38 protein-coding genes (2 of these 38 only partly in view) are annotated in these 57,671 nt (G+C 47.0%); 9 read left to right on the top strand and 29 right to left on the bottom strand.

All coding sequences use genetic code 11. The features are described from left to right. The 16 genes from EL268_RS13335 to EL268_RS13260 all read right to left on the bottom strand — a co-directional run. Positions 1 to 955: the 5' end (the start) of a S8 family serine peptidase gene (locus EL268_RS13335; protein ID WP_106656477.1), read on the bottom strand. The gene continues 1,325 nt to the left of window position 1, outside the view; the window shows 955 of its 2,280 coding nt (coding positions 1–955); the start codon lies at positions 953 to 955; its stop codon lies beyond the left edge, outside the window. A gap of 94 nt (positions 956 to 1,049) precedes the next feature. Then, positions 1,050 to 3,452: an AAA family ATPase gene (locus EL268_RS13330; protein ID WP_106656478.1), complete on the bottom strand. Its 2,403-nt coding sequence runs from the start codon at positions 3,450 to 3,452 to the stop codon at positions 1,050 to 1,052. A gap of 78 nt (positions 3,453 to 3,530) precedes the next feature. Continuing rightward, the gene (locus EL268_RS13325) at positions 3,531 to 4,715 is read right to left on the bottom strand and encodes an MFS transporter (RefSeq protein ID WP_106656479.1); all 1,185 of its coding nucleotides are present in this window, start codon (positions 4,713 to 4,715) and stop codon (positions 3,531 to 3,533) included. Positions 4,716 to 4,801: 86 nt separating this feature from the next. Further along, on the bottom strand, positions 4,802 to 5,269 hold the full coding sequence (locus tag EL268_RS13320) for a MarR family transcriptional regulator (RefSeq protein ID WP_106656480.1): 468 nt from the start codon (positions 5,267 to 5,269) through the stop codon (positions 4,802 to 4,804). A 130-nt stretch (positions 5,270 to 5,399) separates the two neighbouring features. After that, a complete protein-coding gene (locus EL268_RS13315; protein WP_164724473.1) occupies positions 5,400 to 5,603 on the bottom strand; it encodes a hypothetical protein in 204 nt (67 codons plus the stop codon). A gap of 41 nt (positions 5,604 to 5,644) precedes the next feature. Continuing rightward, positions 5,645 to 6,694 (bottom strand): Gfo/Idh/MocA family protein, encoded by a 1,050-nt coding sequence (locus EL268_RS13310; RefSeq protein WP_106656482.1) that lies wholly within the window; start codon positions 6,692 to 6,694, stop codon positions 5,645 to 5,647. Positions 6,695 to 6,811: 117 nt separating this feature from the next. Beyond that, the gene (locus EL268_RS13305) at positions 6,812 to 9,856 is read right to left on the bottom strand and encodes an efflux RND transporter permease subunit (RefSeq protein WP_106656483.1); all 3,045 of its coding nucleotides are present in this window, start codon (positions 9,854 to 9,856) and stop codon (positions 6,812 to 6,814) included. A 3-nt stretch (positions 9,857 to 9,859) separates the two neighbouring features. After that, positions 9,860 to 11,065: an efflux RND transporter periplasmic adaptor subunit gene (locus tag EL268_RS13300; RefSeq protein WP_232030548.1), complete on the bottom strand. Its 1,206-nt coding sequence runs from the start codon at positions 11,063 to 11,065 to the stop codon at positions 9,860 to 9,862. 90 nt (positions 11,066 to 11,155) lie between these two features. Beyond that, entirely contained in the window at positions 11,156 to 12,430 is a 1,275-nt protein-coding gene (locus tag EL268_RS13295) for an MFS transporter (protein WP_106656485.1), read from the bottom strand. 136 nt (positions 12,431 to 12,566) lie between these two features. Beyond that, on the bottom strand, positions 12,567 to 17,291 hold the full coding sequence (locus EL268_RS13290; RefSeq protein ID WP_106656486.1) for a non-ribosomal peptide synthetase: 4,725 nt from the start codon (positions 17,289 to 17,291) through the stop codon (positions 12,567 to 12,569). Positions 17,292 to 17,307: 16 nt separating this feature from the next. Further along, positions 17,308 to 32,868: a hybrid non-ribosomal peptide synthetase/type I polyketide synthase gene (locus EL268_RS13285; RefSeq protein WP_106656487.1), complete on the bottom strand. Its 15,561-nt coding sequence runs from the start codon at positions 32,866 to 32,868 to the stop codon at positions 17,308 to 17,310. Between the two features lie 778 nt (positions 32,869 to 33,646). Then, the gene (locus EL268_RS13280) at positions 33,647 to 34,327 is read right to left on the bottom strand and encodes a metallophosphoesterase family protein (RefSeq protein WP_106656488.1); all 681 of its coding nucleotides are present in this window, start codon (positions 34,325 to 34,327) and stop codon (positions 33,647 to 33,649) included. Positions 34,328 to 34,498: 171 nt separating this feature from the next. Next, the gene (locus EL268_RS13275) at positions 34,499 to 35,146 is read right to left on the bottom strand and encodes a nitroreductase family protein (RefSeq protein ID WP_106656489.1); all 648 of its coding nucleotides are present in this window, start codon (positions 35,144 to 35,146) and stop codon (positions 34,499 to 34,501) included. A 185-nt stretch (positions 35,147 to 35,331) separates the two neighbouring features. Continuing rightward, on the bottom strand, positions 35,332 to 35,652 hold the full coding sequence (locus tag EL268_RS13270) for a hypothetical protein (protein WP_106656490.1): 321 nt from the start codon (positions 35,650 to 35,652) through the stop codon (positions 35,332 to 35,334). A gap of 16 nt (positions 35,653 to 35,668) precedes the next feature. Beyond that, positions 35,669 to 38,212 carry a DNA topoisomerase IV subunit A gene (gene parC, locus EL268_RS13265; RefSeq protein ID WP_106656491.1) on the bottom strand — a complete coding sequence of 848 codons (2,544 nt, stop codon included), beginning with the start codon at positions 38,210 to 38,212 and terminating at the stop codon, positions 35,669 to 35,671. A 2-nt stretch (positions 38,213 to 38,214) separates the two neighbouring features. Continuing rightward, on the bottom strand, positions 38,215 to 40,185 hold the full coding sequence (locus EL268_RS13260) for a DNA gyrase/topoisomerase IV subunit B (RefSeq protein WP_106656492.1): 1,971 nt from the start codon (positions 40,183 to 40,185) through the stop codon (positions 38,215 to 38,217). A gap of 527 nt (positions 40,186 to 40,712) precedes the next feature. Here EL268_RS13260 and EL268_RS13255 point away from each other — a divergent pair. After that, positions 40,713 to 41,090 (top strand): YflT domain-containing protein, encoded by a 378-nt coding sequence (locus EL268_RS13255; RefSeq protein WP_106656493.1) that lies wholly within the window; start codon positions 40,713 to 40,715, stop codon positions 41,088 to 41,090. Between the two features lie 67 nt (positions 41,091 to 41,157). On the opposite strand, the gene EL268_RS13250 is transcribed toward EL268_RS13255, so the two are convergent. The 8 genes from EL268_RS13250 to EL268_RS13215 form a co-directional block, all read right to left on the bottom strand. After that, complete coding sequence (locus EL268_RS13250) at positions 41,158 to 41,457, bottom strand: DUF1292 domain-containing protein (RefSeq protein ID WP_007718819.1); 300 nt, start codon at positions 41,455 to 41,457, stop codon at positions 41,158 to 41,160. Between the two features lie 138 nt (positions 41,458 to 41,595). Then, positions 41,596 to 41,808 (bottom strand): hypothetical protein, encoded by a 213-nt coding sequence (locus EL268_RS13245; protein WP_017249136.1) that lies wholly within the window; start codon positions 41,806 to 41,808, stop codon positions 41,596 to 41,598. After that, positions 41,798 to 42,664 carry an ABC transporter permease gene (locus EL268_RS13240; protein WP_106656494.1) on the bottom strand — a complete coding sequence of 289 codons (867 nt, stop codon included), beginning with the start codon at positions 42,662 to 42,664 and terminating at the stop codon, positions 41,798 to 41,800. Before EL268_RS13240 ends, EL268_RS13245 begins: the two co-directional genes overlap by 11 nt. Then, complete coding sequence (locus EL268_RS13235) at positions 42,661 to 43,593, bottom strand: ABC transporter ATP-binding protein (RefSeq protein WP_106656495.1); 933 nt, start codon at positions 43,591 to 43,593, stop codon at positions 42,661 to 42,663. The genes EL268_RS13240 and EL268_RS13235 overlap by 4 nt, the downstream gene beginning before the upstream one ends. Beyond that, positions 43,587 to 45,815 (bottom strand): hypothetical protein, encoded by a 2,229-nt coding sequence (locus EL268_RS13230; RefSeq protein ID WP_106656496.1) that lies wholly within the window; start codon positions 45,813 to 45,815, stop codon positions 43,587 to 43,589. Before EL268_RS13230 ends, EL268_RS13235 begins: the two co-directional genes overlap by 7 nt. Before the next feature lie 14 nt (positions 45,816 to 45,829). After that, a complete protein-coding gene (locus tag EL268_RS13225; RefSeq protein WP_106656497.1) occupies positions 45,830 to 46,906 on the bottom strand; it encodes a TolB family protein in 1,077 nt (358 codons plus the stop codon). Continuing rightward, positions 46,903 to 47,457 carry an RNA polymerase sigma factor gene (locus tag EL268_RS13220; RefSeq protein WP_047067599.1) on the bottom strand — a complete coding sequence of 185 codons (555 nt, stop codon included), beginning with the start codon at positions 47,455 to 47,457 and terminating at the stop codon, positions 46,903 to 46,905. Before EL268_RS13220 ends, EL268_RS13225 begins: the two co-directional genes overlap by 4 nt. A 137-nt stretch (positions 47,458 to 47,594) precedes the next feature. After that, entirely contained in the window at positions 47,595 to 48,752 is a 1,158-nt protein-coding gene (locus EL268_RS13215; RefSeq protein ID WP_106656498.1) for a trans-sulfuration enzyme family protein, read from the bottom strand. Between the two features lie 126 nt (positions 48,753 to 48,878). Between EL268_RS13215 and EL268_RS13210 the strand changes: the two genes are divergently transcribed. Then, positions 48,879 to 49,574 carry a peptidylprolyl isomerase gene (locus tag EL268_RS13210; RefSeq protein WP_106656499.1) on the top strand — a complete coding sequence of 232 codons (696 nt, stop codon included), beginning with the start codon at positions 48,879 to 48,881 and terminating at the stop codon, positions 49,572 to 49,574. A 225-nt stretch (positions 49,575 to 49,799) separates the two neighbouring features. After that, on the top strand, positions 49,800 to 50,423 hold the full coding sequence (locus EL268_RS13205; RefSeq protein ID WP_106656500.1) for a cell wall hydrolase: 624 nt from the start codon (positions 49,800 to 49,802) through the stop codon (positions 50,421 to 50,423). A gap of 312 nt (positions 50,424 to 50,735) precedes the next feature. Here the strand turns inward: EL268_RS13205 and EL268_RS13200 are convergent, their stop codons facing one another. Continuing rightward, positions 50,736 to 51,500, bottom strand: coding sequence for an SDR family NAD(P)-dependent oxidoreductase (locus EL268_RS13200; protein ID WP_106656501.1), 765 nt, complete (start codon positions 51,498 to 51,500; stop codon positions 50,736 to 50,738). A 102-nt stretch (positions 51,501 to 51,602) separates the two neighbouring features. Here EL268_RS13200 and EL268_RS13195 point away from each other — a divergent pair, with 102 nt between their 5' ends. Together EL268_RS13195 and EL268_RS13190 are read left to right on the top strand one after the other, a co-directional pair. Beyond that, positions 51,603 to 51,914, top strand: a complete 312-nt coding sequence (locus EL268_RS13195; protein WP_048033314.1) for a YfhH family protein — start codon at positions 51,603 to 51,605, stop codon at positions 51,912 to 51,914. Positions 51,915 to 52,028: 114 nt separating this feature from the next. Beyond that, complete coding sequence (locus EL268_RS13190) at positions 52,029 to 52,478, top strand: DUF441 domain-containing protein (RefSeq protein WP_007718844.1); 450 nt, start codon at positions 52,029 to 52,031, stop codon at positions 52,476 to 52,478. On the opposite strand, the gene EL268_RS13185 is transcribed toward EL268_RS13190, so the two are convergent. After that, positions 52,479 to 52,787, bottom strand: coding sequence for an iron-sulfur cluster biosynthesis family protein (locus EL268_RS13185; protein ID WP_106656502.1), 309 nt, complete (start codon positions 52,785 to 52,787; stop codon positions 52,479 to 52,481). 101 nt (positions 52,788 to 52,888) lie between these two features. Here EL268_RS13185 and EL268_RS32800 point away from each other — a divergent pair, with 101 nt between their 5' ends. The 3 genes from EL268_RS32800 (at position 52,889) to EL268_RS13175 (ending at position 55,118) form a co-directional block, all read left to right on the top strand. Continuing rightward, positions 52,889 to 53,029: a hypothetical protein gene (locus tag EL268_RS32800; RefSeq protein ID WP_007718846.1), complete on the top strand. Its 141-nt coding sequence runs from the start codon at positions 52,889 to 52,891 to the stop codon at positions 53,027 to 53,029. A 67-nt stretch (positions 53,030 to 53,096) separates the two neighbouring features. After that, positions 53,097 to 54,152 (top strand): DUF2515 family protein, encoded by a 1,056-nt coding sequence (locus EL268_RS13180; RefSeq protein WP_106656503.1) that lies wholly within the window; start codon positions 53,097 to 53,099, stop codon positions 54,150 to 54,152. Between the two features lie 21 nt (positions 54,153 to 54,173). Next, positions 54,174 to 55,118, top strand: a complete 945-nt coding sequence (locus EL268_RS13175; protein WP_106656504.1) for a prenyltransferase/squalene oxidase repeat-containing protein — start codon at positions 54,174 to 54,176, stop codon at positions 55,116 to 55,118. Here EL268_RS13175 and EL268_RS13170 read toward each other — a convergent pair. The 3 genes from EL268_RS13170 to EL268_RS13160 form a co-directional block, all read right to left on the bottom strand. Further along, positions 55,085 to 55,684: a hypothetical protein gene (locus EL268_RS13170; RefSeq protein ID WP_232030408.1), complete on the bottom strand. Its 600-nt coding sequence runs from the start codon at positions 55,682 to 55,684 to the stop codon at positions 55,085 to 55,087. The genes EL268_RS13175 and EL268_RS13170 overlap by 34 nt on opposite strands. A gap of 114 nt (positions 55,685 to 55,798) precedes the next feature. Next, a complete protein-coding gene (locus EL268_RS13165; protein ID WP_106656553.1) occupies positions 55,799 to 56,392 on the bottom strand; it encodes a DUF1444 family protein in 594 nt (197 codons plus the stop codon). Positions 56,393 to 56,412: 20 nt separating this feature from the next. Further along, a complete protein-coding gene (locus EL268_RS13160; RefSeq protein WP_106656505.1) occupies positions 56,413 to 57,528 on the bottom strand; it encodes a DUF3900 domain-containing protein in 1,116 nt (371 codons plus the stop codon). 122 nt (positions 57,529 to 57,650) lie between these two features. Between EL268_RS13160 and EL268_RS13155 the strand changes: the two genes are divergently transcribed. Beyond that, on the top strand, positions 57,651 to 57,671 hold the 5' end (the start) of the coding sequence (locus EL268_RS13155) for a serine/threonine protein kinase (RefSeq protein ID WP_232030406.1). Its footprint extends 810 nt past the window's final position; only the first 21 of its 831 coding nucleotides appear in the window; it begins with the start codon at positions 57,651 to 57,653; the stop codon falls past the right edge of the window.

The raw sequence follows: 57,671 nt of genomic DNA, 5'->3' as shown, positions 1-57,671 counted from the left end.
CGACATCCGTATTGAGCTTCCCTTTCGCGTTCTCTATGGAATGAAAAACGAGCTTCGCACCCGGTGCTGTTCCTTTATATTGTCCATCTGATGCTTCTCCTGTGCCCACAATGGAACCGGCTACATGTGTACCATGACCGTGGACATCACTGGCATCATTCGGTCGGCCAAGAGAAATGAGCTTCTCAATTTGGCCCTTAAAATCTGGATGCATCGTTTGAAGCTTCCCAGTATCAATTCCGGTATCGGCAACTCCGACAATTTGTCCCTTGCCTGTGTACCCTGTCGAGGCCAGCTTGTCCGAATGAATGATGGTAGCTGCCACATCATTGTGCAGCTTGTTTTCCGGCACAGGGACGACAGCAATGACATCATCTGATTCGATCACTTGTTCAATCGTTTCCTGATCCATCTTGGCGATTGATATATGGGGAGCATCTTCTGGCGTTTGAATGTCTCGTATCTCTTGATCCTCGTTCATTTCCGTCATCGCTCGATACATGTCCACCCGTTGATTGAAACCGATGACAGCAACCTCGACCCGTTCTCTGTTGCCTCCTGAAAAGCGAAGCTCGGACGATACCTTTGACTTCGGTGTAAAGGCCATAACATCTTCGACAAAAGACAGGTCCTCGACTTCCCTTCTGACCTGTTCATCCTCCATTTTCGCGATGAATGCAAAATCCGGTATGTAATCACCAAGCGTGACGCCGATATCTTCCAGTTCTTCTTTCCACCCCTCACGAACAGGACCAGATAACTGAATAACGACGAGCTCAGACTCTCTCTTTTTTGACGAAAGCTTGTCCAGTGCAAGACCCTTATCCGCTTCGATCTGGATATTGCCCCGACGCTCTCCCTCTTGCTTGGCATCCGCCGGAATGCCCTCCAACGAAAGTGTCAGAACAAGTGTCGTGCATAAAGCTGCCTGCCATTTTTTTCGCAAACCAAACACCCTTCCCCCATGGCATAATGGAACCATTTCTATCCATTATAAGAGAAAGGGTGAATTGTCAAAAGAGTAAGAAGGCATAGACATGGGACAAAAACTAATTTTTTGCCCCATCTTCCTCTTCCGTCCACTGTAATAGCGGTTGAAAATCGGTCCATGCCAACTTCATCAGTATTTCCTGATTCCATTCCTGCTTCGGAATATCCATCAGTCGCACTGCCTGGTTTTGGATCGCCTCTTGCAACAGGTTATGGCTAAAGCGACCGTTGCCATTCAATCGATGATCACTGACTGCTTTATCCAAAGACTGCGTGATCATTTCCAGCACGTTCTTCTCAATCGCATACCCAACCTCGCATGCAGCCTGTTCAAGAATGTGCACGAGTTCCTTCACGGTGTAGTCGGGGAATGCAATATATTTTTTAAACCGTGACAAGAGTCCGGGGTTGCTCATCAATAATGAATTCATTTCGAGTGGGTAGCCTGCGAGGACCACGACCAGATTCTCTTCGTGTTTGGTCATCTCCTCTACGAGCGTATCAACCGCTTCCTGACCAAAATCCCGCTCTCCCCCGCCGAGCAGCGAATACGCTTCATCGATAAACAAGACGCCGCCCAAAGCTTCTCGAACTTTTCTGCGAGTAAGCGCTGCGGTCTGACCGACATACCCCGCTACCAAGTCGGCTCTACTCGCCGTAACAAGATGACCGCGTTTCAAATAGCCGATTTCTTGCAAAATCTGCGCATACAGCTGGGCAACCGTCGTCTTCCCTGTGCCTGGATTTCCAGTAAAGACGGCATGCAGCTCAATCGGACTTTTCGGCAGGCCTCTTGCTGCGCGTTCTTGCTGGACGGCTACATACGCGGCAATTTTTTTCAACTCCGTCTTCACTTGAGCAAGACCAATCAACGCTTGCAGTCGAGCATCCGCATTCCTTTCTTTTTGCGGCGGATCGAAGCCACGGACATCCTCTGGTTTTAGAATCGTAAAGTCATCCCATTTCAGTTCCTTACCGTCTGTCTCTCGTCCTTTGGCAAAGATCGCATCGAGCACGATATTTGTGACAACCCGTGCATTGCCAAACGTCTCGTCTACTTGTGCTTTTTCAATACGCTGGCGCAGCGTAATTTTTGCCGCCTCTGTCAGAGTAAAATCGTTCCGTGCGGCTACTTCTTCTGCGATTTGCACCAGTTCGTCCGCCTGATAGTCCGGCAGTAAAAAGTGTCCCGTCTCGGGAAAACGGCTATTCAGTCCAGGATTGGCATACAAAAAATGACGCATTTCTTCCGGATAGCCCGCCAGCATCACGACGAAGCGGCCTGCATACTCGCCGCTCGTCATAGCGGATACGAGCGTGTCAATCGCCACTTGTCCGTAATCACTGCCGGAGCTATCTGGGCGCTTCAAGCTGTATGCCTCATCGATAAACAGGACGCCGCCGTCTGCCTGCTTGATTGCTTCCATGACGCGTTGCTCAGTTTGTCCCACGTAAGCGCCAACCAACTGAGAGCGATCCACCTCGATGAGCTGTCCTTTTGCCAACAACCCGAGCTCCTGATACAGCTTGGCGATCAAGCGAGCCAATGTCGTCTTCCCCGTGCCTGGGTTACCCATCAGTACGAGATGAAGGGGGAGCTGGTCTTTCATATGCCAGCCTTTTTCTTCGCGCAGCTGGCGATACTGCAGAAACTGCGCCAACTGCCGAACCCGATGTTTGATCTCGTCCAAGCCGATCAACTGCTCCAATTGCTCTAAGGCACTCAAATCTTGCTGAGGCGCTTTCTCGTGATCTTCTACCCTTTCGTTTCTTTGCGGCAGGAGCTTTTCTTTCTGTTCTTGCTGGTTGGTTAAAGCGCGAATCGTCTCTTGCAATTGGACAAGCATTTCACTGGAGTAAAAGACCCCGGATAAAGACGCTCCATACGCTTGAACACGTTCTTGCAATTGTACTAATAAATTTTGTCGTTCCGTGTATAACAGCACGAGGCCAGCAGCCGTAGCCTCCGCCTCCGAATCGTTCCACTTTTGCGCTGCCAGTAGCGTCTCCTCCGCAAGAGAGCGCCACTTCGTGATTTCAGCCAGTTCATTGGTTGCCTGCTCTTCTAGCACCTCAACGGTTCGCCTGCGCATGACGACATTATCCGTTTCACGTACGGACTTGAATTCAGTGAGAAAGACATGGGATCGCAACTTTGAAAAGTACAGCTCGAGCTTAACCTCTCCAGCGTAGCAATAATCAGGGGCTAGTTGAATCGCTCGATCTAACCATTCAGCTGCAAGCGTATGGCCTCCTGTTTTGTGCATCCGCAAAGCAGACATCCGCGCCAACACCATCGCTTCCGTCAAATCCAGCTCTTCGCCTGGATGTTCTTGGCGGTGCTGTTCGAGCATTTGCAGAAATGTCAGGCATTCACCTTCGGATAGTGATTGGATGCTGGACGGATTTTCGCTTAAACCTGCAATCAGTACCCTCGGGTCCCGTTCTTCTTGATGTTGCATATTAGATTGCTCCTCCCGCTCCATTGTTTCATCCCTGTTGTAGCATATTTAGCCGAACATGAAAAGTCTGTCCGAACATCAGAACTCCCCTTGAATGCTCGCAGCAGTTCTTTTCACCTTTTGACGTGCGAATAAAGTCGCCAAAGCAATGAGGATACCGGCCATGCCAAATTCAAGCCAGACCCCTCCCCATTCTAACAGCATCGCACCAACCACCGGACCTGCAGCCATTCCTGTATAGCGGATGAAATTGTACACACCAATGGCCGTTGCACGCTCTGCTTCAAATACTTCGGATAGCAAGATCGTGTGTGCAGATATACCTACACCCAAGGTTAAGGCAAACAACGTACTTGTTATCACAAGCAAAAGAAAAGAAACATCAGCCGCAGTCATAAAAAGAAACATCGCCAAAGCATTTGAACCAGTCGTCACCAGCAATGTTGTACGTGCTCCCCATCGATTTTGCAACAAAGCAGACAGCTTGCTACTGATAATAAAGACTGCTGACACGAGCAGGAAAACCAATCCGATTTGTTCAACGGAAATTGCGTAATGGTTCGTCAATTGGACAGGGAGAAACAGCAGAAAGCAATAATAGGCGTACATTTGACTAAAACCGATCAAAATGACGGATGCACCAACCGGGTGGAGCAAAATATTACGGAAAGACCCTAACGTAAAACCGCCTGATGATGTTGCTTGATGTCTTTTCGTTTCTGGTAACAGTGTTGCATTTATGCCGACGAGAAAGACCGCGCTGATTGCTAAAAATAAAAAGACCGAAGAATGACCTCCGATGCCGCCAATCCAGCCACCCAAGAGCGGACCAAATGCCGGACTAAGCGCTAGCAGCATCTGATAAGTGCCCATCGCAGATGCACGATTGTTTCCTGTAAATAGGTCGCCAATAATCGTTGCTGCTACAATCGGAATGGCAGCAAACCCCGCCCCTTGCAAAGCCCGGAAAAATAATAGCCCATAAATAGAATCAACCAGATAGCATCCGATGGACGCGATCATATACAGGATCAGGGCAGGTATCATGACACGTTTTCGGCCGAACCGATCGATAAATGGTCCGTAGATGATTTGCATAATCGCGAGCATGAGCGTAAAGATTGAAACGGTCCAGTTAATCATGGTCGCACTCGTCTGAAACTCATGTTGCATGGCTGGTAAAATAGGCATGAACAAATTTTGCGCGAACATACCTAGCATTAGCGTTATCCCAAGTAGATACAGTACTTTTTTTGGACTCATGTTAGCTCTCCTCTTATCCAGTTATTATTGTGTCCTTGGAAACAATTTTCGTAAAAAAAATAATGAACACCAGTTGTATGTTTCCCCTATTCATCTGTTGCTTCTCTTATGACCTTTTCCAAAAATGCCAATTCGGCGGGAGTATACCTATCTAAAAATCGGTACATGTCAATCTCCAGTCGTTGGTGGTAGCTTTCGTGAATCTCGTTTACCATTTCTCCTACAGCTGTCAGCCGAAAAAAAACTTCCTTCTGATTGTCTTCGAGTTGGTAGCGCTCGAGTAATCCTTTTTTCAAAAGCTTGACTGTGATTTTGGATATCGCACTCTTTGTTACCCCAATATGCTGTGCAATTGTCGTAACATTGACTCGATCCCTCCCCCCTACCTCTTGAAGGACGTGGAGCTCTGTTACGGATAACCTTCCAACTTTATCATAATCAGGTACGCTGATTCTAATTTGGCGCAATAGCATTTCTTCACGTAGCTTGCTGCGCTCCTCCTGTTTATGTAAAAAGGTGATCCATCGATTCCAAATCTTCTTTTTCGGGTCCAATGCAGCATCAGCTCCTCATCTATTTCAACTTTTGTTTCCACGGAAACAAAATCACTTTATCATGAGATTTCCTTTTGCGCAAGAAAAAACCGCAGCCCTGCATTCGCAAGCTGCGTTCCGAGACCATTCTTTATCCATTTAGATTGCCCAGTTCCTTGTCCGCACTAAAATGAGCACGAGCAGCCTCAAATACTTCATTTTCCGATCCGGCCGAGATTTTGAAACTCGATACCACTTTCTTGCCGCATCGCACTTGTACATTATACTGTGAATCCCCATCATACGTAGACTCGAAATGATAATCCTCACCATTGACCTGAATGGTTCGTTCCATGGTTACACCTCCAACCTTAGTGTGACCAAGCGACATGGCAATCATCCAATATTTTGTTGCAAAGAAATCGTTTTTCCCGTTGCAGCTGACTCTATGGCCGCTTCGATAATCAAAAGAGCGATAAGCCCATCTTTCCCCGTGACGATTGGCGCTGTTTGCTTTTGGATCGCGTCTACAAAGGCATCGATTACCCCACTGTTCGTCTGATGATCGTTGGTCTGTATCGCTCCTGTTCGCTCTACTCTTCTCTCACCCGTAGCTGTTATGACTTCGATATCCTTTTCTGGATCAGCAAAAATCTTCATGATCCCACGCTCACCGTAGAGAATCGTACTATTGTCCTCCTCACCGTAGTAGCTCCAGCTAAAGGAAGCAGTACCTAACGTACCCGACTGTGTTCGTAAAAGACATACCATATGATCGCATACCTCGATTGGTAAGCCTTCCTCGTCTTTTTTGTCCAAAACAGCTGTTAAGGCACTGACCTGCACGATTTCATCCTGAAGCAAATATCGCAGCAGATCTACTTTATGGATGCCTAAGTCTCCGGCAACACCGAGTGCAGAACGATTCTTTTTAAAAAACCACGTCGCGTTTGTTTTGTTGATACTCCAATGCTCAGGCCCTTTATGTCCGAAGCTTGTTTTAAAGGATAAGATGCGCCCTAGCTCACCTGAATCAATGATCTGACGCGCTTTTTGATGGGCGATAACCAGCCGCTGATTGTGGTCGATCATGAGAATGGCACCTGTAGCCTTGGCAGCTGCAAGCATGGCCTGTGCACCTTCACTCGTCGTCGCGATCGGCTTTTCACACAAGACATGTTTTCCAGCCAATAGTGCCTCAGTCGTGATGATATGGTGCATTTCGTTCGTCGAGCAGTCACTGATCGCTTGAATCTCAGGATGATGAACGACCTCTTGCCAGCTAGCTGCTACCGTGCCCCCATACTTTGCAACCATCTTCTGAGCACGATCCGGATTCGGGTCATACACAAGGAAAAGCTCGACATTCGGATGATGGTGATATTCCGGCGCATGCCGCTCGTTTGCAATGGAACCGCAGCCAATAATGCCTACTTTTATGCTCATGATTGCTCCTCCTTTGTATTGAACCCTTGGCAGACTCATCTGTGGTAATCGTATTCGCACTATGAAGTTGTTAGAGGGCACAACGCTGGTTCGACAGCGCCGTGCCCCGTTTCCCTTTTACAAATCAGCTATGTGAGACGCTTTTTTTCGCGCTAACCTCTTTTCACGAATCCCCTCCAAGATCGAATAAAGAACGGGAACCAAAACAAGCGTTACGAGCGTGTGGAAAATCAAACCCGCAATTACCCCGGTAGCAAGCGGCGCTTCTAGTTCCGCTCCCTCCGCAACAGCAAGTCCCATCGGCAGCATACCGAGTATCGCTGTCAGCTTGGTCATGATTACCGGACGAACACGATCTCGTGTGCCCTGTACAATCGCTTCTTCCAACCCCATCCCCCGTGAACGCAGCAGATTGATTCTGTCAATTAACAGAATCGCATTGGAAACAACAATTCCTACCAGCATGATGAGCCCAATCATTGCCATCTCACCAAAGGTTCGCTGCGTGACCACGAATCCGAGAATGACTCCCACCAAGGCCATCGGCAACGACAGCATGATAATAAACGGCTGGGATAACCTCCCAAACTGTGCCACCATAATCACATAGATGAGGGAGACGACCGCTACCAGGACGATAATTCCTTGCGTAAAGGTGTTATTCTGTTCCTTCAAATCGCCAGCGATCTCGATCTTGTAACCAGCGGGTAATTCCACTGTACCCAGTTTCTCATTTATTTGCCTGCCTGCCGTTCCAATATCCGTGCCCAACAGTTCTGCTGATACCGTGATGATTTGTTCTCCTTTTTCATGTTTGATCGTAATCGGAGATTTGCTGAAATGGAAATCAACCAGCTCGTGTAACGGCACCTGTGAGCCTGTTTCGGTTCGAATCATAGTCTGTTGGAGTTGGTCAGGATGTGTCACCCATGTCTCTGGATATCTGGCAACAATCGAGGTTTCGATGCCATTTTGACTGATTGTGGATAGGGGCTGCTCCCCAAGCAGCATGCTGATTTGGCTGTCCAATGAATCCGAGTCAACCTGTAATTGAGACATTGCCTCCTGATTCGGTGTCAGCGTTACTTTTTCCTTCCCTCTTTCAAAGTCATTCCGAATATTGACGACACCGGGGATGCTCCCCAGCATGTCTTCTACTTTGGTGGAAATCGACCGGGAAACCTCCAAATCTTCGCCCGCGACCTGCAACTCAATAGGTGCCGATTCACCTGAGAAGCCAAATGTCAAACTCGTCCGTTCCACTCCGTCAACGGCATTCAATCGGCCGTTTACTTCTTGCATAAATTCTTCTTTCTCTTGCGTTCGTTGCGACTTGGTCACTAATGTAATATTTAATTCGACTGTCTCTTTCTTTGCCGTAAAAAAGACTTGATCCACGTCTGACAACTCTCTCAACGCTTTTTCCGCTTCAACTGCCGCTGTGTTCGCCTGTTCCAAGCTAGTGCCATCGGGCATCGTGAGCGTGGCAAAAATTTGATTCTCATTGGCATTCAAGCCATTTCCTATTTTAATCAATGGGAAGAGACTCAACGCTCCTACAAACACCGCAAGAGCCACCAGCAATGTGAGAATTCGATGACGAAGGGTTAGCAACAGTAATCGCTGAAAGAGAGAAACAATCCGATTCTTCCCTTCTTTTTCGCCATGGGACTGCAACTGTTTATCATGTTGAAGAAAACGCTCGGAAAAAATCGGAACAAACAGAAAAGCTGCAATCGTTGACGCAAGAATGGTAGAGGTAACGGTAAACGCAATGGTATGAAGAATAGGCTTCAGCCACTGTTCAAAATCCGCGACCACAAGTGGTAAAAACACAATAATCAAAGTTAATTGGGATGCAAAAACAGGTGCTAAGACTTCTTTTGAGCCCTGAACGATGGCCTGTTTCAGCTGCATCCCCTTTTCTCTCAAATGATAAATACTCTCCAGAACAACGATCGCGGCGTCAACAATCAATCCGATTGACAAACTCAGTGATATCAATACCACCATGTCAATGTTGTATCCGGCAGCTTTCAAAGCGATGAAAGTCATCAGGATGGAGAGAGGCAGCGTCGTTGCAATGACCATCGTCACACGCCAATTTCGCAGGAATACCCAGAGAACGAGGATTGCCAATATTCCCCCAATGACAACGTCTCGACTCAAATTGGTGATCGCTTTTTTAATAAAAGAGACGGATTCAAACATGACTCTCAGCTCGTAGTTACCGCCCGCCTCCTCATTGATTTGCCTCACAACTTCCTCTACTTTCTTCTGCGTGGTGATCAGGTCACTCCCCGCAGCCCGCTTTACACTGATTTGCACAAAGAGGTTTCCTTCTGTCATGGAAATAGCGTCCTTCACGCTTCCGCGCAAGTCACTCACCGTTGCCAATTGTTCAAGTGCAACCTTGCCCTTGGGTGTCTTGATCAAAATGGTTTTGAACGCTTCTACATTTTTTAAGCTGTTGTCAATCATCACAACGGTGTCGAACCCGGGATTCTCCAATATCCCCACCGCTTTTTTCCAATTGGCACCCTGAAGCTGACCAACAACATCCGCTGCTGTCGTTCGATAGGCAGTAAGCCGTTCAGGACGAAATGTGATCGCAACCTTATTTTCAAAACCGTCCTCGGATACGACCACTTCCTTCACACCCGGGACGGATTCTATTCGATCCTTAATGGTCGTCTTCAGCAAGGTGAGCATGGTCTGTGTATCGGCACCCACCATTGCGTAGTCGATCAAGTCCTCATCACCTAAATTCGTTTGAGTGACGGTTACGGTATCCACTACTTTGGGAAACTCGTTGCGCAGCCGATTCACAATATTTTGTGTCTCTTGCTTGACCTTTTCACCTTCCCCATCCTCTGCAAGGATCGAGATGCCAGAAAACCCCGTCCCTGTTTTCGATGAGAAATTTTTAATCCCAGCCACAGATTTCAATTCCTGCTCTATTTTTTTCGTGACCTTTTCTACCATCTCTTCAGGTGGCAGCGCTCCTCCTGAAATATTCACTTCAATCCAAGGCAAATTCGTTTTCGGTACGAGCTCCACGTGGAAGGAAAAGAGCGCACCGATTCCGGTAAGCACGATGAGGAATGTGCACAAATAGAGGATCACTTTTCGTTTCAGCAAAAAGAGAATGACCTTGTCCATCGGTTACTCCCCTTTCACCGTAACGACTTCTCCTTCGGCGTAGTACGTTATGCCGGAGATTAGGATTTGATTGCCTGATTGAAGGCCCGATAGAATCTCGACCTTATTTCCAAAAATTTGCCCCACTTCCACGTCACGTCTCTTGATGACACCATTCTCGACAACCATGACGAAGCGCTGTGTTTCCTTAATGCCAACACTTTGGACGGGAACGAGCACTCCGTTTACTTTGCGTGACATCTCTACAGTCGCAACCATTCCCTCTATCAACGCGTTGTCTTTATTGGGAACAGCTATCTCTACAAGATACTTTCCCGTTTCCTGGTTAAGAACGGGGGAAATAAATGTAATGGTCCCTGTACTTTTGGCCTTTCCTTCGACTGTCACAGGCACCGTGTCCCCTTGCTTGTAGTTTTCCATCACATCCAATGGGACATCGACCTGTAGCTTCACTTCCGAGCTGTCGACAAGGTGAATGATACTTTGGCCTGGCTGGGCAAGACTTCCTGCCTTTTGGGTCACATCGATGACCGTACCGCTAAACGGCGCGACGAGTTGCGTTTCTTGAAGGGTCTTCTTTGCGAGCTCTACTTCACTGGCCGCTTGTTTCAACTCGGCATCTGCACTGGCAATCTCGTTGACCTCCGCCCCCTTTAGCAACTTATCCAACGTAATTCGTGCCTCTTGTAGCGAAATCTCGATTTGCTCTTTTTCCGACTGCGCACTGTCCAGCTCACTCTGTGAAATAGCGCCGCCCTTAAACAGCTCCTGGGCTGTCTCCCATTTCCGTTGCGCATCTTTCAAGCGCTTTTCCTGGCTGTTCACTGCCAGGCGTTGTTTGCTGATGAGATCCGCGCTTGCTCCTTGCAACGTTTTTGAACGCAACGCCGATGCACTTTGAACCTGGCTTTGTGCCGCTTCCAGCCCTTTTTGATAATAGTTCGTATTTAATGAACTTAATACCTGGCCTTGAGTCACCTTTGCCCCTTTTGTTACGTTCATTCGTTCAATCGTACCAGAAGCCCCAAAGGCTAATTGGCTCTCCTGTTTGTATTCAACGAAAGCAGTAAGTGGGATCGGCAAGGAATCCGTCTGTTTTACGGTGTGCACCTGCACGATCTTTTGTTTTGTTTGCTCCGTTTCCTGTTTCGCTTCTTCTCCACATCCCGCGATGAACATCAGTACAACGGTCAAAACGACGTAGTGCATACTCTTCACGTAGAGTCCTCCAGTAGTTTTGTCATTGTCTTTTTGAATGAAGCTGACATCATATTTTCTCTCTAGTAATAGTGACCTTGCTCAAGCAGACTTGTCTGCAACCATGGGTTCTTCTTTTTTCTTAAAGTATTGACTCACTTGCTTGTTCAGATGAGCGATCAAGGCGATCACGAAAATGATGGCACCCGATGCCAACACGAGATACGTCCAGTGAACGGCCTCCAGTAAAATACCGTACAACCAGATCCCAAAAGGTACGGCCACCCCAGTAAAAGTGCCGACCACACCAAACATGCTGGCACGTAAATGCTCAGGCGTGTTCAATTGAACAAAGGTAAAGATCGGGATGTTCCCCATGGAGTTGAAGATCGCGGAGACCAATAAAATCGAGACAAATACGCCTGTAATGATCCAAGAGGCGTTACTCGTTTCCGGAACAAAAATCGGAAATACCCATGTCAGCAAGAGAAGCCCTTGCAATTGAATCAAAAGAAAGATTTTATTCTCAACGTATTTGCTTACCTTTTTCATAGAGACAACAGCCGCTCCGATAATGATCCCGATAAACCAGGAGGACTGAATAAAGGAGAATTGCTCCATCGATACTTTTTCGACTCGATAGGCAATATGCAGCAGCCCCACATACATGAGGGGAGGGAAAATAAAGTTGAGCACGAGGAAAATCAGGAACAAGTACTTAATGACAACCTGTTCTCGAATATATTGGAAGACTTCCTTAATGGTTTCTGTATAGCTTTGCGGTGTCTCCTGCACTGCCTCAGACTTGCGGAAACGGAGGAACATCTGCATGATCCCTGCTCCGATAAAAGAAAGGCCATCAATCAGCAAAATCATTTCCATCCCCAGTAACCCATAGGCAACCGCCCCTACCAAAGGACCCGCTACATTAAGAATGGCGCTGATCGCTTGGTAGATAGAGTTCATACTACCTACTCTTTCCTCATCTACCAGCTCAGGAATGGATGCTTGCAAAGCGAGATACGTAAAAGCCTGAATGGTACTGATCACGAAGGCGTATCCGACAAACAGCCATAGATTCGTGGGAGACTGAAGGAAAAACAGTAAAAACAAGAGAACCAGCGCACCGCTTAGCAGCTCGGTGACAACCATGATCGTTTTCTTGTTGTGTCTATCAATATAGGCGCCTGCAAAAATATTAATCAGCACCCCTGGCAAGTACGAAAAGCCCAAGACAGTTGCAAATGCAGCGGAAGAACCCGTCACATCCGCAATGTACAGGGCAAGAGCAAATTTGTATACACCACTGCCTAATTCTGTAATGAAACGAGTAAAAGAAAAGAGAAAAATATTTAAACCGTATGTTTGGTTGCCCATCTTAACCTCCCTGAATAGTAATCCCTCTAGGTGACGATTTATTTCGGCAAGATGATCCCGCTACACCCCACGGACAATAAACTCGGAATAGAGCGGAATCCATCTGCCGATTTCCAATACGATGCCTAGACGACTCTTAGCGTATGACTAGAGGCATTCCTATCAATTTTTTCGCTTCCTCCTCCAAGATCACTCGAAGCCTCCTTTCATCCTCTCGATATGGCAAAGCCATAAAAATAGTCATTTTACCCATGGATGTATAAGAAGCCTCAAAGAGAATACGCTTCTTTCCTTTGATAAACAGGTGATCGTATTCACTTGGTTGACTCTTGTTTTGCTCACCCAAAAAGTTGCAAATAATAGGTGTCATCTGCAAGGATTGGATGAGTGAGTGGTGGGAAAGAGGATAGTTTTCCGTTACGTCAGAATTTTGCACGAGATTGGTGAAATGGATGTTCCTCTCCTTTGCGAGATCCAACCGAACTTTCACATACGTTTCCAACTCATCGAGACTCCACGCCCGATCAATATGAAGCGGAATATGATCGATACACTCGCCAAGCACATCGAAGAAATGATTCCCCATAAAGGATCTGCCAAAGTTCATGAGGAAGATGGGTGCTTTTTGAACTCCATAGCTCCTTTCGCAAAATCTGGCTAAAAGAGCAATCGGAATCCGCGCATTTTCTATCTCCTGCGTGTTGTCCATATCTAGTTCGCAGGTAACAATCGTGTAACCGTCCAAAATGGATGAAGAGGGAAGTTGTCTTTCTATGGACAAAAGACTATTCTCAAATCCTTGAAGATCAAATTCCTCCATAAGCTGCTGATCTTCGATTCCAACTGGACCCTTGGTAATTTGCTGAACGAAATCCCAATACGTATTCCGATCATTTTCCGAGAGGTCTGTGCCATTTTCCAACGCTTCGTAATACAGGTTCATGTCGTTTTGCAGAACTTCACTGCTGATCAAATCAAAAATGAGATGCGATGCCGGGAATATGAACGAGTACTCTTTCTCGCTCTCTTTCAGCAAGATCACTTTGTATGACAGAGAACCGAGCGAATCATGCTGCTTGTAAAAATATTCGCTCAGTAAGAGATGGCGCACCTCTTCTTTTCTGTCATCCGAATCGCTCGATACATCAACAACAGGGAGCGTAATCTCACTAGGGCAAGGATATTCTTTCCAATATGGCTCTTCTTCCTCAAAAGCCAACGTGCATCGCAGTAAATGATGACGCTCGAGGATGGCAAGAAAGGCCTTTTCCAGCGTCTTAGGATCGATCATCCGCTCAAAGCGAATCACTGTTCCAGAAATGTCTTTTTCCTGTACATGATAGCGCTGTGAAGGTGACAGCGGCTGTCTGATAACAGTCTGCTGATTGACGATTGCCTCCGAATAACGCTGGAGCTTCTGATCAAGGTCTTTGACGAGCCGCTCCTGCCATGGCAAGGATTCCTTCTCATCAAGCATAGCCTCTGAGAAATGATTTTTCTCTTTTTCCCATGCTTTTTGCGAGAGATCCAGATATTGAATGGCGTGCGGCTGAATCGCAGGATCACAAGACCTACGCAATAAGGACAGTATTTCTTGGTGTTTGTCCTGTGCATTTTCCTCCACGTACAGAACAGCCCGGTGTTTGTTGCCGAAGGGCACCTCTACATAGTTGCTTCGTACTTGAAAATGAGCGTAGATCAAGGTTTCGAGATCTTTTTTATCTTGTGCTTTTGTGATGCGAATCCGGTTTACGGTATCTAAATATCCTGCTAGCGCTCTGACTGTGTCATATTGGTAGATCGTTTGAATCTTCACTTCTATTCCTTCCTTATGAAGTCGCGCTACCAATTGGATTGCTTTGATAGAATGCCCGCCCAGATCATAAAAATGGTCATCCACACTGATTTCCTGTAGGTCGAGCACTTCTTTCCAGATTTCCGCCAGCCTTATCTCCTGCTCTGTAACAGGGGGATTCAGTTGCTTACTCGCCTCCCGGATCATGGCCGGCTCAGGTAATGCTTTCCGATCTATCTTTCCATTCGGTGTTACAGGCATTCTCTCAAGGACGTGGATATACGTTGGTACCATATAGGCTGGAAGAGTGGCCAAAAGCTCCTGACGCAAATCTCTGTTCCAATCAGGCTGCTCCCAGACCAGATAAGCGATCAGGCTGGCATCTCCTCCCTGCTCTTTTTTGGCCAACACGACCGCTTCCTTCACTCCTGCCTGGGATAGGATTACGTTTTCAACCTCATCAAGCTCGATACGAAAACCACGTATCTTGACCTGATTGTCCATTCGCCCCAAATATTCCAGACTTCCATCCGCAAGCCATTTCACCATATCTCCCGTCTTGTAGAGCCTCGAGCCGGGAATAAACGGATCTGCCACAAATTTCTCGTTCGTCAATTCCTCACGATTGATGTAGCCATCTGCGACGCTAATGCCAGCTATTGCCAGCTCACCAGGAATTCCCTGGGGCTGCAAATGACCATGCGCATCCAGCACGTATACTTTTGTGTTGGCAATAGGCTTTCCGATTGGCACTTGCTGCGGCAGCCCCTCTTGCCCTTCATACGTCCAAGTCGTTGCACAAATCGTTGTTTCGGTTGGACCGTATGCGTTGATGTAGCGGCAATGCGCACTCCATTTATGGACGAGCTCCCAGTTTGCTGCGGAACCTGCGGTGATTAACGTTTTCAATTTCGGAAAATTTTCCGGCTCCAAATACGTTACAAAGGTAGGCGGAAGCGTCGCAACTGTTACTTCATGCCGTAGCAGATACTCACTGAAAGCCTGCGGATCGAGTACGACATCCTTTGAAACAATGACCAATCTCGCCCCAGTCAATACTCCCATCGTAAACTCCCAGACAGAGGCATCAAAGGAGATGCTGGCAAACTGCAACACCTTGTCATTTTTGGTAATACCGAGATCGTTGATGAAAAACTGCTGGAGGTTGGCGATTCCGACGTGGTGCAGCCTTACCCCCTTTGGCTTCCCCGTTGACCCGGATGTATAAATGACGTAGGCCAGGTCGCTGGAACGATGAAGGGTCTGTACATCAGATGTAACGCCTTTGTATAGGCTCCTATCCTCAAGATTGATCAACGTTGATGTAGGGAGAATACGCTCTGCATACGCTACAGTCGGATCATGGATCAAAACAATGCTGGTCCCGCTATCTTCGATCATATAGCTGATCCGTTCACTCGGATGGTCGGTGCTAATGGGGAGAAAAGCCCCACCCGCTTTTAAAACGGCCAAGATGGCGAGGCTGTAAGCAGCAGACCGCTCCACTATCACACCAACAATGCTGCCTGGTTTTACCCCTTTCTCACGCAGCACGTGGGCCAGTGCATCGGATTTGTCATCTAATTCCTGATACGTGTAGGTGCCTTCCTGATCGACCACGGCAATGTGATGCGGTCCCTTTTTGACCTGTTCCTTAAATAGCTGGTCAATGGTTCGGGTTTGATCAACCAGCATATCCGTGTCATTCCAATGTTGCAGAATGAGAGCCTGCTCCTCGTCCGTGACCATTTGCATTTTTGCAATCGGCTGGTCGGGATTGCGGATGACACTTTGAATCAACTGATTCAAATGCGCTTGCACTTTTTGCAGGTAGGCATCGCTATAGGCAAGTGCATTATAGATAAAGTGAACTTCTAATTCCTTTCCGGGAATAATGCACAAGTTGAAGTCGTAGCTGGTTTGCTCATATCCTTGGACATCCGTAATTCCGAATAAACCGCCTTTTCCATCTTCGTCGGATGCCTCCTCCGTCAATGGATAGTTTTCAAAGACCATGAGATGCTGTATCAGGTTTTGTTTTAATGTGGTCTCGGACTGAATATCCGCCAGTGACAAGTATTGATAGCTGCTTGTGGCTGTAAAGAACTGTTGCACCTGCCCGAGTAACTCCGAAAAAGTCTGTTTGCCTTCACTGCGAATTCGCATAGGGATCGTATTGACAAACAATCCAACCATTTCTTCCACGCCAACGAGCTCAGAGGGACGTCCCGAAACGACCGAGCCGAAGACAACATCATTGGCATAATTGTATCGTTGCAGCAACAATCCCCAGAGGGAATGAAAGACGATGCTCAGTGTCACATCATTTGATCTCGCTATCTGCTCCAATCGGGCAGTCGTTTCCCGATCAATGCGAAACACGATTGATTCTCGTTGGTATCCCTTACCGGTTGAAATATATTCAACCGGTAAAGGAGATTGCTGATCAAATCCATCCAAACTATCTCGCCAGAATGAGAGTCCCTCTTGTTTGTTTTGCTTGCCAAGCCAGGTGACATAGCTACTGAAGGAATATGGCGGAGCCAGCTCAGCCTTCTTATTTTGAAGATAAGAGCGATAAATATGGAAAAAGTCTTTTGCGACAATCCCCAAGCACCAGCCATCCATAATAATATGGTGGAAGCTCCACACCATCTTGTATTTCGATTCACTCAACTTCATAACGGTCATCCGAAACAACAGATCTCTCTCCAGATCAAATCTCTTGCTCCGATCTCTTACAAGAAACTGCTCCACAAATGCTTCTTGTTCATCCTCTGTCAGGTCAGAGATGTCCTCGATCTGAATAGCTGCTTCTCTTTGCTTCAACACGATTTGCAGAGGCTTTTTACTTTCTTTGTAGTGGAAGACTGTTCGCAGGATATCGAATCTCTCGACGAGATCGCGAAAGCTCTGATCAAGGAGATCAAGCCGCAACGACTCCTCCATCGTAATCACCGTTTGTTCGAAGTGAACCTCTGATTCAGGATGAAGAATAAAGTGATACAGCATGCCTTCTTGCATAGGTGTCAATCGGTATATATTTTTTATTTGAACACCATTCATACCTCATCACCATCTATCATTGAATTTTTTCACCCAGCAGTTGGGAAAGATGATCTAATTCCTCAATGGACAGCTCATCGTATGTGAAATCTGTTGGGCTTTGCTCGACTGACTCTTTCGATAAGCAGTGCGTAATGATTTCTACGATCTTTTCTCGGTAGGCATCCACGAGGCGCTGAATGGTTCCTTCTTCAAACTCTTCACGATGGTACGTAAAAGTAAGGGTCAGCTTGCGATTCATCACCATTCCATTCACATCAAGCACAAAGGATCGAATGGCGGTTGGACTGATTTCTCGGCCCGGTGAAAGGGAGGAAGTCGTCAAGCTTCCTGATTCCAAGTCTGTATCGAACTGTCCCAAATAGTTAAAACTGATCTCGGGCTTTACCTGGAACGTTAACGGAACATCGGTTTGTTTCGCAGACAGATACTGTAAAATGCTGTACCCAATGCCTTTGTTCGGCACACGTCGCAAGCTGTCTTTCACCATTTTGATCTGGTAGCCAAGAGATTCCGATCGGCTCATATCCAGTACGAATGGATACTGGGCTGTAAACCATCCGACCGTGCGTGAAATATCGATGCCCGTCACGATCTCTTCCCTGCCATGTCCCTCCAGATTGACGAGCACATGCTCTATCCCCGCCCACTCTTTTACCGCCAAGCCCAACGCCGCAAGCAACAAATCATTCACTTCGGTGTTATAAGCCTGATGGCTCTGCTTCAGCAGCTTTTCTGTGTAGGCTTCATCAAGCTCGATGGTGACATCTGTTGTCTCTTGCATAAGCGGTGCCCCAATCGTTTCCGCCTTTGCCAGAGGAGAGAATGGCATTTCCTCTACCTGCTTCCAATATTCGATTTCCTGTTGAATTTCGCTTCCCTGCGCATATTTTTGCAATTCTTCAGACCATGTTTGATAGGAATCGGTTTTCATAGGCAAAACAGGCTCTTCTTTCTTCAGCAAGGAGTCATACACCGCATGGAAATCTTCTAGAAGAATCCGCCATGAGACCCCATCGACAACGAGATGATGAATCACGATTAACAAGTGATCTCCATCTTCTGTTCGGAAAAGACCGAGATTTACCAACGCAGTATCTGTCAAATGGATTCCTTCCTGTATGAGCTGCGCAGCTTGCTCCATCTCCTCTACGTTTTGAGCCGAGAACTCCCTGATCATCATGGGAACCAGGCACTCGTCCAGTTTCCGATGTTCCTGGACAATGTGTGACTCATTCAATTGGAATTTCATTCGCAAAGCATCATGATGCTCAATCAGCTTCGTAAATGCTTGTTGAACCAGCTCTGGATCAAAGCCAGCTTCACGGAACAACATGACAGATTGATTGTAATGATGCGGGTTCTGGTGGTTTTGTTCAAAGAAGTTCATCTGGATCGGTGTCAACGCTACTGCTCCCATTACTGGCCCCTGATCAATCTGTCTGGTCAGCGTCTGGAGATACCTTGCTGCACTGCGAATGCGCGGGTTTTGGAACAAGTCTCTCAATCGGAGTTCATACCCATGACTCCTCAATCTCGCTATCATCTGAAGGGCTTTAATGGAGTCTCCCCCAAGCTCAAAGAAGTTGTGGGTCACACTTACTTGCGTCAGCCCCAGCACATCCTTCCAGATGGTGACCATGATTTGTTCCTGTTCATCGGACGGCTCGACGATGTGTTCCTCCACCAAGAGAGAGCGATCAGGAAGAGGGAGTTTTTTCCGATCCACTTTTCCGACAGCGGTAATCGGCATAGCGTCTAGTCGAACGAAGAAAGAAGGAATCATGTAATCTGGCAAATCTTTAGCGAGCAGGTCTCTCCACTCGTCAGCTGCAAGCTCATGCTCTGTCACAATATACGCGCATAAGTATTTGCTTCCATTTTCTTCCTCTCTGGCGATAACGATTGCTTCTTTTACCTGTTCCAGCGAAAGCAGCTTGCTTTCAATTTCCCCTGGCTCAATTCGATATCCCCTGATTTTGATCTGGAAATCCTTTCTGCCCAGGAAGTGGATGTTTCCATCCGGTAAATAGACAGCCAAATCCCCTGTCTTATACATTTTTTCATAGCCGGGTTCCGCGTATGGATTATCGACAAAGCTCTGTCTCGTTAGCTGCTCGTTATGCAAATAACCTAGTCCAAGCGGCATGCCCGAAATGTAGATTTCTCCAGGAACACCTATTGGCACTCGTTTTCCGTACGCATCGAGTAGAAGGATTTTCGTGTTGAATATCGGTTTTCCAATCGGGATGCGATCTTCCTCTCCCGTAATTTGATAGGCAATGCATCCGATACTTGCTTCTGTCGGGCCATACAAATTCGCCGGAGATACATACTGGAATATTTTCAGGAATTTGGAAACCGCAGACGGAACAATTTCCTCGCCGCCGATAATGATCTTTCTGAGCGATTGTAATTTGCCCTGCAGTTCGAGATTTTCAGCTAACTGATTCACGATCACATTAAAAACAGATGGGACGAAATCAGTTAAGGTAATTTGCTCTTCTTCAATGATTCCAGCCATGTAATCAGCCGAGACAGTCATCCCCGTAGTAGGCAAGACGGTTTTTCCGCCATTGGTCAGCGGCCAGAAGAATTGCCAAATGGCACTGTCATATACATGGTTGGTGGTTTGAAGGACAGATTGCGCTGCGTCTTGTCCAAAATAATCATCCATCCAGTTAAAGCGGTTGACGATCCCTCTATGCGGTACGACGACTCCTTTTGGTTTGCCTGTTGAGCCAGAAGTAAAAATGACATAGATGGGGTCTTCCAGCGATACGGACAGGTTTGGATTTTCCGCTTCCGGTTTCAGGCGCCCCTGATCAATCGCGACCAATTTCGCTCCCAAATCCGTTTCCGTAAAGGCATGTCCAGATTCTACGAATACGAACTCGCTACCCAGCTCAGCAATAACAGACTGGAGTCGATCGACAGGCCACTGAATGTCCAGTGGTGAAAACGCTGCTCCCGTCTTCATTACACCCAATAGCGATATGACCAATTCCAGACTTCTTTCCATAAGCACTGGTACATACTTGCCTTTTCCTATACCGCGTTTCAGCAGATCAGAAGCGACTGCGTTGGCTTTCTCGTTCAATTGTTGGTAAGTGATTGTCGAGCCTTGATAGGAAACGGCAATTCGATTCGGGTAAAGTCTGGCTGATTCCTCGATGGCAACATGGATCGGTTGCAACACAGGATACTCTCGCTGGGTATCATTACTGAGCTTGTCCAATAACTGCACTTCTTCCGGAGACATGAGGTCAATCTCGCCCACAAGAATATCCATGTTCGCAGCTACCTGCCGCAGTACGTTGGTAAAATGGTTGATAAAACGATCCATCGTTTCATGCTTAAATAGACTGGTGCTATATTCGCACTCCACAAAAAAGCTTTCATTTCTCGTCTCGACATTCATGACGATGTCTAACTTGGATATTTTCGTTTGGAACGGATAAAGCCTGACCTCTACCCTGTTCCAGTCAAAGGCCGTATCTGCCACATTGTCATAGGAGAACATGGTGTCAAACAACGGATTCCTGCTTGGGTCACGTCTAACTTGAAGCTTTTCTATCAGGTCTTCCAATGGATAATCCTGATGTTCAAACGCCAGTAGTGACTTCTCACTTAGCTCTTGGACAAATTCGCGGAACGTTTTGGTGCCTGCTGGATAATTTCGCAGAGCAAGTGTATTCACAAACATTCCCACCACATTTTGAACATCGGTGTGGTTTCGTCCTGCCACTGGGGTCCCTACGACAATGTCCTCTTGCCCGGTATATTTGGACAACAAAACGTTGTACGCCGCCAATAGAATCGAAAAGACCGTCACGTTTGCTTCCTTCGCCAAGTCGTGCAATCTGCGGGATACATCCGCCTCAATCTCGCTTTCGACCGTACCCCCTTCAAAGCTTTGGAACTGCGGTCGCTGATAGTCCGTAGGCAGATTCATGACAGGTAGTTCTCCGCTGAATTCATCTATCCAGAACTTCTCCTGCCTATTCGACTGCCCCGTCGTCTTGATCTGTTTCAACCAAGCCGAATAATCCTTGTACTGAACGGTGAGTGGTTCCGGATTTTGCCCGTTATACAGCTGATTTAACTCATCAATCACAATGCTCACCGATGTTCCATCTGCAATGATGTGGTGCATGTCAATCAGGAGTAAATGCTTGTCCTCCACGAGTTTTACCAACTTGACGCGCAATAATGGTGCCTGACTCAGTTCGAATGGCTGAATGAACGTTCGAATGAGATTCTCTATACTTTCAGGACTGTCCTCTGCGTGAGCATGATCGATGGCAAAACGGACAGAGTCATGGACAAATTGTTTCGGCTCGCCATTTACGTAGTCGAAGGACGTACGGAACGCCTCATGCCTTTGGATTAAAGACTGGAATGCGTTTTCCAATGCCGCAGAATCCAGCTGCCCGGAAAGAACCAGAGCGCCTGCCATGTTATAGGCCACACTCGTTTCATCGAGTGATTGAACGGTGAAAATCCTTTTTTGTGAAGGAGAGAGCTCATAATGCTCTTGTTTTCCAACCGCCTGAATCAACGGCATTTCTGCTTGAGTCGCTTCAGAAAGGACGTGGGCAAAGCTCCTGACGGTAGGATTTTGGAACACGGCTCGCAGCGGAATTTCTACCTGCCACTCCTTGTTCACTTTGGCAAGAAGAATGGCAGCATGCAGGGAATGTCCACCGATTTCAAAGAATCGATCCAGAACGCCGACTCGTTCGAGCCCCAAAACCTCTTGCCATATTCCTGCAAGTTTTCTTTCATTTTCTGTCGCAGGCGCTACGTATTCCTCGGATACCAGCTTAGACAGATCGGGTTCAGGCAACGCATTGCGATCGATTTTGCCGTTTGGCGTCACAGGCAACTCTGCCAATTGGATGATAAAGGTCGGAACCATGAACTCAGGCAGGGAATCGGCTAAAAACCCCTTGATTTCGGATGGACTTACTCCCTCATCCGTCGTGTAATACGCGCACAATACAACGGATTCATCTCCCTTTGACTTCGGAAGCACAATGGCATTGCGAACCTTTTCATGCCGTAACAGTTGATTTTCTACTTCGCCCAGCTCCACACGGTATCCACGAATCTTCAATTGGTAGTCCGAACGACCAACAAACTCCATATTTCCATCTGCCATCCAGCGAACAATATCGCCAGTCTTATACATGGTCTCACCAGGACGGAAAGGATTTTGGATGAAGCGCTCACGGGTTAATTCCTCTCGGTTCAGATAACCCCGCGCAACACCTGCTCCCCCGATATATAGTTCACCGTACACGCCCACCGGCTGTGGCCGCAATTGGGAATCCAACACATAAAATTCAGTGTTTTGCAGCGGTTTTCCGATCGGAACATTTCCGGTTGTCATTTCGGTATCGCCAGCCATTTCGAAGTAGCTCGAATCAATAGCAGCCTCCGTGACTCCATAGCTATTGATGATTTTGATCTGCCCGAAACGCTCGGCCAAGCGGACAAACGCTTCGCTTTGGCATGTATCTGAACCAAGGATCAGCAGTTTCAGATGATCGAGCGGCAATCCATTTTGATAAACGTACTCCATAAAAGGAAGAACAAGTGCTGGTGTCGATTCAAATAAGGAAATTTCGTACCGGGTCAACCACTGATAAAGGGCCGGAAGATCAATCCTTACATCACTCGGGCAAATCACCAAATGTCCACCATGCAGCAAGGCCCTGCACAAATCCCCTGCAAATACGTCAAAAGAGAAACTCGCCATCTGCAAAAGATTCACATTCATCTGTTCAAGTTCGTACTCATACCGCCATGTATTGGCTACACTCACCAGATTGCGATGCTCGATCATGACCCCTTTGGGTTTGCCAGTAGTGCCGGATGTATAAATGATATACGCGAGATCACTCGGTCCGGAGATGGCGTCGAGATTGGACGAATCCTCCATGTAACTTGCCTCTGCGTCCAGATCGATAATGGCGCCGCTGAAATCTACTCCACTCTGTCCATTTTGATTGACCAGCATGACCTTTGCCTGACTGTCTTCCAGCATGAACGAAATACGGTCCTTCGGATACTGAGGATCAATCGGAACATAAGCTCCACCCGCCTTCATGACAGCCAGAACAGCGACGACCATGTTAATCGATCGTTCGGCCAAAATCGCAACGGAGCTGTTTGGCTTTACACCCTGATCACGCAGAGTCCGGGCCAGACGGTTTGCTTTTGCATTGAGTTCCTGATAGCTGATCTGCTCTTCCCCGTAAGAGACAGCGACTTGCTCTGTATGGCGTTTTGCTTCTGCCTCAAACCATTCATAGAATGTTGGGTAGAGAGGAGCTGGTATTTGCTTCCTCACATGATTAAAGTCGGCGACAACCTGCTTGACATCTTCGCTGGACAAGTACTCCAAATCAGCTAGGCAACTCTCGTTAGATTGCAGAATGGAGTGAAGAATCATGGCAAAGTGATTGGCCATTCGCTCAACCGTATCGCGTTTAAACAGATGCGTGCTGTAATCAAATTGACAAGTGAGCGTTGTCCCGTCATCATGCACATCAAGACTGAGATCAAAGAGGGACACGCCCTTTGGATATTCATACGTCGTGACTTTGAAATCATCTGAGGCCACGTCGTCAAAGGATTCATAATGGTAATCAAACATGGTATCAAATAGAGGATTCCGGCTCAAATCTTTGTTAAGTTGAAGAGAATCAACCAGTTTTTCAAACGGGTACTCCTGATTTTCAAATGCAAGGATGGCTTGATTTTTCACTTCATGCAGGAAGTCCGTAAAGGTCTTGCTTCCTGTTGGATAGTTGCGAATCGCCAACGTATTTACAAACATGCCAATCATTCGTTCCAAATCAGGGTGTTGTCTTCCCGCCACAGCAGAACCGACAATCAGCTCCTCCTGCCCCGTGTATCGATAAAGCAATACATTGTAAGCAGCAAGCAATACCATGTACAAGGTCGTGTCAGTTTCCCTAGCCAATTGGAGCAACTGCTTCCTGACTTCCTTACCGATTCCCATTGTCAAGCGGTCACCTTCAAAGGTTTGAACCGATGGTCTTTGGTAATCAACGGGAAGCTTCAATACAGGGAGCTCTCCTTGGCCAAATTGCTTCAGCCAGTACTCTTTTTGAGCCAAAAGCTGTTCTGACTGCTCTCTCTCTTGCTCCCATGCCACAAAATCTTTATACGTCACGCTGAGCTCCGGCAGTGATTCTCCTCTATACGTATGGAGCAGCTCACGGATAAACAGAGAGACAGAATAGCCGTCCGAAATAATGTGGTGCATGTCCACAGCCACTATGAAGCGCTTGGCTGACACTTGGAAGATTTTCGCCCGAATAAGCGGTGCTTTGCTAAGATCAAAAGGCTGGATAAAGTTGCGAATTGCCTCATTTACATCCTCTTCGTCCAGTTGTTCAACCTCAATATCCAATGGCAAATCGTCATGTAAAACTTGCACGACCTCATTATCTCTGATGACAAAGTTGGTCCGGAAAGAATCATGTCTTTGTACAACCTGTTGCAAAGAGTGAATCAGACGATCAAGTTCCAGTTCCCCATCCAATTGTATGTAACCCGACAGGTTATAGGCGGTTCCTCCATCCAGACCTTGGAGGATATACATCCTTTTCTGTGCGGAAGAAGCCTTATAGTATGGCTGCAACTCGCATGAGCGAATGGGAGTAAAAGCTTGCTGCTTTGACGAGTCTACATATTTGGCTAATTCACGTATCGTCTGCGATTGAAAAATTTGATGCAAAGGAATTTGCACGTGGCATTCCTTGTAGATTCTACTGAGCATGACAGTCGCTTGTAAGGAGTTCCCGCCTTGTTCAAAAAAATTATCATCCAGATACATCGGGGAGCTTCCCAAGATTTCCTGCCATATGACTCTGATGGTCTCTTCGGTCGCCGTTCCAGCCGGCTCTGCTTCTCTGCCGCTCGTGCTTCTTTGCCCTGCAAGCCGATCGGATGAATGGATGATTTGGATTTCTCCATTTCCTAGCGGAACAGCAGATTTCGTAGTTCGCAGCCAATGGGACGGGTCTGCATGCTCGAATTCTCCATTAGCCAGATACACCTGTCCAACCGCACCCACAGGAGCCAATTGCTCATACTGATCCAGGACATAGAGGGAAGCTCGTCCTACCTGATCATCTGGTATATCCTGCAAAAGCTCTGTCCATTCTCCTGCATATTTGCCCAGGTTGCCACTGAAATCGCGTTTCATTTTTTCCATCTCGTCGGGCAGCAAAAGCGATAGTGCACGAATTTTTTCCTGGTCGTCTTCTGAAATACGATGCAAAAGATTGGCAAAGTAGACGCCCCACTGGCGAAGAATCTCCGTGGTTACTACCCCGCTTCGTGCATCCACATCAACAACAAGCTCTCCGCCCACTTCTGTCACGTTTACAAACAGATCGTACTTGCTGTAAATGATCCGATTGGGCAACAGCGTAGCCTTCATTTGAGCAAAAGTCAGGTTGTGAAGCGGTCGATCCATATTGAACAACACAGAAAGCTCTGGCAAGTTCTGATGCGGCAAATTCTCCGCTAATGCGGCAAAGGAGAAGGCTTGATGCTTTTCCATCTCCGCAACCGCCTGTTTCACTCGGGACAAATAATCAGCAGCCGTATCATTGCCGTCAATCTCCGTGCAAATCGGCAACAGATTAACGCAGTTTCCGATCAAGGACATTTTGCCGATATGGGATTGACCCGCAGTAGGAATCGCAACCACCATTTTTCTATTTCCGAGAATACGATGAAGGAACAGATTAAAAGAAGCCAGTAAGGTAATAAACAGACTGTTCTTGTTTTGAATGCTTCTTTTTCTTGCCTTCCTTGTGATGCTGCTGTCGATCTTAAAAGTAATTCGCTCACCTGTAAAAGATGGTTTTCCCGTTTCTCTTTGCTCCAAAGGAAAAACGAGCTTTGGGATTGGATCTGCGAATTTTTCGTTCCAGTACGCGAGCGCTTCTTGAAACGCTGGTTTCTGCATCTGATCTTCTTGCCAGTTTCGATAAGCAGAAAACGGTGTGGAAGGCTCGAGAGATATTGGGCGTTTCTGTATAAGGGCCGAGTAGATATCATCCAGCTCTTTTATAAAAACAGCCATCGACCACCCATCTGCAATCATGTGATGGAAGGTGTAGGAGGTTAGGAATTTGGCGGGAGCCAGCTTGATGACACTTACCCGATACAGAGGGTCCTCAGAAGACAGTTCAAATGGCGTGCCTGTTTGTTCCTCCAAAAGCTGATTCTTTTTTTCTTCCTGTTCCTCGGATGAAAGGTGGCTTACATCCACGAATCGAACACGTATGTCCCTCTTGGGTAGTACCACCTGATACTCTCCGTTGGAATCAATGATGGTTCGCAACGCTTCATGGCGATCAACCATAGCTTGAACAGCCTGCTCAAACACAGGGATATCAAGTTCACCCTCGACCTGAATTGAGGCTGTCTCGTTAAAAGCTGCGGATGCTTCCACGCGATATTTGACCGCAAACCACATTTGTTTCTGTTCTGGGCTAAGAGGCAGCTTCAGTTGTTCCCCCACACTTTCCACAAGCGTCGCCTCTGGCTTTTGCCCGTCGCGTCTCGTAAAGTTAGTCATTTCGACGACTTGATTTTGTTTGCGTCCTCCATTCGGAGAAGTTGGGGGTGGCTCCGGCAAAAAGCCTCCTCGACGCAGATCCTCAATACTTTCCTTCACCGCTTGGATCAATCTCTCGATATCCTCATCGGAATGAGCAGTGGAAAGGAAGCAATTTCTGCCCTCCCATATATAAATGCCCTTGCTAATCAGGTGATAGAAGAACAATTCTATATCAGTAAACGATACGAAGCGGAACAAGGAACCGCAATGAATCATCTGGATTGGAATCTGCTCGTTCTTAAAATACGCGTTAAGCGTTTCTACCAAGTAGAGGGTCTTTTGAGTTAACGCTTCCTGAAGCTTCGGCCCCTGTTCCTTCAAATATTCCAGCGTTGCGATCGCAGCATGCATCGTCAGTGGATGCGTGCAAAACGTTCCGCCCACAAACGTCTTTTTCTCGGCATTTACCGGGTAAGAATGATCTCCAAAATTCCAGGTTCCCCCATCTACTGCATCCATGAACGCAGCTTTCCCGGCTACAACACCGATCGGCATGCCGCCACCCGGAACTTTCCCATACGTAACGAGGTCTGCTTCTATTCCATACCATGCCTGTGCGCCACCAAGATGTATACGGAATCCCGTAATGATCTCGTCAAAAATAAGGGCCGTGCCCGATTGCCTTGTAATCTCTCTGACTTCCTTCAAGAATTCCACCGGCTGCAAATCTGGACGGCGGCTTTGAACAGGCTCGACTAATACTGCTGCCAGTTCATGTGCATGTTTTTTGATCAGCTCGATTGATTTTGGATGATTGTAGTTTAAGACCAGGACGTCATCCACCGTATGCTGGGTTATACCTGGTGCCATCGGTATGGCCTTCCCGTCCTGGGACTCAGGATCAGCCACAGTCAGAATGCCGTCAAATGTACCGTGATAGGAGCCGGAGAATAGTGCGATTTTCGAACGGCCTGTAACAGCTCTGGCCAGGCGCAGTGCCACCATTACAGCCTCTGTCCCCGAATTGTAGAAGGCGACACGTTCCACTCCGGTTAGCTCGCTGATTAATTCCGCTACTCTTCCAGCTACATCCGACATAGGACCCAGCGGAGGTAAATCAGATTGAATCTGCTCCTCCAGCTTCTTCATGATAAATGCGGGATTATGACCGAGCAGGTTGACACCGAAACCCATCGTCAGATCGACATATTCATTCCCATCCAGATCCCACATTTTGGAACCAGCAGATGCTTGTGTAATGATCGGATAGACCATTTCCTTCCAATAGGAACGGAATCCAGACACATTGCGATTGTTGGCATGAACAAATCGGTGCTCTTGCGTATACTTCTTGGATTGCTTTGTCTTTTCCGTATAGCTTTGAATGAATGCGTTCAGATACTCTCTTTGTGTCGGTGTAAAATTGCCTCGTTCACCGATCATCAGTGGCTGGTACGGTATAAATGGCTTCTGGCGTTCCTCTTCATTCGCCTTGACTGGTGGTTTTGCCTCAGTTTTTTTGATCTCAGGAGCAACAGTCACAGATTCAACGTGTTGTTTTGGTACAAAGCTTTGTTCTTGGTTCAATAGCTCCAACTGCTTTTGTAACAGCGTAGCCATTTGGTTTTGGTGTTCAGATAAGAGCGAAATCTGCTTTTCGATAATGGTTTCAACCGCCCCTGCGCTGCTCGAGACTGGCATTTTCATGGTTTGTTCGCTCGGCTCTGATCGTTGAATTTTTTGAACGTCATTCTGTTCCACAACTACGTTTTCTCTCGGTTGCTCGATTTCCATCCATTCCATTTGTTTGGCAGAAGCCACAGCCGGGCTACTGGATAGCTCCAGAGCGATGTGCGCTGCTAGCTTATCAACACTGGTAATGGTTTCAAACAACTCTTGGGCCGGAATGACCACTCCAAATTTTTCCTGAATTTCACGATTGATTTGTACGAGCATAATAGAATCCAAGCCTAGCTCCAGAAAATGAAGGGATGGATCAATTTCTTCTACAGCAAAACCTGAAGCATGATGAACCAACTCTTTCAGAACTTTTGCGATTGGCGCAGTTCCTATCTCTGACACAGTAGCACCTCTATTTCCGCTAATAGTGTTCGTCTGTTCTGGAATGACGCTGATCACATCATCTGTAATCCAAGAACGATACTGATCGAAAGGATAGACCGGCAGTGGCATTCTTCTTCTCTTTTTGCCATCTCTGTAGAACTCATCCCAGTCAACCATAGCTCCCTGTACATACAAATCGCATAATGTCGCTGCATACGAATACTTCATCTCTGTACTCGCCTTGTGGTACTTTTCCTGCACATCCCGAGCGGATTGACTTAATAGATGAACGGTTTCATCTGGAACGCGGTTTTTACCAGGTGAGTAGACAAAAACATCTCGATCATTTTCAAGCCGGACCGCCAATCGGTCGAGCTTTTGTTCGAAATCGCTGCGGCTATGCAAAATGAGCGCAATCCGATAGGGAAGCGTTTCTCTCCCGGTATTTGCCGTAAAGCACAAATCTGACAGAGAAAGCGGTCCGCTGGAAGAAAGAAACTCCTGGTACTTTTGAATCAGACGTTGAAGGGCTGACTCGGATTTGGCCGACAAGGTAAACACTTGCACCTCGTCTGAGACTGTCATCTCTGTTTCATTAACCGGCACATACTCTTCCAAGATAACGTGGCTATTGGTCCCGCTAAACCCAAACGAGCTAACCCCACATCTTCTCGGGTGTCCATCTGTTTCCCATTTTTCCAGTCTGTTTTGCACATAGACTGGCGACTTTTCAAATGCGAAATTCCGATTCGGTTTCTGAAAATGGACGAGGGCCGGCAGCTCTTTGTGCTTTAACTGCAAGACAGCCTTAATCAAGCCAGCGATTCCCGCTGCTTCATATAAATGTCCAATATTCGCTTTTACAGTGCCGATTCCACAAAACTGTTTCTTCTGTGTATATTGTCGGAATGCTCTCTGAATTCCATCCAGCTCAACGGGGTCCCCCAGCTTTGTACCCGTTCCATGCGCCTCTATATAACTAATCGTTTCAGGGTCGACTTGCGCATCCTCCCAAGCGTCTACGATCAATTCTGCCTGGGCCTGTGAATTCGGTGCGGTAATCCCGACTGTAACGCCGTCTTGATTAACAGCGCTTCCCTTAATCACGGCATAGATGTGATCCCCGTCCTCGATGGCTTTTTCCAAGGGCTTTAACAGAACACTAGCTACGCCTTCGCCCCAACCTGTTCCATCAGATTGATCGTCAAACGCTCTGGAACGGTTGTCAGAGGATTCCATTCCGATTCCAGCCTTCTGCGCCAGCAGGATGGTTTTGACTCCACCTGCCAATGCCATCTCACAATCACCGTTTTGGATAGCCTTGCACGCCATATGAACCGCAACCAAGGAAGAAGAGCAAGCTGTATCCACGGTGACAGCAGGGCCGCGCAAATCAAGCAGGTGCGAAATGCGGCTTGCAATAATGGAAGGAAGGTTGCCTACTGCATAAGAGGGCAAATCTTTGGGACTTACCACTGACAAAAGGCGTTCGTAATCGTATCCCAGCTTGGAGAAGCCGACATACACCCCTACTTTTTCCCCTGAAAGCTTGTGCCCGCCATAGCCTGCATCCTCTAGCGTATTCCAAGCATTCTGGAGGAACAGCCTTTGGTTGGGGTCCATTAGCTTCGCTTCTTTCGGGGTGATCGAGAAGAACGAATAGTCAAACTTGTCTATCTCCTCTAAATAACCACCCTCCACAAGGTTAGGATTACCCTGCTCGCCTCTTACCAGCGAAACATATTGTTCTGCGTCCTTTCGTCTCTGACCATGAAGCTCATGAATGCAATCCTTTCCTCCCCGGATGTTTTGCCAAAATTGATCCCCATCCTGAGCCTGCGGGAACTTACAAGAAATCCCGATAATAGCGATATCCTTGTGTATCTGTTGGCTCGTATCAGTCTCTTTTATGCGATCAGTCGTTTGTTCGCCGTCGAAGAGACTGCGAGAAAGCTTGGAGATCGTCGGATAGGCAAACAAATCTGTTACCGCCAGCGTGATCCCCATCTCTTCTTCTATCCGCCCTGCTAACTGGGTCAACTGCATAGAGGACACGCCTATGTCAAAATAACTGTCGTTTGGTCCCAATCTGTCTGATTGAAGCACCTCGCGGCAAATGGCAAGCATTTGTTTTTCTAATTCTTCCCGCAAGTGTGGTGATTTATCGGTTCTTTCCTCTTTTTCCTGTTCGGTGATTCGGCGCTGCATTTCCTCGGAAACATCGCGAAATGCTCCAGACTGATACTCCCTAGCTACTCTATATCGTTCCACTTTTCCACTCGTTGTTTTGGGGATGCGCTGAATCGGCAAGACCTCGCTTATTCTCCATCCTGTTCGCTCGTTCAAATGCGTTTTCACTTTCTTAGACAGCGCAACGAACTCGTCTACACTTTTCCGATGCAGGATAAACACAAGAATATCCTCTTCTTTGCTTTTCTCGTTGAATACCCCGCAGGCAACGACCTTCCCAAGCTCGACTCCTTCGACTTCTTCAGCAATCCGCTCAATATCATGCGGATAAACGTTTTGACCATTCACGAAGATGATATCTTTGGCACGCCCCGTAATGACAAGATGTTTCTTTCGCATAAAACCCAGATCCCCGGTTCTGAGCCATCCATCAGCCGTCATTACATTTGCGGTGGCAGCAGGGTTGTTGTAGTATCCAGCGGTTACATTCTTCCCTCTAATCTGGATATGGCCAACCGTTTCGCTTGGCAGCTCATGATCCTCGTCGTCACATATTCTTACCTCGCAAAAATCGATGGGGTAACCGACTTCTACCAGTGTGAGAGCCTCTGGATTTGTATGATCCGACATCTTGATTGGCTTCCCTACCTGGATAAACCTACGATCTAGAGAAAGCGTTGTAAAATGCTGATTCTGATCAGGTATCGATACTCCCACAGAGGCTTCTGCTAATCCATAGCACGGGAGCATGCTCGTTTTCTTCAATCCATAAGGGCTCATCTGTTCCAAAAAATGATAGATTAATTCTGAAGCAATGGGTTCTGCTCCATTTAAAATCGCGCGAAGCGTAGACAAATCCCACTCTTCTGCCACTTCCGGTTTAAACCTGGACAACACATATTTATACCCAAAGTTCGGAGAAGAAGTAATCGTCGCCTTGTGCTCGCTTACTTTCTTCAGCCATAGCGTAGGCCGCCTGATAAATAGTGAGGTATGAATAAAATAATGCTGAACTCCTGCATACAACGGGGATAAATGGAACGCGATCATCCCCATGTCATGAGTTAAGGGCATCCAGCTTAGAAATGAGTCAGACTCAGTCGTTCCAAGTCTGTTATTAATCGCAAGCACATTATGGACAAGGTTTTCATGGGTCAGGGTAACCCCTTTTGGATCTCCTGTAGACCCAGATGAAAATTGGATAAAGGCCACTTGATCTGCAGTAGGATAATAGATTGTGCCCTTCTCTTCCTTTTTCCCAGTCTCATCAAGCAGGAAGGACTTCGACTTCAATGATTCCATTTCCGTCAGGTAGTTGTGTTTGCTAAAGAAATCCTCCAGTCGTTTCCAGACGCTGTCCGTCGTAATGAGATACGGATTGATTAATGTCTTCCAAACCTTTAACAGCTTAAGACGATGCTCTTCGTTATCCCCTACAGAGATCGGAACAGCAATCATTCCACCGAGTAAGCATCCCCAAAAAAGGCAGACAAAAGTTCGGAGATTACTATCCTCAATTTGAAAAACGACCTCATCTCCAGGCTTGATTCCATTACTTTGAAGGACAAATAAATAGCCGAGGGCTTCTTCATACAATTCTTTATAGGAAACAAACACCTCATTCTGGTCTCCCAAAATGAAGGTAACGCCTTTATGTTCCTCGTTCTTCCACAATTCCAGCGCTTCTACTAATGTCTGAACAAAATGCAAAGCGTTGTTCCTCCCTTGTTCCGTGTTGGATAGTTTCTAGCACTTGCCTGGTGAGCATAACCACTCCAAATGCTCCCTCTTGCTCCCCACGTGCATACAAGAGAAGTGAATTTCCCCCAAACTGTGACTCGTTGTACGATCGCCTGTCTCCCGCTTTCTTTTCCGGGCAGCACAAAGGCAGGTACCCCACATAAGCAAACGGTTATTTCATTCTGAATATTAGGAACTTTTACCCGGAAAACATATCGCCACTCACCCGGAAGAAATAGCTCAGCCAATTCTTTTTCTTTCAGCACTTTGGAATGCAACGACCAGATATACACGACTTACTTTTATTCCCTTTAATTGATTTTTTTTGAAGTATGATGCAGTAAGAAACCATCGCGATCATGAGATGGGTGATTCTTTCCTTTTTTCCGGGAACGAATGTATCGATCAATGATTTTTTTAAATGGCTGGTTCTTTTGTCTTTTCTAGGAGTAGAATAAGAGCGACGATTAGAGTAACAGTCACATTTCAGCGAGTATGGCAGGGGAAATTGGTCATTAATATGCAAATATTCACGTGGGCTAATATGATGGTAAACAATAAAAATATGAGTGAGTTGGGAATATTTTACTATCCCAAATATTAGAAGACAAGCCTTTAATTATTAATTTTTGCAATTTATTTAAATAAAATTCATTACAATATTACTCTGAATTTATCTTGACGCATATCAAAAAGGCTTTCACCCACTCTTTGCAAAGTGAGGTGGAAGCCTTTCGTTAATGCTCTATTACTCTACCGAATAAACCTTTCGGCTAGGCAGCTCCAAGCAATGCAGACGGCCGCCGTATACGGCACCTCCGTCAATCCCGATGATTTTATTTTCACCGTAAAACACATCATGTTTACCGTGCAAATAACTGGTTGGCGTGTGACCGAAAACAACGGTCTTCTCACCCTGGTAGCCTTTATGGAACTCTTCACGAATCCACATCAGCAGGTACGGGTCAGTCTCTGCAACCGGAGTCTCGGGATGTACACCCCCGTGAACAAAAATATAATCATTCGTTTCATAATAACAGTCCAAGCCACCCAAAAATTCCAGATGCTCTTTGACCGAAGAGGTGATTTCCAAGGTCTCCGGTGCACCAGACTCCATATCTGCTGCGGCATGACCATAGCTCGCCAACGTCTTTTGTGCGCCGTTTCTGAACCAACGCTCGATAAAGACAGGGTCTTGTTCGAACGATTTGACCATCATATGATCATGGTTGCCCATCAACACGATTGCCCCTTCTGCATGAAGCTGTTTCACCTTGTCGACGACCCCCTTCGACTCTGGTCCACGGTCTACATAATCACCTAGCAGGATCAATTGATCGTTTTGTGGATCGTACTGAATTTGCTCCATCAACGATTCCAGTTTCTCCAATTCCCCATGAATATCGCTGATTGCCAACAATCTTTTCATCCTACACCCTTCTTTCGCTCGTTTGCGGCTTCTCTCGTTACTGTCATGTCCCCTATTGTACGCCCCATTTCACCTGATTGCCAGCATGTCTGTCCCTCGAAAGCTTGCAAACGTGAAAAAAGCCTAGGCCCAAAAATCATATCAGGCCAAGGCTATTCCATTTCTCCATGCTTATTTACTCGGCATCTCATTCCAGAACGTAATCTCTTCTACATCCAAGCGAGTAGTCGGATGACCAGGTTCTGCCGCTTTGCCGACTGCAATCAACATGACCGTTTCATATTGATCCGGGATTTGGAAAGCTTCCTTGAATTTCTCGCTGTTATAGCCTCCCATTGGCACCGTGTCATACCCTCTTGCCTTGGCAACGAGCATGAATTGCATCGAGACGAGACCTCCGTCTACCAGAGCAATTTCCTTGATGATTGCTCGATCCCGATTCTCATAACGCTTGTTGATGTTGTCGATGAGTGTGGCTTTTACTTCTTCTGTCATGTAGCCCGCTTCTACCGCTTTTTTGTAAATGCTCCCAGCTTGCTTGTAGCCCTCATAATCAGCCAGGACTGCAATAATCGCCGCAGCCTCTACCACCTGCTTTTGGTTAAATGCGATGGGGAGCAGCTTCTCTTTCAATGGCTGTTCATCGATAACCAAAAATCGCCATGGCTGGAGATTGGAGCTGGAAGGTGCCAAGGTCGCTTCTTTCAGCATTTCCTTAATTTCATCCCGCGAGATTTTTGCTGTTGGATCGTAATGACGTACGGAACGACGCTCGCGAATGACGTCCATAAAAGCCTTTTGATCAATGACTTTTTCCATGATTCCATCCTCCATTGGTAAGTATGAAAATTCGGTAAGTTACTAACTTTATTACACAACAACTCGTGTTCAAACTGTATCACATACTCCAATTGCTGGCAATCTTTTTGTATGCAAAAAAACGCTTTGGCTAAACGGCTCACATTCTGTCATGAATGCAAGCGCGTCACCAAAGCGTTTTTTTGTTAAACCGGAGAAAAAGCAGATAGAACGGCTGGCTGTCTCACGGTGTGTCCATTCGGAAGCTCGACAACCAGATAGCCACTCCCTTCGTCCTCAGCTGCTTCCCATTTCAATGAAAAAGCTTTGCGACTAAATGCTTCCTCTTCGTCCAGACAACCAAGCATCGTCTTCAATGTGTCTGACGTAATCGGCACAGGCACACTTGCTCCTTGCTCTTGTGGAAGGGAAAGCAGTTTTGGCGCGTCTTCGAAATATTGCACAGTATCGAGGAGCAGAGAAACCTGCTGCCAGCTTAGCGGTGAAACAAAGGCTTCAAACGCCATCTATTCATCATTCCTTTTATTCACGATGATCTCCATCGAACAGGCTGGCCTGGGCATTCGACGTTTTCTGTTGTCCTGCTGTGCCAGATCCGTCTCCTGGGCCTTTTGCAGTCGCTTCGTCCTTCGGTTCATCTGAAGGCAAAATGGTTTCAAAAGCTACTGCTTTTACCCCACCCTCGACTAGTTGTCGGCCGATACCACCTTGCTCGTTGACGATCACTTGCTCTGTCTCTACAAGGGTCCATTCGTTCTGCGACGTCCAGGCATAAACCGTTTCCTCGATGAACATCGCAACAAGCTCATGCGGATTATTTTTTCGTTTACGAATCAACTGTACGCCTTTGCCTGCGCGAGCTTGGAGTGGAATCGCAGCAATGGCTGTGCGTTTTACAACCCCTTCAGCCGTCAGCAAGCTAAAGGCACGAGAATCGTCTTCCTCAATCGGAAGCATCGTGATGACATCGTCGCCAGGAGCTAGTGCGATTGCTTTTACACCGCTCGATGCTCTACCCGTTGCGCTGACTTCATTGCGTTGGAATCGAATGCCCATGCCATCTTTCGTCGCACCGAGTATCGCCCCAGCTTCGTCAGCCACAAATACATTCACAAACTCGTCATCGTCTGCTTTCAGCTTCGCAGCTACCAACGCACTGGAACGATTCGTTTCGTATTCGGACAACGCCGTCTTTTTCATCAATCCATTTTTACTTACATGGTATACATACAGCGGTTGTTTGAAGTTTTCTACGATCGTAAAGCCAACAATTCGCTGATTCTTCTCCAATGGGATGATGTTGACGAGGGCGGAACCAATATCCTTCCACTTATCGTCCGGGAAGGCGTTGACCAAGGTGGCGAAGTATTTACCGTCCTGGGTAAAGAAGAGAGCAGTATGGGACGTATTCGTCTCCATGAAATAACGGACACGGTCTCCTTCTTTTACCCCACATGTCTCCAGCGTTCCCCCCACTGATTTAAAGGAGCGCGGGCTCGTCCGCTTGATATATCCTTCGTTTGTGAGGGTTACGATGCAATCCTCTGCATTAATTTGCATCGCGATGTCGATTTTGATTTCCTCGATCTCGCCCTGGATTTCTGTCAGGCGCTCTTCTGCGTATTTTTTCTTGATCTCGTTCAACTCGCCTGTAATGACTTGAATCAGCTTTTTCTCGCTTGCCAAAATCGATTTCAGTTCCTCGATTTCTTTTGCCAGCGTAGCCAATTCTTTTTCCAACTTGACGATATCCAAACGTGTCAAGGAAGCGAGTTGAATGCTCAAGATCGCATCTGCTTGGTTTTCGGTGAAGCCGTATTTCTCCATGATGTTTTTCTTGGCATCTGCACGGTCTTCCGAATCCATAATCGTATCGACGATCTGACGCAAAATGGACTTGGCGCGAATCAAGCCTTCCACGATATGCTTGCGGCTTTGCTTACGATTCAGATCATATTGGCAGCGATTCGTGACGACTTCTTTTTGGTGGTCGATATATGCCCCCAACAAAGCCTTGAGTCCCATCTGGCGGATGGTCCCCTCATGAATCACGTTCATGTTGTAATTGTAATAGATTTGCAGATCCGTATTTTTGTACAGGTAGTTGAGAATCGCCTGCTCATCCGCTTCCTTGCGAATATCTACTACGATACGGACCTTTTTCTGCTCGGCCTCTTTGCGACCAGTTTCATCGCGAACCGCCAGTGCCCCCTCGATTTTGCGCTCCATTACGAGCTCATCGATTTGGCCGACGAGCTTCGACTTGACCACTTCGTAAGGGATTTCGGAAATGACGATTTTTTTGATCTTGCCGCCTTTTGGCTCCTCTACATGGGTCTTCCCGCGAATGATAAATTGGCCACGGCCTGTCTCAAACGCCTTGCGAATCCCGGACAACCCTTGAACAATGCCGCCTGTTGGAAAATCTGGACCTTTGACGTGCTGCATCAGCTCATCCAGCGAGATATTCGGGTTCTTCATTTGTGCAACTGCCGCATCGATGACTTCACCCAAATTGTGAGTAGGGATGTCAGTTGCAAAACCGACCGCGATCCCGGCAGCACCATTCACGAGAAGATTAGGAAATCGTGAAGGCAATACTGCCGGTTGTTGAGCGGAGTTGTCGTAGTTCGGGATAAATGTAACCGTATCCTTTTCAATATCGCGCAGTAGCTCGTTGGCCAATGCCGACAGTCTGGATTCGGTGTAACGCATAGCGGCTGGCGGGTCTGCGTCCAAGCTACCAAAGTTTCCGTGGCCTTGAATAAGCACCTGCCGCATTTTCCACCATTGCGCCATCCGCACCATTGTTTCGTAAATCGCCGAGTCACCGTGCGGGTGATAGGTACCCATCACGTACCCGACTGTTTTCGCTGATTTACGGTAAGGTTTATCGTTCGTGTTGCCTTCTTGGTACATTGCATACAAAATACGGCGCTGTACCGGTTTTAGTCCATCGCGAGCATCCGGGATCGCGCGTGAGAGAATAACCAGGTTGGCATAGTCCCCGAAGCGCTTTCCCATAATCTCCGCGAAGCTCTGATTAATAATTTGATTGGACAGCATGCTTATTCATCCTCCCCCACTTCAAAGGTGACGTGATTCTCAATCCACTCTCGACGTGGTGGGACTTTGTCACCCATCAAAACGGTTACCAGCTTCTCACAGTGAGCGAGGTCTTCCAGTTCAACCTTAATGAGCTTGCGCGTCTCAGGGTCCATAGTTGTTTCCCAGAGCTGATCGGCGTTCATCTCACCCAAACCTTTGTAGCGCTGCACTTCAGCACCGCGTCCAGCCTTTTTCAACGCTTGTTCCAGCTCGTAATCGCTCCAACAGTAGATCGCCTCTGTCTGCTTGCCCTTGCTCTGCTTTTTCACCTGATACAAAGGCGGTTGGGCAATATACAAGTGACCAGCTGCAATCATCGGGCGCATGTAGCGGAAGAAGAAGGTCAGGAGCAGCGTTTGAATGTGCGAGCCGTCAACGTCCGCATCAGACATGATAATCACTTTGTCAAATGCACAGTTTTCGATGGAAAACTCTTCGCCAATATCGGTTTCAAGCACCTCTAGGATCGTGCGGAACTCTTCATTCGCCAATACCTCGGATAGCTTTGCTTTTTCCGTGTTCAACGGCTTCCCTCGGAGGCTGAACAAGGCTTGGAACTCTGAATTACGCGCCTGTTTTGCAGAGCCACCCGCGGAATCCCCCTCGACGAGGAAGAGCTCATTGCGCTTGGAGTCTCTGTATTGCGGCGGAGTAAACTTTTCCGAAATCGATTTGCGCTTTTTCGCGGTTTTGCCTTTCTTGTCGCCGCGAAGGGCTTCGCGTTGTTTGCGTAGCTCTTCGCGAATCTCAGCAGAACGCAATGCCTTGTCAATCAGCAGCTTGCCTATTTCCGGATTTTCCTCGAGGAAGAAGCCTAGCTTTTCGGAAACAATCTGCTCTACGATTGCCCGTGCTTCTTCGTTCCCCAGCTTGTCTTTTGTTTGGGACTCAAACTGGACGTCAGCCATTTGCAATGACAATACACCGAGGAAACCTTCCCGCAAATCGTTTCCAGTCAAGTTCGGGTCTTTTTCTTTCAAGTACCCTTTTTTCCGGGCAAATTCGTTAAAGATCCGGGTCGTACCGTTGCGGAAGCCCGTAACATGTGTTCCGCCATCCGTTGTTACAATCGAGTTGACATAGGACACCAGTGTCTCTGCATAGCCGTCATTGTACTGAAAAGCCAGCTCGACGTAGATATTGTCCTTTTCCCCTTCGAAGTAAACGATCGGATGGAGCGTATTTTTCCCCTCGTTCAAGTAAGAAACGTATGATTTCAAGCCATCTTCGAAGTAAAACTCTTCCCGTTTCTTTTCAGGTCCGCGCTCGTCAATCAAAACCATGCGCAGCTTTTTCAGAAGGAATGCCGTCTCACGAAAACGATCACGAATCGTCTCATAGTCAAAGCGAGCATTGCCAAACACCGCGTCATCCGGCAGAAAACGTACCGTTGTTCCTGTACGTTTGGTGTTCCCTGTGATTTCAAGACCGGTAACCGGTTTACCGACATGCTCAGTTCCATTTGCATCCACCACATATTCAAAGCGTTGCTTATGAATTTTGCCTTCCCGGTGGATTTCGACCTCAAGCCATTTGGACAAGGCCACAACGACACTGGAGCCTACCCCGTGCAAGCCACCACTTTTTTTGTATCCGCCACCACCGAATTTACCACCGGCATGGAGCGTCGTAAAAATAACTTCTGGTACAGGTCGGCCAGTCTTGTGCATACCCGTTGGAATTCCGCGTCCATGGTCCTCTACGCTGACACTGCCATCCTTGTACAAAGTGACGATGATGCTATCGTTAACGCCGGCAAGCGCCTCGTCTTTGGCGTTATCTACAATTTCCCACAGCAGATGATGCAGGCCACGCGAGCCCGTGGAGCCTATGTACATTCCAGGCCGCTTTCGAACGGCAATCAAGCCTTCTAAGACCTGAATATCTTCTTCCGTATACGTTAATGTTTGCTGTGTTTCTGTTTCCTTCAATCGCGCTCTCCCCTCTACTCTTCGGACACTACAAAAACTTTCATGCCTTTTTACTGATGGCTAGCGTCGTATTCACCTTTTTTGAAAAACGCCGAGATGGTTCAATCCCCATGAGAGGAACGTTTTCCTAATAAAAGCGAACACTTAATCGCTATTGTACCGTATGGTTCCCATAGTATTCAACGCCAGTAGCAAAATGGGGCAAAAAAGCCACCTCGCCCCTAGCGAGATGGCCGATTCTCCTCAGTATTCCTCGTTTCTCATTCGTTCTGTACATGACATGCCTATTCCATTAATTAGTGTAGCACTAATGGTGAAGATTGGTCAAAATGAAAAACCAAAACATCTGTTTCCCTTTCTCTATTTCTTCCCCCATCCGTGTAAATCCTGCTGCCATCAAGGAAAATATGCTCATTGTTCTTGCGTAGCACTCCAGCCGTGCCTCAGGTATTTCCATTCATCCGCGTTCTGGCTTTGGGCATCCTAGTAAGGCATCGATTCCTGAGGCGAAAAAGGGGGGAATATTTTTGATCAGTGCTACCAAGCCGTTCGTCAAATTCCACAAGTATGATGCTGAGCTAGCTTCTGACGTTCACGCGTTAAATTCTGCCGGATACAACAGTGATGACATCTGGGTTTTGAAATGGAATCCTGATAAAAATCACTCCAATCAACGAAACAATTTTTATAAATACAGTACCCACTTTGAAAGTGCCGTCGGTCACATTGACAGCATGGCGCATTTCTTTGACAATGGCGGTAAAGAACTCCGTCAGCGACTCGAAAAGCTTGGTCTTACGAAAGATGAGTGCTCTGCCTTGGTTCGCGAACTACAGGATACAGACTACACCTGCCTTCTCGTTGTACGAGACCTTAAGGATAACATTATTAAAATGAATGACTGATCGACCGCAAGAAAAAGCCACTGCTTGGGTTCTAACGCCAGCAGTGGCTTGTTTCATTCATACCGGATTACTTGTCTTCTTTAATGAGTTCGATACCTTCCAGCACTTCGTTCAGCTTCGCGTAAACAGTGCTCTCCTCGTCCTCTTCCAATGGTACCATTTCGCCGCCGTCTACTTGGAATACGAAGATGTCCACTTCTTCATCTTCTTCGCTTTCTTCGTCTTCCACTGCTTCAGCCAAGGCAATATATTCTTTACCGTTCAGGTCGAACATAGCCAATACTTCGAAATCCCCCAACGGTTCACCATTTTCATCGTCCAATGTAATGATATCGCCCAACTCAAGGTCTTTGTTCTCTTCTGTCAATGTGTTCACGTCCTTATGCTGATATTCGTATTCTGATCCATCATACCGTTTTTTTCCGGGAGAAGCAAACAGGCGAATAACTCTGTGCCTTCCCCGTCACAAAAAACAGCCTACCACTTAAGGCAGGCTGTTAGCTGATTACTCACTATACTCTTGAAGAACACCTTTTTCAAGCAAAAATGCTTCTTCTGCCTGAAGAATGGTCACGATCGCTTCGCGTTTGACATACATCCCTGCAGAAGCCAGACGACTCTCAATCGCACGAAGCAGTTCTTCAAAATCAATGATCTGTACATCTTGATCGCTCACAAAAAAACCTCCCTTTTCCCATGCACCTTTTTCATTGTACACGAACAGGTCGTTTCTTCCAACTCCACCATTTTCGTCGGATTGGTTTTAACAAATAAGCGCTCCAGATGACGAGCACAAAGGAAAGAACCACGTACACACATGAGAAAAACAACCACGGTGCAAAACTGATGTCATCGGATTGATCGAATGACTCGCCTAAAATATCTAACAAAACGATGATAGGGTTCATCCCTGCCAACATCTGCAGCTCATACATGCTCCAAACATCCGAATTGACGTACCGTTCCGGATACGTCTGTTGCAAGGATTCTCCGATAAAAAAGAACAGCAAGCCAGTACCTACTACAAAAAAGAAGGCAATGCCGTATGTGGTAACGGTCGAAATTGACGTTCGTTTAATCCAGGTGGAGCAGAACAACCCCAACGATCCGAGAAAAAACATATTCACCGCGAGAAAAAGGACGAGCTGGACCATTTGTTCCGGGGAGACGCTTCCGTACAGCATCACGATACTGTACAAAGGCATCGATGCAACCAAGAGCAATGTGGAGAACGCCAAAGACGTAATGAGCTTGCTCAAAATAATCGTGCGCGTCGACAACTGGGTCGTCAGCAAAATAGGCAAGGTCTGGCGTTCTCTCTCACCACTGATCGCTCCAGCAGTCAGGGCAGGTGCCACAAAGCAAACCATCGCGTAGTGTATCCCCGCGGAAATTAGAAACAGGTCCCGGTTATCCCCTAACGATTCAGCCTTCAGGGGGTCCATGAGCAAAAAGCCCATCGGAATTCCCCCCATGACAAATAAGTAAATCGCTAATATGACCATGGTCTTTCTCGAGCGGAATCTGTCCCGCATTTCTTTTACCAAAAGAGGATTGAATAAGAAGTCGCTCACTCCATACCGACTCCTTCCGTAATCGCTAAGAAGACGTCTTCTAAATCTTTCTTGGAGTCGCCATAGTAGACGACTGCGACCTGCTCATCCAGCAGTTCTTGAAGCAATTCAGCTTTTTGTTGCTCCGTCCCTTGAAAGTAGAAGCGAAAGCCTCCCATATATTCTGTCAATTGATGTACATACGGAGAGCTCGCTAACAAAAGTCCCGCTTTGTCCAAGTTTCGCAGGGCTCTTAGTTGCATCCGGCTTTGTCCTGTGTCCCGATTGCTGACCTCATGTACAGAACCATACGCAATTAATCTGCCTTTTTCAATGACACCAATATCATCACACAGCTCGGCTAGCTCCGGCAAAACATGGGAGCTGATAATAATCGTCTTGCCCATTTCCCGTAGTTGCTTCAAAATCTCGCGCAATTCAATACGGGCTCGCGGGTCCAGCCCTGATGCCGGTTCATCCAAAATCAGCACGGCCGGATCATGTACGAGACAACGTGCTAACCCCAGGCGCTGCTGCATGCCTCGAGACAAAGAATCGACGAAGGCGTCTGCTTTGTGAGACAAATTCACCAGTTCTAAAAGATCACCAACAAGTGCCCGTCTTTTGGAGGCAGGAATTTTGTAAGCCCCGGCATAGAACTCTAAATACTCTACCGCTGTCAAATTGTCATATACACCAAAAAAATCGGGCATGTAGCCAACAGACTGGCGTACACTCGCTGGATCTTTTCGTACATTGTAACCGCAGACAAACGCTTCCCCTTCACTCTGTTCCAGAAGGGTAGACAAGATGAGCATCGTAGTAGATTTTCCGGCGCCATTTGGACCAATGAAACCGAACACCTTTCCTGGCTCGATCGATAGGTTCAAATCCGTCAACGCTTGCAAATTGCCGTATCTTTTTCCTAAATGAACGGTTTCGATTACCATTTCCGCACCCCCTCTACCTGGAAAATTGGCTCTGGTAGAGCTAATCGCGACGTTCCATTGTGGGAAAAACGAAGCAATAATGTTTGATTTGGCGTCAATACTTGCTGGAGTTCATTATCGAGGACAAGTCTCGTCCCGCGCTCAACAGGTATCCACCTACCGCTCTTTTGGTGGAAGTATTCTATCCGGAAAGGCTTGAACGAGCTGTGATTTAGCGGTACCGTTATTCGCTTCATATTGATTGCCGCTTTGTCTGTACGCAGCTCAAACGTAATGCTGCCCTTACCAAGCTGCCAAATGTATCCGGTATTATCGAAGTCCCCTGTCATTTCATACATCTCGGCATCAAGCAGGCCATATGGAAAAGTCACTAGACCTTGTTCATTCGGCTGTAATTGAATAGGTTGCTGAATCACATTCCAGTAATGTGCTTGATGAGGCACCTGCATTGTCATCAGAGGAAGAGGCTCTGTCGTTACGCCGATGATACTTACTTGATTCCCCTCTTCATACTCAACGACTCTTTCCTGCATTTCTTTGATTCGTTCTTCCATCGTTTGCAATTCGTTTGTTGCTTGCGGTTTTCTTGGCTTAAACAAGGGCTCAAGCACGCTGTCAATCTGCTTTTCTTCTCCCTTTTTCAATGGCCCAAGCGGAATTCGCTGAAAACCAATTTCAATAAAAGTCTGATCGTAGGCAAACTCCGTATTGTTTTTCACGTGCCCTTGCAGACGATTCTCATTGATTCGCAAGGAAGCAGCAAAAGCCCCCATGTCGTGTTTTACCCCGATACCGATTGCCTGTTTCGGTGTCAAATAGGGGAGATTACGGAAAGAGAGAACCTCATCGCCATCGATTAGTCCCTCTGGTCGATAATCATTTCGCCCCACTGTCAATGGCAGTGCAACGATCGAAGGTTCAAGCTGTACATCGTATTCGTTTTGATCCACCCCCAAAAACGTTGCAGCTGAGCGAACATGAGCCAGAGACTCATCTAATATGTCGATCTTGGTTACTGCGTAGCTGGTACTCGTTTTCACCACAGCAGGCTTTCCAACCGCGAATATAGCGACAGTCAAGAAAATTCCTCCTACCGGGATGACTCCCCACGCCCATTCAGTTTTTCTCATTCTTTTCAGAATGAAGTATGTCAATGGTGCGAGTATGATTACATATCCGCCCCACAACGCCACCATCCAGATCGGCGGAGGAGTTTGTACTGCAGGAATCTTCTTGCTCAAGTCAAGAAAAGGCCGGGTCATTTGATCCATATAAAGCTTCTCTTCAAAAATTTTCTTGGCGCCATGCTGGATCATTGCATTCTGCCACAGTTGTGGATTGAACTGCCACGATGCCAACGGTTCTGCTGTCACATCATAGTTGACAAATAGCAGCAGCCCTCTGCCGTACGATTTTGACACAAACAAGGGCAAGTCACGGTTATACACACCGATACTGCCATTTGGCGCGACTTTCGCAATGTCATACCCACTTAATGCTTGCTGTAGCTCTATATTACCAGCTTTTCCGGCTTCTACAGGGAGGATATCTGCAAAACGCTGGATCATCCCATCTTGATTGGGACCTGCGGAAACAACCACGATCCCTCCCAGTTGGATCCACTCCTTGATTGCTGCCATCTGTTGATCATTAATCGTAGAACCACTATTGCCTGCCAGCGCTAGCATGTCTATGTTTTCGTATATCCACGATTGGTCAGGCAACATTTGTTCCGTGAGATTTTGAACGGACAAGGGGCGATTCATTTTGGATTGTGATTGATTGACGGCAAGGAAATGAAACGCATTGCCCTCTTCGCTGATCACCCCAATGGTACGCCCGTCCGTAGGATAAGAGATACGCAGTTTTTCGCTTTTGACAACTTGACCGTTTTGCGTCACCTGGACGTACCAATCATCGAGCAATATTTGGGAAGGCATATCAAAGTACACGGTTGTACTCTTTCCTTGCTCGAGCTTTATTGGACGCCGAAGCTTAAATTCATTATTTTTTTTGACTTGTCGCTGGGATAACTCTACAGCCCCTGTGAAATTCTGTTCTTGGCTGGTTACCTTTACGTTTAGTCTCATCCATGATTCATATTTGACGATACCACTTAAAGGTATCTCGAATTGTATGTCTATGTTGCTCTCTGCCATAGCTGGGCGTATCGAAAAGCTAAGCCATGTGATGACAAAGATTAACACCCATTTCCATCTCATGCTTGTTCCTCCGCTCATTTTCGTGACGCCAAAGAGATAACCAGTTGTTGCAGTTGATCATGACGTGAGATAAGCAGTAAGTGCTTACCTTTGTTTGCCCAGTTTCCTTTGATCAGTTCATCAGATGACTGGTTTCGCAATGGTAGCTCGCGTGTCACAAAAGGCTCTACACCCACGTTTACTTCCATCAGCGTCCCATTTGGGTGTGTATAGGTCAATCTCGTATCCGAGCTCCACGATGCCCACTGTCCCACTGCAAGCGAGGCAACTTTCCCCGTCCGCATTTCCATCAGCTGTACTTCACCGGCTTTATTGAAGGCAAGCAATCTTCCATCTGGTGACCATTCAGGCTGAGAGCCTTCTACAAGCTTCCATTCTTGGAAAGATACTGTGCTACTCACCCAAATTTCTTCGACGCCATTTTTGGAGCGGGTAAAGGCAAGCGAATCATCATGTTCAGACCAACTTGGTGAAGAATACAAGACCCCTTCTTCTTCCTTCAGCAATCGGCTGCTTCCCATGCTGTAAGACGTCGGCATCTCCACAATCCATATCCGCGATAATTTTTTATCCTGCTCGACGACAGCAATTTGCTTCCCAGAATTAGACCACGCTACCCCCATGTATTTGCCTTCGGTTGGTGGCAGTTTGATCGTGACGGGCTTTAATTCCTCATCGATTGGAATGGTTTTCAGCTCTGTATTGTTATTGATATAAGCTAACTGAGCGGCTTTGCGATCAATATCAACAAGCTCCACGGCTGCTTGTGCTGGCAACTTAAGTAATTCATGCTCTCGAACGGCAAGAGAGGTATTGTTCCACCATACAAATCCTCCTATGGCAAGGGCGAGAGCAACAGCAGCGATTCCGCTCCAAACCAACCTCCCCCATTTTTTGGGTGCGGCTTTTGGAGCTTTTGCCTGTTTGGCTTCGAGTTCTCTCATTTTCTGGAGCAATTGTTTTTTGAGGTCTGATTTTAGCTGATAATTGACAGGAACCGATCCGCGCATCTGCTTCAAATGGGCTAGGAGTTGGGTTACGGTCTGATCATCCGATTGATGATCCTGGGGGTGCTTCTCCTCTTCTCTCATTCGGAGTCCCCCCTCTCATACATCTTCTGAAGTTTTTGTAATCCTCGATAAGAGATCATTTTGATACTCGATTCTGTTTTGCCAAGCACCTCAGCTACCTGACTGATTTTGAGGTCAGCAAAGTACCGGAGCATCAACACGTCTCGTTGATCCTGAGACAACAAGTCCAGACGATCACGAAGCAGACGAATCTCTTCATTCGTCAGCGCCTGCCGTTCCGGCTGCCATGTGTCGTCCGGTTCTGCTCCTAGAAAATCTTCCTGGTCAACCGGTAACTCCCTGTTTTTCCGCATAAAATCCACATATGTATTGTGAGCAATACGAAAAATCCATGATGCGAAAGGACTTGTTCTGCTATATTGCTCGAATTTTTCTAGCGCTTTTAAAAAGACCACGGTGGTCAAATCATCGGCATCCCACGTACTTTGAACCCGGCATCGTAAATACCGGTTGACGCGATCAAAATATTCGTCATACAGTTCCGTAAATGGACGAGATTCATAATAATCTCCGGATGATGGCCCCGACGGTTGCTTCATAGCCATTCCCATTTGCGTTTTCCTCGGTTTCTTCCAGACTGAAGCATGCTCTCAGAATGGACTTTCTCCACTGCATTCTGAGACTACTCTAACTAAGTATTACGTATTACTTAGGAAGAAAGTTTCATAATGCGGCAAAGTTTTTTGAATTATTTCCCTAATGCGGCATCTAATGCTAACTGAATGTCTTGAACAGCCTCGATTCCGACCGATAACCTTACCAGTCCCATCGTGATTCCCGTTTCCTTGCGCTGCTGTTCAGAAAAAGCACGGTGGGATGTCGTAACAGGATGAGATACACTCGTCTCCACACCTGCAAGGGACGGAGCCAACTTGATCCAGTCAAGCGCCCGGTAAAAGTCGTAAATCTTCGTCTCGTTTGCCAGAACAAAGGATACCATTGCCCCCTGTTTTTGCCGTGTAAAAAAGAAGGTATCCGTAGGACTTGGATAATACACTTGTCCAACTGCAGAATGATCACGAAGAAACGCAGCGATCTGGCTGGCATTATCGCATTGACGCTCCATTCTCACTGCCAATGTTTTCAAACCACGTGATGTCAGCCAGGCCTCAAAAGGACTGAGCGATGATCCGTAATTGGATACAATCTCTGTGGCACGCTTGATTATCGCCTGTGATCCAACCAGAACACCTGACGTCACATCGCTATGTCCACCTATGTATTTGGTTCCACTATGTACCACAAGATCTGCCCCGAATGAAATGGGTTGTACCAAATACGGAGTTGCAAACGTATTATCCACCATGACCGTTAAGCCAAGACTCTTTGCTTCCTTGATCCAGTAAGGCAGATCCACAACAGTCAATAGCGGATTGGTGATGGTCTCCACGAAAAACAGCCGCGTAGTGGGGCGAACATGATCAGCAAGCTGTGTCATTTGACCAAGCTGGATGCATTCAAGCTCGATTCCAAACCGCGACAGCTCCTTGTGCAGTAGCGCATAGGTACCGCCATAAATTTCATGGGATGCCAGCACGTGATCCCCAGGAGAAAGAACGGCAAGTAAACCCGCCATGATCGCTCCCATACCGGAGGCAGCACTGACACCTGCTTCTGCGCCTTCTAAAACAGCGATTGCATGCGCCAGCTCAGCTTGGTTGGGATTGCCATTTCGGGTGTACAAGTATTCTCCCTCGCCGACGTAGTACTGTTCTACTTCTTCCAAGCCTTCGTAGGCAAAGACAGAGGTTTGATAAATCGGTGTAGTTTTGCTCTTTACTCCCTGCAAAGGGTCATGTCCAATATGTACCGTTTTGGTCTCAAATCGTTCTGCCACATTGATCACCCTTTTCTCCCAATCATACCACGCGTGATTGGAAAGGAAACTAGCGGATTGGCAAAAGCTCGACTATTTGTGTTATAATTCGAAACCGAACCACCCAACAGTACGAAAAAAAGGAAGGTGCATAAGATGAGAAAGATGATGACAACTCTGTTCACATGTCTGACGGCAATCGCCTTGGTTACGGGTTGTTCTACAGGAAGCAATGAAGCCGCTCCTAATCAGCCGACTACGCCAGCAGAGAAACCAGCATCCAAAGAGCCAGCTAACCCACCGGGTCCAACCGGAGAGAAGAAATACGAGAAGGCTCCGGCTATGCAGATTGACAAAGCAAAGGACTATCAAGCAACAATCTCTACTTCCATGGGAGACATTAAAATTGATCTGTTCGAAAAGGATGCACCAATTGCTGTCAATAACTTCGTTTTCCTCGCAAAGGACAAGTACTATGACGGCATCACGTTCCACCGCGTCATGAAAGACTTCATGATCCAAACAGGTGATCCATTGGGTAATGGCATGGGTGGCCCTGGCTACACGTTTGAAGACGAATTGAAAAATGGTCATAAATATGAACCAGGCGTGGTCGCCATGGCGAATTCCGGTAAAAACACGAATGGTAGCCAATTCTTCATTGGTTCTGGTCCTGACGTGACAGGATTGGACAACTCTCCGAATTACACGATTTTCGGAAAAGTTACGGGTGGCATGGATGTCGTTCAAAAAATTGCCGGAACAAAAGTAAAGAAACACCCACAAACCGGTGAACCAAGTATTCCTGAGCAAACGATTACCATTAAATCCATTACGATAACGGAAAAATAAGAGTAATCAAACTGAACACGAAAGCCACTTTCTCAACAGGAAAGTGGTTTTTTTATGGATGAAACATCCGTTAATGAAAGCATTTTCATAAAACACATTGTTTTGTAAATAGTTCTATGGAACCAATTCCCTCTTGAACCATTCCGATAAGATCGATAGACTTGCAAAAGACCTGATTCGCTTCCGCAATCAAAACGCAAAAAGCGAAAAGGAGTGGTTCACACCATGTTGACACGAGAAGCGCCAACGCGCTTTTTCTTCTTTTTGAACAGTTTTGGCTTGATGCTGTTATGCTTATTTGTTACACCGACAAGTGCAATGGCACCACAACCAGTACAAATCCTCCCTGTTCTCGGTCATGCACATGCGCCATCGGAACAAGTTTCGAAGAAGGAAAAGAAACCAAACGCATCTGCTACAGCGGTAAAACGCGAGTCTGTGCAGGTTAGTCGTGATAGTCGCCCAAAAGTGATTCGCAATGGAAAAGTGAAGATTTCGAAGAGGGATATGGAACTGCTCGCCCGGTTAGTGTATGCGGAAGGCCGGGGAGAACCGTATGAGGGACAGGTAGCGATTGCTGCCGTTGTATTGAATCGGGTTGCTTCAGATGAATTTCCAAATACGGTACGGGAGGTTATTTATGCTCCCAATGCGTTTTCGCCTGTCCATGACGGCAATTTGACACATAAATCAAATGAAAGTACGAGAAAAGCGGTCCAGGACGCGGTGAATGGAAAGGATCCGAGCAATGGTTCCCTCTACTTCTTCAATCCGGATACGGCTACATCCAAGTGGATTTGGTCACGTCCTGTAACAGTTGAGATCGGTAACCATCGTTTTGCTCGTTAACGCGCTACTTACAGAAAAAAGATTTAATAATACTTTATTTTTATTTTATTGATGTTTTACTTTTGCTTGCTATGTTGTAGGTGTAAGCACTTTTTCAACGCATTGAGAAAAAGTTCGATTATCTTCTTTGGATGACTTTTTAACGTAAGCATGTTTAGATCGATCGTTCAATCTGAGTATGCCTACGCTAATAGCTTTGATTGATTGACTGTTTTGGGTGAGAGCAAACCAGTCATAGAACAATCAGTCGTTCTTTTTCTCAATCGCCCCCAATAATTAGGCATTCCCATCTGGGAATGCCCCTTTTTTTTATTAAAACCCGTATATAGACATACCACCATCAACCGAAATCGTTTGACCCGATATGTATGAAGCTGCATCAGAAGACAAGAAAATCGCAGGTCCTATCAAATCCTCGACATCCCCGATTCGGCCACTCGGTGTTCGCTGCAACACCTCTTGGACAAACGCTTCGTCGCTCAGCAAGCCCTCCGTTAATGGCGTACGGAAATACCACGGCGCGATTGCATTTACGTTGACACCAAACTTGCTCCATTCTAATGCCAGCACCCGCGTCATTTGGATGAGACCAGCTTTGCTGGCACCATAGGCGACACCCGTGCGAAGTGCTACTACACCTGCGACCGAAGCGATATTAACGATTCTTCCATAGCGCTGCTCACACATGATTTTGCCAGCAGCTTGACTCATGAAAAACGCTGCTTTCAAATTCAAATCCACTACCCTATCCCACTCTTCTTCCGTTACCTCATGAGCTTTTTTGCGGATATTCATTCCAGCATTGTTGATCAGAATATGAACACCCCCTAGCCCTTCGACTACCTGCTTCACAACGCTGTCCGTTGCATCAGGCTCAGTCAAGTCAGCCTCGACCGGAAAAGCCACTCCGCCTTTTGCTTCAATCTCCGCTACCACCTCTTGCAAATCAGAAGCTGTTCGCGAGACTACCGCAACTTCTGCACCTGCTTCTGCGATTCCCAACGCAAGTGCCTTCCCAATTCCTCTTCCAGCACCTGTAATGATTGCTTTCTTTCCATGCAAATCAAAACGTGTCATTTTCGAAACGACTCCCCTTTCGTTACCTTAGAGGATTCTGCATCCATCGCCTTTTCCCTTGTCTTTTGCTACAATATACCTGTATGGAAAGGGGGCAGTCCGTTGCGTTTGTACAGTCAGATGACACTCGCCGAGCTGCAGGAGGAAATGGAGCGCCTGCACGTAGAAGCGAAAGAAAAAAAGAAGCTTGGTGATCACTCACAGCTTGCGATCATTACACAAAAGTACTTTATGGCGAAATCGTACTATTTAGGAACGGGTGAGTTCCGAATTGGCAGCAAATACAGCGTGCCTGATTACGATCAGCCGTTTACCATCGATTATTTCAACGGCGTCTTTGCTTGGGGACGTTTCCCTGATTCGGACGAACAGACAGGTTTTCCAGTAGGTATGCTGGAACTGTGGTTCGACTAGTAAAAAGAGATCGGCACTCGCACTCTTGTGCATGCCGATCTCTTTTTTCTTGCCCGGGCACATGCCGCAGCAGCATGGATATACTAAGAAAAACGAAAGTGAGCCAACCCGCATATGGACTGGATTTCTATCATCCTCCTGGTACTACTGGCGCTCGGTGTCATCGGCAACAACGCAACCGTATCCATTGCAGTTGCGATCCTTCTCTTAATGAGGCTCTTGTCGTTGGACCGATATTTCCCGCTGCTCGAGCAGCATGGCCTACAGCTCGGGATCATTATACTGACGATTGGCATCATGACTCCGCTCGCAAGCGGCAAAATCAATCCTTCGTCTATCTTGGAGATTTTTACGAATTGGCATTCGTTACTGGCCGTCGCCGTCGGTATGTTTGTGGCTTACCTAGCGGGAAAAGGAACAGTCTTGATGACCCAAAATCCATTGATCGTTACTGGATTGCTGCTAGGTACGATCGCTGGTGTCACTTTTTTCCGCGGTGTTGCAGTCGGTCCCTTAATTGCAGCAGGGATTCTCGCCTTTATTTTGCAATTTCTCCCGAAGTGATTAGCTCCAGCGCTCTTTAAGTTGAAGGCCATAGGCCAAAATTTGCTGTGGCGTAACCATGCGGAAGCCTTGCTGCGCACGATAATCAATCGTAAGCAGGTCAGACCCGATATAAGCAATGGTTTCGCGATCTATCAGAAACGTCAAAGAATCGACCTGGTAGACTTCATCTTCTGGCCCTTGCGTATCCCACCACAACGCATACTCTACATTCATACCGCATCCACCGACTAGCTCACCGTTGATCCGAATGGGCTTTTCTGTACTGGCCATGCGTTCTACTGCCTCTTTTGTCACTTTTACTATCATGTTTGGTGCCACCCTTCTCATGATTTTCCAGCATACTGGATGCATCATCTCTTACATGATAGCATACAATGCTTGAAAGGCAGCAGAAAGGACGATCACCTATGAACATCTACGAACAAGATGGGATTTTTGTCGCTGAAACGGAGTTCCAATCGGAGCACGTTGTCATTTTTGCGAATACGTGGGAGGAAGCCAAGGAAAAACTACTCGTTCGGCTTCTCGTACTAGAAATGATTGGTTGAGTAAAAAGCGGGTCGCCCAGTGGACCTGCTTTTTCAATGTGAAAACAACAAGGAGCTACCCATAACCATGAAAGATCCGACAGCAACGAAAATTGACGAGCAGCACCTGATCGCTCAAATCAGACAAGCAACAACCAAAGCCAATCGCAACAATGTCACCCGCACACAAGCATACCTCGCCTTCTATCTTGAGCATCAAGAGGTTCACTGGGCGTTATTGGCCCATCTGGTCTCACGAAATGGCGGGTGGAACATGACCGACTTAAAAGGAGAATGGCTACCGCTTATCATGGATGCACAGGCAATCGAGCCGTTTTTTTGGTTTTTGGAAAGATGTAACTGGCTGATTTTTCACGATGCCTATGCGCAATTACTACTGTATGCGGAGATGAAACGAACGGGGACAGATTTAACAAAGCTTTTGGAGCCACTTGGTGTTTCAGTCTTTATGCAATCGTATTGGCAAGAGTTCCTCACATCCAAAGACAGTGCGCGCATTACACATGCACTCATCGTCAACGAACAGCAATATATCGAACAACGTGTCGTACAGAAGCCGTTTACACTGAATCGTATATTCGCTTCGTTTGCTTTCGTCGCCCAATCTGCTCTCTCGATGAATCAAGTGCTCATTCCTTATAAAGCGCATCCTACTGATCGCCGACTGAGCTTGATCGGGTTGAATGTTCATCATTTTCCCGACGTCAGAAACCGCATTCAGGTCGGAAAAACGTTGTATCAGCAATTGTTTGAAGATCCTTTTCGCTTTGAAAAAATGGTATCCTATTGCTCTCGTATTCCTCATACAGGCTCGCGAGCAGATTATTGGCCGCATTTGTTCACACCTCATCATACTCCTTCCACCACAAAAGATGAGTACCAACTACGATTGGATGGACATGAGCTGCTAGAAGGAAGTCCGAAGATATACAGCCCACGTCTTCAAGATGCATGGGCTGATTATGGACACGATCCGGCAGATGGGGTAGATTGGTTTCGAGATGAAAAATGGCACAAGGTCGTGAAAGAACCTGCTTCACTGCCTGCCATCGACAGTGATTCTTATGTGCGTTCCTTGCAATGGATCGAATACGGAGTCAAACTCGTCTCAGCAATCACGTAGCTTGGAGAGGAGATCAGCCCCATGGAAAAATGGATGCAAGAAATGGCGTTGAATCAAACAAGTTTTTTGCTATCCTGCCAATTGCCGAGCGGCACCTTTCGCCTCAGCCCTAAACGTGATCAAATCAATCCGTACTTTACTAACCTCGGAATCATTTCCCTCATCCGCATGAAAGAGGTAGAGGCTGTTCGAGGCCATCTCGATTGGTATTTGCGAAACCTGAATGCGGACGGCTATATCAATGATTTTCGTCTTGAACAAGGCAGAGAAATCGATACCGGCACAAATGATAGCGAAGATAGCTACCACACTACTTATTTCAGCCTGCTTGCGGAATGGATACGAGCAACCGGACGTATGGACTGGCTCCATGCCAACCACGCTAAACTCTTGTCCCTTCTCCAAGCAGTTGCCCGCCTTCAACAGAAGGACGGTCTGACCTGGGCGAAGCATACGTATCGAGTCAAATATTTGATGGACAATTGCGAGGTGGCTAAGGGGCTGGCAGATGCTTCGTATTTATTTTCGTTGATCGGAAATGTAGAGGCTGCCGAGGAAGCGGCTGCACGCGCCAAAGCCTGCGTGCTCGGCATCAATGGGATGTACAGTCGGATTCGCAAGTCGTATGCAATGTATGATCGTACGTACCCCGGCTGGCGAAAATGGTATCCGGACGTCACTTCCCAAGCATTTCCTATCGTCTACAGCTTGACTGATGCCAATACCGCCTCGCTGCTCTACCAGAGGATCACAGACGCGTTCCCGCATTTTGATACGTTTCAGACTGGTGATTTATACCCTTGGATGACGATGGGGGTATGCGCGCAGTTAATGGGTGATAAAACACGGGTGAAGACCATGCTCGTAACGGCCACAGACTTGTACATACACGGTCCCAGGTACCCGTACTGGCTGATTCAAGATGCCGGACGCTATATTGAGTTACTACTGGAAGTGGATTCATGAGGATCAGATAAGAGCTGCTTCACCCAACGATAGCAACGCTCAAGTTGTTCATCTGTCACTTGGTCGGAACGATGCTCGAACATGATCTTTACGTGCGGGTTTTCCTTCCGGATGATTGTCAGGTAGTCCTCAATCGGAGCCCACCCTGCTTCCGGTTTACATTCAGGAAGAACGGGAAAGTGAACGAATTCAACCTTATCAGCGGTTACCTTCATACTCTTCAAATGAATGCTCCACGCATACTTCGCATACTTTTGGATGACATGACGCGCATCGAAAAACGGGTCGATTTTTTCTTGCAGGAATAATCGACCGGTATCGAGACAGAGCTTGATCGTTGGATATTTCTGCAGCAAGCATTCTAAAAATTCAGTCTCATACACATATCGGTTGAGTGCATCGAATTCAAGGACTGGCGTGAAGTGAAACTCCTTGCCTTTCTCAGCCAACCACGCAAACAGCTGCTCACTGCGATATCGAAACTCTGCTTCTGTGTAGACATGCTCCCATACATAGTCTCGCGAATCATAAAAGCGCCATTCACTCCAGTCGACGCGATTATCCAAAATGACAGGCTTCGGATACCTCCATATTGACCAATCATGAAATTTTTCATTCGAGGGTTTCCTCCTATTTTCCTACGGTATAGAAAACGCGGGAAACCTCTCCCCGCGCTTGCTCTACTTTCTTTCAATTTTCGTACCCGAGTCGTGCGTCACCACGAGAAATGGGGTCAATTCCCCTTCCTCCCAATAAAAGGGCAAGACAGAAATCGGCACTTGCCCTTTCGATGCAAAATCATAAGTGAGACGCGCTAACAGGTGGGCTCCAGCTTCTCCTGCCATATCCGCCACAATCAGCACATCCTGATGCGGAATCGCGACACCAAGCGAGTCTCCTTGCTTTTTCTGATCCATCTCCTCCAGAAATGAATCAAGCAAAATTCGACTTGCCGCGTATCCATCTGTCGGACTAATAAAATGGATGCGCTGACCTCCTACCTCTTGTGACTTTATTGAAAAGGGAAGCTTTCGCAAGTTTTCCATCGCGTAGGAATGAAGCTGCTCGCTCGTCCAGCCTGCTTCCTGCAACATCCGCTTCTCTATCAATGCGTATCCTTCCCCTTGATCTAGAGCGTACAGTACGTACGTATCGGCCGTATGCTCCTTCACCACCCAACGCTCCGGGTACTTGCTGATCATGGAGGCATGACGCAATACCGGATAAATGTTATGCTCTTGGCCGCTTACTCTTCGTTGTCGATCCAACTCCATCCCTCTCTTCCCTTCGTTCATTACCAAGGTGGACTATCGTCGTCCTCCGTCGGCGTGCTCACTGGGGTATACGCAACGTTTTGGCTTCGCTCTTCGATTTCTTTCACGATGTCTGCCAATGCCTTAGGCTTTAAAAACTCAACAGGGGACATGCCACGCTCGAACTGTAGCTGCTCGCCTTCTAATAACACCAAATAACGCCCGTTTACTTTAGCGATATGCAGGCTGGTACCGTAATCTGCCAATAATGTGCGGATCTGCATATGATCCAGCTTGAACTTCAGCTCGACCTCTGGTTGGCGATCCGTAATGATTTGCATCGCTTCCATTACGGTCTCATGCTCCCATTTTTCTGCGAGCTCCCGCTTCGGACTTGCCGCAATGAGTTCAATCGATTCCTCTTCCCGTATCCGCTCTTCAGACTCTTCGGGATACGTATATTCGATGTGCTGTCTCGCCAATGAAATGACTTCTTCAGAGACGATCTGCGTCATCGTTTGCGGATACTCGATAAAACGCAGAAATTCCTCGAAATACCGCGCGTGGGAGAACTGATGGATCTTCACATGATACGGGTCATTCATCCCAGATTCGATCATGTACGGATACATCAGTGATTTCATGTTTTTGGCATTGATCGCCATGCGTACATTCGATATAAGGCTCTTCTCATCTGTGATGACCGCTGTTTTTTGTTCGAAATCGCATTTTAAAATAAAGACATAGCGCTCATCAATAAGCTCTAGCCTCGTCCGCACCACAATCATGACCCCGCCTCTCACCTGAGAGGTTCGCAAATACGACTGAATCAACTCCTGACAGGGCTCCTTGCTCTCCCCTGGCGTTTCTGCTGCCAACAATCGATTCAAGAGGGCATAGTTGGGGTTCGAGTCCAATGGATGTCCTGGCTCCAGCACAAATTGACCCAGTTTTGTCGGCGTGCCTTCTGTCCTCGGATTCATCTCGACTTTTCTTTTCGCAATCCGGGCGAATTCCCCATCGAGAAAATCTTTCAACTCGCTTCTCAGATATTCATCATGGCCCAAATAGCGCGTCATCCGCACTTGTTTTATGCCATCCTCTTCTTCAGGCTGTTCCATTAGATAAAAGGATAACCAGTCAATTGTAAAATTCATACCCTTCGCTCCTGTCTGCATGTAACGAACTGATTATAGCAAACCTATTGAAAAAAAGGTCAGCTTTTTCAAATCATGATAAGATGAAGGGAGGAGGGGAAAATCAGACAATGTGGACTCGTATGAAGTCATGGTGGAACGAA

This window comes from Brevibacillus brevis (genome assembly GCF_900637055.1).
GTDB classification, from domain to species: domain Bacteria; phylum Bacillota; class Bacilli; order Brevibacillales; family Brevibacillaceae; genus Brevibacillus; species Brevibacillus brevis.
The sequence above is the reverse complement of the archived record's forward strand: the minus strand, read 5'-3'. Positions and strand labels throughout refer to the sequence as shown.

What these genes read in the sequence shown, in the direction of transcription:
- EL268_RS13180 (WP_106656503.1), top strand. Translation starts at nt 53,097, where the DNA reads ATGAAAGATCCGACAGCAACGAAAATTGACGAGCAGCACCTGATCGCT.
- EL268_RS13230 (WP_106656496.1), bottom strand. Translation starts at nt 45,815, where the DNA reads ATGAGATGGAAATGGGTGTTAATCTTTGTCATCACATGGCTTAGCTTT.
- EL268_RS13160 (WP_106656505.1), bottom strand. Translation starts at nt 57,528, where the DNA reads ATGAATTTTACAATTGACTGGTTATCCTTTTATCTAATGGAACAGCCT.
- EL268_RS13275 (WP_106656489.1), bottom strand. Translation starts at nt 35,146, where the DNA reads ATGGAAAAAGTCATTGATCAAAAGGCTTTTATGGACGTCATTCGCGAG.
- EL268_RS13270 (WP_106656490.1), bottom strand. Translation starts at nt 35,652, where the DNA reads ATGGCGTTTGAAGCCTTTGTTTCACCGCTAAGCTGGCAGCAGGTTTCT.
- EL268_RS13325 (WP_106656479.1), bottom strand. Translation starts at nt 4,715, where the DNA reads ATGAGTCCAAAAAAAGTACTGTATCTACTTGGGATAACGCTAATGCTA.
- EL268_RS13225 (WP_106656497.1), bottom strand. Translation starts at nt 46,906, where the DNA reads ATGAGAGAAGAGGAGAAGCACCCCCAGGATCATCAATCGGATGATCAG.
- EL268_RS13205 (WP_106656500.1), top strand. Translation starts at nt 49,800, where the DNA reads ATGTTGACACGAGAAGCGCCAACGCGCTTTTTCTTCTTTTTGAACAGT.
- EL268_RS13235 (WP_106656495.1), bottom strand. Translation starts at nt 43,593, where the DNA reads ATGGTAATCGAAACCGTTCATTTAGGAAAAAGATACGGCAATTTGCAA.
- EL268_RS13305 (WP_106656483.1), bottom strand. Translation starts at nt 9,856, where the DNA reads ATGGACAAGGTCATTCTCTTTTTGCTGAAACGAAAAGTGATCCTCTAT.
- EL268_RS13210 (WP_106656499.1), top strand. Translation starts at nt 48,879, where the DNA reads ATGAGAAAGATGATGACAACTCTGTTCACATGTCTGACGGCAATCGCC.
- EL268_RS32800 (WP_007718846.1), top strand. Translation starts at nt 52,889, where the DNA reads ATGAACATCTACGAACAAGATGGGATTTTTGTCGCTGAAACGGAGTTC.
- EL268_RS13200 (WP_106656501.1), bottom strand. Translation starts at nt 51,500, where the DNA reads ATGACACGTTTTGATTTGCATGGAAAGAAAGCAATCATTACAGGTGCT.
- EL268_RS13330 (WP_106656478.1), bottom strand. Translation starts at nt 3,452, where the DNA reads ATGCAACATCAAGAAGAACGGGACCCGAGGGTACTGATTGCAGGTTTA.
- EL268_RS13315 (WP_164724473.1), bottom strand. Translation starts at nt 5,603, where the DNA reads ATGGAACGAACCATTCAGGTCAATGGTGAGGATTATCATTTCGAGTCT.
- parC (WP_106656491.1), bottom strand. Translation starts at nt 38,212, where the DNA reads ATGCTGTCCAATCAAATTATTAATCAGAGCTTCGCGGAGATTATGGGA.
- EL268_RS13300 (WP_232030548.1), bottom strand. Translation starts at nt 11,065, where the DNA reads ATGCACTACGTCGTTTTGACCGTTGTACTGATGTTCATCGCGGGATGT.
- EL268_RS13295 (WP_106656485.1), bottom strand. Translation starts at nt 12,430, where the DNA reads ATGGGCAACCAAACATACGGTTTAAATATTTTTCTCTTTTCTTTTACT.
- EL268_RS13310 (WP_106656482.1), bottom strand. Translation starts at nt 6,694, where the DNA reads ATGAGCATAAAAGTAGGCATTATTGGCTGCGGTTCCATTGCAAACGAG.
- EL268_RS13220 (WP_047067599.1), bottom strand. Translation starts at nt 47,457, where the DNA reads ATGGGAATGGCTATGAAGCAACCGTCGGGGCCATCATCCGGAGATTAT.
- EL268_RS13185 (WP_106656502.1), bottom strand. Translation starts at nt 52,787, where the DNA reads ATGATAGTAAAAGTGACAAAAGAGGCAGTAGAACGCATGGCCAGTACA.
- EL268_RS13165 (WP_106656553.1), bottom strand. Translation starts at nt 56,392, where the DNA reads ATGGAGTTGGATCGACAACGAAGAGTAAGCGGCCAAGAGCATAACATT.
- EL268_RS13280 (WP_106656488.1), bottom strand. Translation starts at nt 34,327, where the DNA reads ATGAAAAGATTGTTGGCAATCAGCGATATTCATGGGGAATTGGAGAAA.
- EL268_RS13175 (WP_106656504.1), top strand. Translation starts at nt 54,174, where the DNA reads ATGGAAAAATGGATGCAAGAAATGGCGTTGAATCAAACAAGTTTTTTG.
- EL268_RS13290 (WP_106656486.1), bottom strand. Translation starts at nt 17,291, where the DNA reads ATGAATGGTGTTCAAATAAAAAATATATACCGATTGACACCTATGCAA.
- EL268_RS13190 (WP_007718844.1), top strand. Translation starts at nt 52,029, where the DNA reads ATGGACTGGATTTCTATCATCCTCCTGGTACTACTGGCGCTCGGTGTC.